General features: G+C 53.1%; 52 protein-coding genes. 23 read left to right on the forward strand and 29 right to left on the reverse strand.

Annotated features, from left to right (window positions below; translation table 11 throughout):
- The first annotated feature begins 779 nt into the window (after positions 1 to 779).
- Together folD and ybcJ are read left to right on the forward strand one after the other, a co-directional pair.
- Positions 780 to 1,646, forward strand: coding sequence for a bifunctional methylenetetrahydrofolate dehydrogenase/methenyltetrahydrofolate cyclohydrolase FolD (gene folD / locus ACLD11_RS17330; RefSeq protein ID WP_000729165.1), 867 nt, complete (start codon positions 780 to 782; stop codon positions 1,644 to 1,646).
- Position 1,647: 1 nt separating this feature from the next.
- Complete coding sequence (gene ybcJ, locus ACLD11_RS17335) at positions 1,648 to 1,860, forward strand: ribosome-associated protein YbcJ (RefSeq protein WP_183059514.1); 213 nt, start codon at positions 1,648 to 1,650, stop codon at positions 1,858 to 1,860.
- Positions 1,861 to 1,969: 109 nt separating this feature from the next.
- Here the strand turns inward: ybcJ and cysS are convergent, their stop codons facing one another.
- Positions 1,970 to 3,355 carry a cysteine--tRNA ligase gene (cysS, locus tag ACLD11_RS17340; protein ID WP_411012159.1) on the reverse strand — a complete coding sequence of 462 codons (1,386 nt, stop codon included), beginning with the start codon at positions 3,353 to 3,355 and terminating at the stop codon, positions 1,970 to 1,972.
- 172 nt (positions 3,356 to 3,527) lie between these two features.
- Here cysS and ppiB point away from each other — a divergent pair, with 172 nt between their 5' ends.
- From ppiB to purK, 4 genes are all read left to right on the forward strand, one after another.
- Complete coding sequence (gene ppiB, locus ACLD11_RS17345; protein ID WP_000255991.1) at positions 3,528 to 4,022, forward strand: peptidylprolyl isomerase B; 495 nt, start codon at positions 3,528 to 3,530, stop codon at positions 4,020 to 4,022.
- Between the two features lie 2 nt (positions 4,023 to 4,024).
- The gene (lpxH, locus tag ACLD11_RS17350) at positions 4,025 to 4,747 is read left to right on the forward strand and encodes a UDP-2,3-diacylglucosamine diphosphatase (protein WP_411012160.1); all 723 of its coding nucleotides are present in this window, start codon (positions 4,025 to 4,027) and stop codon (positions 4,745 to 4,747) included.
- Between the two features lie 117 nt (positions 4,748 to 4,864).
- A complete protein-coding gene (purE, locus tag ACLD11_RS17355; RefSeq protein ID WP_000098736.1) occupies positions 4,865 to 5,374 on the forward strand; it encodes a 5-(carboxyamino)imidazole ribonucleotide mutase in 510 nt (169 codons plus the stop codon).
- Complete coding sequence (purK, locus tag ACLD11_RS17360; protein ID WP_000815601.1) at positions 5,371 to 6,438, forward strand: 5-(carboxyamino)imidazole ribonucleotide synthase; 1,068 nt, start codon at positions 5,371 to 5,373, stop codon at positions 6,436 to 6,438. The genes purE and purK overlap by 4 nt, the downstream gene beginning before the upstream one ends.
- A 40-nt stretch (positions 6,439 to 6,478) precedes the next feature.
- Here purK and ACLD11_RS17365 read toward each other — a convergent pair whose 3' ends face one another.
- The 4 genes from ACLD11_RS17365 to ACLD11_RS17380 are packed head-to-tail and all read right to left on the reverse strand — an operon-like array spanning position 6,479 to position 11,130.
- Entirely contained in the window at positions 6,479 to 7,372 is an 894-nt protein-coding gene (locus ACLD11_RS17365) for a carbamate kinase (RefSeq protein WP_000855337.1), read from the reverse strand.
- A gap of 3 nt (positions 7,373 to 7,375) precedes the next feature.
- Complete coding sequence (locus ACLD11_RS17370) at positions 7,376 to 8,185, reverse strand: DUF2877 domain-containing protein (RefSeq protein ID WP_183059517.1); 810 nt, start codon at positions 8,183 to 8,185, stop codon at positions 7,376 to 7,378.
- 11 nt (positions 8,186 to 8,196) lie between these two features.
- On the reverse strand, positions 8,197 to 9,456 hold the full coding sequence (locus ACLD11_RS17375; RefSeq protein WP_000495330.1) for a DUF1116 domain-containing protein: 1,260 nt from the start codon (positions 9,454 to 9,456) through the stop codon (positions 8,197 to 8,199).
- Positions 9,457 to 9,465: 9 nt separating this feature from the next.
- A complete protein-coding gene (locus ACLD11_RS17380) occupies positions 9,466 to 11,130 on the reverse strand; it encodes an acyl-CoA synthetase FdrA (protein WP_411015159.1) in 1,665 nt (554 codons plus the stop codon).
- A 315-nt stretch (positions 11,131 to 11,445) separates the two neighbouring features.
- On the opposite strand from ACLD11_RS17380, the gene allD reads away from it, so the two are divergent.
- Genes allD through allE form a run of 3 tightly spaced genes read left to right on the forward strand, consistent with a single transcriptional unit; the run spans position 11,446 to position 14,548 of the window.
- Entirely contained in the window at positions 11,446 to 12,495 is a 1,050-nt protein-coding gene (allD, locus tag ACLD11_RS17385; protein WP_411012162.1) for an ureidoglycolate dehydrogenase AllD, read from the forward strand.
- Positions 12,496 to 12,516: 21 nt separating this feature from the next.
- A complete protein-coding gene (allC, locus tag ACLD11_RS17390) occupies positions 12,517 to 13,752 on the forward strand; it encodes an allantoate deiminase (RefSeq protein ID WP_183059519.1) in 1,236 nt (411 codons plus the stop codon).
- Between the two features lie 10 nt (positions 13,753 to 13,762).
- On the forward strand, positions 13,763 to 14,548 hold the full coding sequence (gene allE / locus ACLD11_RS17395; protein WP_411015160.1) for a (S)-ureidoglycine aminohydrolase: 786 nt from the start codon (positions 13,763 to 13,765) through the stop codon (positions 14,546 to 14,548).
- Between the two features lie 79 nt (positions 14,549 to 14,627).
- Here the strand turns inward: allE and glxK are convergent, their stop codons facing one another.
- The 10 genes from glxK to allA form a co-directional block, all read right to left on the reverse strand.
- On the reverse strand, positions 14,628 to 15,776 hold the full coding sequence (glxK, locus tag ACLD11_RS17400) for a glycerate 3-kinase (protein WP_411015181.1): 1,149 nt from the start codon (positions 15,774 to 15,776) through the stop codon (positions 14,628 to 14,630).
- A 22-nt stretch (positions 15,777 to 15,798) separates the two neighbouring features.
- The gene (locus ACLD11_RS17405; RefSeq protein WP_000484505.1) at positions 15,799 to 17,097 is read right to left on the reverse strand and encodes a uracil/xanthine transporter; all 1,299 of its coding nucleotides are present in this window, start codon (positions 17,095 to 17,097) and stop codon (positions 15,799 to 15,801) included.
- 58 nt (positions 17,098 to 17,155) lie between these two features.
- A complete protein-coding gene (gene allB, locus ACLD11_RS17410; RefSeq protein WP_000006865.1) occupies positions 17,156 to 18,517 on the reverse strand; it encodes an allantoinase AllB in 1,362 nt (453 codons plus the stop codon).
- A gap of 78 nt (positions 18,518 to 18,595) precedes the next feature.
- Positions 18,596 to 20,050: an allantoin transporter gene (locus ACLD11_RS17415; RefSeq protein ID WP_411015161.1), complete on the reverse strand. Its 1,455-nt coding sequence runs from the start codon at positions 20,048 to 20,050 to the stop codon at positions 18,596 to 18,598.
- A gap of 95 nt (positions 20,051 to 20,145) precedes the next feature.
- Positions 20,146 to 21,393, reverse strand: coding sequence for an MFS transporter (locus ACLD11_RS17420; RefSeq protein WP_061377223.1), 1,248 nt, complete (start codon positions 21,391 to 21,393; stop codon positions 20,146 to 20,148).
- 65 nt (positions 21,394 to 21,458) lie between these two features.
- A complete protein-coding gene (gene glxR / locus ACLD11_RS17425) occupies positions 21,459 to 22,337 on the reverse strand; it encodes a 2-hydroxy-3-oxopropionate reductase (RefSeq protein WP_411015162.1) in 879 nt (292 codons plus the stop codon).
- A 100-nt stretch (positions 22,338 to 22,437) separates the two neighbouring features.
- Positions 22,438 to 23,214: a hydroxypyruvate isomerase Gip gene (gip, locus tag ACLD11_RS17430; protein WP_411015164.1), complete on the reverse strand. Its 777-nt coding sequence runs from the start codon at positions 23,212 to 23,214 to the stop codon at positions 22,438 to 22,440.
- Positions 23,215 to 23,226: 12 nt separating this feature from the next.
- Positions 23,227 to 25,008, reverse strand: a complete 1,782-nt coding sequence (gene gcl, locus ACLD11_RS17435) for a glyoxylate carboligase (RefSeq protein ID WP_411015165.1) — start codon at positions 25,006 to 25,008, stop codon at positions 23,227 to 23,229.
- An 84-nt stretch (positions 25,009 to 25,092) separates the two neighbouring features.
- The gene (gene allR / locus ACLD11_RS17440) at positions 25,093 to 25,911 is read right to left on the reverse strand and encodes an HTH-type transcriptional repressor AllR (RefSeq protein WP_000141265.1); all 819 of its coding nucleotides are present in this window, start codon (positions 25,909 to 25,911) and stop codon (positions 25,093 to 25,095) included.
- 78 nt (positions 25,912 to 25,989) lie between these two features.
- Positions 25,990 to 26,472, reverse strand: a complete 483-nt coding sequence (gene allA, locus ACLD11_RS17445) for an ureidoglycolate lyase (protein WP_001648158.1) — start codon at positions 26,470 to 26,472, stop codon at positions 25,990 to 25,992.
- A gap of 226 nt (positions 26,473 to 26,698) precedes the next feature.
- On the opposite strand from allA, the gene allS reads away from it, so the two are divergent.
- Both allS and mnmH read left to right on the forward strand, forming a co-directional pair.
- The gene (allS, locus tag ACLD11_RS17450) at positions 26,699 to 27,625 is read left to right on the forward strand and encodes an HTH-type transcriptional activator AllS (protein ID WP_000460169.1); all 927 of its coding nucleotides are present in this window, start codon (positions 26,699 to 26,701) and stop codon (positions 27,623 to 27,625) included.
- Between the two features lie 69 nt (positions 27,626 to 27,694).
- Positions 27,695 to 28,789, forward strand: a complete 1,095-nt coding sequence (gene mnmH, locus ACLD11_RS17455) for a tRNA 2-selenouridine(34) synthase MnmH (RefSeq protein ID WP_411015167.1) — start codon at positions 27,695 to 27,697, stop codon at positions 28,787 to 28,789.
- 38 nt (positions 28,790 to 28,827) lie between these two features.
- Here mnmH and ACLD11_RS17460 read toward each other — a convergent pair whose 3' ends face one another.
- The 6 genes from ACLD11_RS17460 to ybbA all read right to left on the reverse strand — a co-directional run bounded on the left by ACLD11_RS17460 (position 28,828) and on the right by ybbA (position 36,025).
- Positions 28,828 to 29,487: a methionine ABC transporter permease gene (locus ACLD11_RS17460; protein ID WP_000342247.1), complete on the reverse strand. Its 660-nt coding sequence runs from the start codon at positions 29,485 to 29,487 to the stop codon at positions 28,828 to 28,830.
- On the reverse strand, positions 29,480 to 30,496 hold the full coding sequence (sfbB, locus tag ACLD11_RS17465) for a virulence-associated ABC transporter ATP-binding protein SfbB (RefSeq protein ID WP_000569662.1): 1,017 nt from the start codon (positions 30,494 to 30,496) through the stop codon (positions 29,480 to 29,482). Before sfbB ends, ACLD11_RS17460 begins: the two co-directional genes overlap by 8 nt.
- Positions 30,497 to 30,532: 36 nt before the next feature.
- On the reverse strand, positions 30,533 to 31,363 hold the full coding sequence (locus tag ACLD11_RS17470) for a MetQ/NlpA family ABC transporter substrate-binding protein (RefSeq protein ID WP_000524310.1): 831 nt from the start codon (positions 31,361 to 31,363) through the stop codon (positions 30,533 to 30,535).
- 244 nt (positions 31,364 to 31,607) lie between these two features.
- On the reverse strand, positions 31,608 to 32,741 hold the full coding sequence (locus ACLD11_RS17475; RefSeq protein WP_000152862.1) for a porin: 1,134 nt from the start codon (positions 32,739 to 32,741) through the stop codon (positions 31,608 to 31,610).
- 186 nt (positions 32,742 to 32,927) lie between these two features.
- Complete coding sequence (gene ybbP, locus ACLD11_RS17480; RefSeq protein ID WP_411015170.1) at positions 32,928 to 35,342, reverse strand: putative ABC transporter permease subunit YbbP; 2,415 nt, start codon at positions 35,340 to 35,342, stop codon at positions 32,928 to 32,930.
- Positions 35,339 to 36,025: a putative ABC transporter ATP-binding protein YbbA gene (ybbA, locus tag ACLD11_RS17485; RefSeq protein ID WP_001110598.1), complete on the reverse strand. Its 687-nt coding sequence runs from the start codon at positions 36,023 to 36,025 to the stop codon at positions 35,339 to 35,341. Before ybbA ends, ybbP begins: the two co-directional genes overlap by 4 nt.
- Here ybbA and tesA point away from each other — a divergent pair.
- From tesA to cnoX, 3 genes are all read left to right on the forward strand, one after another.
- The gene (gene tesA / locus ACLD11_RS17490; RefSeq protein WP_001010574.1) at positions 35,996 to 36,610 is read left to right on the forward strand and encodes a multifunctional acyl-CoA thioesterase I/protease I/lysophospholipase L1; all 615 of its coding nucleotides are present in this window, start codon (positions 35,996 to 35,998) and stop codon (positions 36,608 to 36,610) included. The genes ybbA and tesA overlap by 30 nt on opposite strands.
- Before the next feature lie 154 nt (positions 36,611 to 36,764).
- Complete coding sequence (locus ACLD11_RS17495) at positions 36,765 to 37,535, forward strand: SDR family oxidoreductase (protein WP_001172804.1); 771 nt, start codon at positions 36,765 to 36,767, stop codon at positions 37,533 to 37,535.
- 59 nt (positions 37,536 to 37,594) lie between these two features.
- Complete coding sequence (gene cnoX, locus ACLD11_RS17500) at positions 37,595 to 38,449, forward strand: chaperedoxin (RefSeq protein ID WP_000116060.1); 855 nt, start codon at positions 37,595 to 37,597, stop codon at positions 38,447 to 38,449.
- An 85-nt stretch (positions 38,450 to 38,534) separates the two neighbouring features.
- Here the strand turns inward: cnoX and fetB are convergent, their stop codons facing one another.
- Both fetB and fetA read right to left on the reverse strand, forming a co-directional pair.
- Positions 38,535 to 39,314, reverse strand: a complete 780-nt coding sequence (fetB, locus tag ACLD11_RS17505) for an iron efflux ABC transporter permease subunit FetB (protein ID WP_001002130.1) — start codon at positions 39,312 to 39,314, stop codon at positions 38,535 to 38,537.
- Positions 39,301 to 39,978, reverse strand: coding sequence for an iron efflux ABC transporter ATP-binding subunit FetA (gene fetA / locus ACLD11_RS17510; protein WP_411015172.1), 678 nt, complete (start codon positions 39,976 to 39,978; stop codon positions 39,301 to 39,303). The genes fetB and fetA overlap by 14 nt, the downstream gene beginning before the upstream one ends.
- Positions 39,979 to 40,124: 146 nt before the next feature.
- On the opposite strand from fetA, the gene ACLD11_RS17515 reads away from it, so the two are divergent.
- Positions 40,125 to 41,042, forward strand: a complete 918-nt coding sequence (locus tag ACLD11_RS17515) for an SPFH domain-containing protein (protein WP_000906146.1) — start codon at positions 40,125 to 40,127, stop codon at positions 41,040 to 41,042.
- Entirely contained in the window at positions 41,039 to 41,491 is a 453-nt protein-coding gene (locus ACLD11_RS17520; RefSeq protein ID WP_000561177.1) for an NfeD family protein, read from the forward strand. The genes ACLD11_RS17515 and ACLD11_RS17520 overlap by 4 nt, the downstream gene beginning before the upstream one ends.
- On the opposite strand, the gene cueR is transcribed toward ACLD11_RS17520, so the two are convergent.
- Entirely contained in the window at positions 41,492 to 41,908 is a 417-nt protein-coding gene (cueR, locus tag ACLD11_RS17525; protein ID WP_001026760.1) for a Cu(I)-responsive transcriptional regulator, read from the reverse strand.
- Between the two features lie 109 nt (positions 41,909 to 42,017).
- Here cueR and copA point away from each other — a divergent pair, with 109 nt between their 5' ends.
- The 4 genes from copA (at position 42,018) to ybaK (ending at position 47,060) form a co-directional block, all read left to right on the forward strand.
- Positions 42,018 to 44,519, forward strand: a complete 2,502-nt coding sequence (copA, locus tag ACLD11_RS17530; RefSeq protein ID WP_411015174.1) for a copper-exporting P-type ATPase CopA — start codon at positions 42,018 to 42,020, stop codon at positions 44,517 to 44,519.
- A 152-nt stretch (positions 44,520 to 44,671) separates the two neighbouring features.
- Positions 44,672 to 45,499: a lysozyme inhibitor LprI family protein gene (locus ACLD11_RS17535; protein ID WP_411015175.1), complete on the forward strand. Its 828-nt coding sequence runs from the start codon at positions 44,672 to 44,674 to the stop codon at positions 45,497 to 45,499.
- 85 nt (positions 45,500 to 45,584) lie between these two features.
- The gene (locus tag ACLD11_RS17540) at positions 45,585 to 46,379 is read left to right on the forward strand and encodes a TraB/GumN family protein (RefSeq protein ID WP_080250582.1); all 795 of its coding nucleotides are present in this window, start codon (positions 45,585 to 45,587) and stop codon (positions 46,377 to 46,379) included.
- Between the two features lie 201 nt (positions 46,380 to 46,580).
- Positions 46,581 to 47,060 (forward strand): Cys-tRNA(Pro)/Cys-tRNA(Cys) deacylase YbaK, encoded by a 480-nt coding sequence (ybaK, locus tag ACLD11_RS17545; protein WP_000186618.1) that lies wholly within the window; start codon positions 46,581 to 46,583, stop codon positions 47,058 to 47,060.
- Between the two features lie 116 nt (positions 47,061 to 47,176).
- On the opposite strand, the gene ushA is transcribed toward ybaK, so the two are convergent.
- Positions 47,177 to 48,829: a bifunctional UDP-sugar hydrolase/5'-nucleotidase UshA gene (gene ushA / locus ACLD11_RS17550; protein ID WP_000670398.1), complete on the reverse strand. Its 1,653-nt coding sequence runs from the start codon at positions 48,827 to 48,829 to the stop codon at positions 47,177 to 47,179.
- A 172-nt stretch (positions 48,830 to 49,001) separates the two neighbouring features.
- On the opposite strand from ushA, the gene ACLD11_RS17555 reads away from it, so the two are divergent.
- Together ACLD11_RS17555 and ybaL are read left to right on the forward strand one after the other, a co-directional pair.
- Positions 49,002 to 50,222, forward strand: coding sequence for an MFS transporter (locus ACLD11_RS17555; protein WP_001251593.1), 1,221 nt, complete (start codon positions 49,002 to 49,004; stop codon positions 50,220 to 50,222).
- Between the two features lie 214 nt (positions 50,223 to 50,436).
- Positions 50,437 to 52,113 (forward strand): YbaL family putative K(+) efflux transporter, encoded by a 1,677-nt coding sequence (gene ybaL, locus ACLD11_RS17560; RefSeq protein WP_000546202.1) that lies wholly within the window; start codon positions 50,437 to 50,439, stop codon positions 52,111 to 52,113.
- A gap of 48 nt (positions 52,114 to 52,161) precedes the next feature.
- On the opposite strand, the gene ACLD11_RS17565 is transcribed toward ybaL, so the two are convergent.
- Complete coding sequence (locus tag ACLD11_RS17565; protein WP_411015177.1) at positions 52,162 to 53,466, reverse strand: inosine/guanosine kinase; 1,305 nt, start codon at positions 53,464 to 53,466, stop codon at positions 52,162 to 52,164.
- Between the two features lie 152 nt (positions 53,467 to 53,618).
- On the opposite strand from ACLD11_RS17565, the gene aes reads away from it, so the two are divergent.
- On the forward strand, positions 53,619 to 54,590 hold the full coding sequence (aes, locus tag ACLD11_RS17570) for an acetyl esterase (RefSeq protein ID WP_411015178.1): 972 nt from the start codon (positions 53,619 to 53,621) through the stop codon (positions 54,588 to 54,590).
- On the opposite strand, the gene hemH is transcribed toward aes, so the two are convergent.
- From hemH to ACLD11_RS17585, 3 genes are all read right to left on the reverse strand, one after another.
- On the reverse strand, positions 54,587 to 55,549 hold the full coding sequence (hemH, locus tag ACLD11_RS17575; RefSeq protein WP_411015179.1) for a ferrochelatase: 963 nt from the start codon (positions 55,547 to 55,549) through the stop codon (positions 54,587 to 54,589). The two genes, aes and hemH, sit on opposite strands and share 4 nt — an antisense overlap.
- Positions 55,550 to 55,777: 228 nt before the next feature.
- Complete coding sequence (adk, locus tag ACLD11_RS17580; protein WP_174896609.1) at positions 55,778 to 56,422, reverse strand: adenylate kinase; 645 nt, start codon at positions 56,420 to 56,422, stop codon at positions 55,778 to 55,780.
- A 227-nt stretch (positions 56,423 to 56,649) separates the two neighbouring features.
- Positions 56,650 to 56,869 (reverse strand): hypothetical protein (locus ACLD11_RS17585; RefSeq protein WP_411015180.1); only part of this gene is annotated, 220 nt, incomplete at its 5' end.

Consider the following 56,869-nt stretch of genomic DNA (forward strand, 5'->3'; position numbering starts at 1 on the left):
CATGGATGGGCCGAGTAATCCGTAGCCAACACATAAGCAACTTGAAGTATGAAGGGTATAAACCACCCAACATTAACTCTAAAGAAAATAACCCAACCATGAACGAATTCTCTATAACGTCACAGAACATCCTATCCGCTACCCATAATTCACATTTCGCTAGACTTTTCCGAGAAATCAGAACAGGTATAATCTATATTGTTAATAGTAGAGGTCATTAATTTATGTTTCATGGATTTCCCTTGAATTACACACACCCGGTTTCGGCATCCTGTCGGCTCCGTTTGAATTATTATCGACATAACATGTCAGAAAAGTTATCTCTTCATCCTGTAAAGATAGATATCGCAGATTAATTAGTTTTCTGTTTCTCCCCTGAGTATCAGACGCAGTAATTAATCCTGGCGAATATGACATTTCGTCACGGTAATAAATTAAACATTTCGCTAAATAAAAAATAGCCGCAAACTCTTTTAATGACCCAAGCTAATTCTTATTGGGATATAATAAGGGTCTAATCTTATTTTGTATAAAATATCGCATTATGCCGCCTGATGCTATTAACGACGAGGGATTACGGTAACCATAACCAGGGTGATGAATTGTTTCTTTTTGGTTCATCATGGCGCGCTTACTGGTCACGTCTCAGTATCGTCAACAGACGGGGGAGACGTCGCGTTTGCATCGGAAACACAAACGTTAACTGACAGCGAGGCCCGCTTCTGACAAAATAGCGTTATCCCCTTTGACTTGAAGTAACAGATGGAATCTTCTCTCTGATGGCAGCAAAGATTATTGACGGTAAAACGATTGCGCAGCAGGTGCGATCTGAGGTTGCTCAAAAAGTTCAGGCACGCGTCGCAGCAGGTCTTCGCGCTCCCGGCCTGGCTGTGGTGCTGGTCGGCAGCAATCCGGCCTCACAGATTTATGTCGCAAGCAAACGTAAAGCGTGCGACGAAGTGGGGTTCGTCTCCCGCTCCTATGACCTGCCAGAAACCACCAGCGAAGCCGAACTGCTGGCGCTTATCGATACTCTGAATGCAGATAACACGATCGACGGTATTCTGGTGCAGTTGCCTTTACCGGCAGGTATCGACAACGTTAAAGTGCTGGAGCGTATCGCGCCAGATAAAGACGTAGACGGTTTTCATCCTTATAATGTCGGTCGTCTGTGCCAGCGTGCGCCGCGCCTGCGTCCCTGTACGCCCCGCGGTATTGTGACCCTGCTTGAGCGTTACAACATTGATACCTACGGCCTGAATGCGGTGGTCATTGGCGCGTCCAATATCGTTGGACGCCCGATGAGCATGGAGCTGCTACTGGCTGGCTGTACGACTACCGTTACGCACCGCTTTACCAAAGATCTGCGTCACCATGTCGAGCATGCTGATTTGCTCATTGTCGCCGTAGGTAAACCGGGCTTTATTCCCGGCGAATGGATTAAAGAAGGCGCAATTGTGATTGATGTCGGTATTAACCGTCTGGAAAATGGCAAAGTCGTTGGCGACGTCGTGTTTGACGAAGCCGCAGCGCGCGCGTCATACATCACGCCAGTACCGGGCGGCGTCGGCCCGATGACGGTCGCCACGCTTATCGAAAACACGCTGCAGGCGTGCATTGAATATCACGATCCACAAGGAAAATAACATGTCGACATTCTCTTTAGGCAAGCACCCGCACGTCGAGCTGTGCGATCTGCTCAAGCTGGAAGGCTGGAGCGAAAGCGGCGCGCAGGCGAAAATCGCCATTGCCGACGGGTTGGTGAAGGTTGATGGCGCGGCTGAAACGCGTAAACGCTGCAAAATCGTGGCCGGGCAAACGGTAAGTTATGCCGGTCAAAGCGTAAATGTCACCGACTGAGTTGCGTCGGTGAATGCGCCGGATGGCGGCTCATGCCTTATCCGGCCTACTATACAATGAACGGCAGGCCGGATGAGTCGCCTTGCGTCACCCTCCGGCAATACGGCTATTACTTACGCCGCCAGGTGGTGCCCTGCGGGCCATCTTCCAGAATAATACCCATTTCAGCGAGACGATCGCGCGCCGCGTCCGCCGCCGCCCAGTCTTTCGCTTTACGGGCATCCAGACGCTGTTGAATCAAGGCTTCAATTTCCGCGACTTCACCGTCATCCGCCTGCGCGCCGCTTTGCAGGAAAACATCCGGCTCCTGCTCCAGCAGTCCCAGCACGCCGGAAATCTTCCGCAGATGAGACGCCATCGCATTCGCGGCGGTCATATCTTCGCCCTTCAGACGGTTGACTTCACGCGCCATATCAAACAGGACGGAATAGGCTTCCGGCGTATTGAAATCGTCATTCATCGCCTCCACGAAACGCGCTTCAAAGGCCTCGCCGCCCGCCGGGGCCGCTGATTTATCCGTTCCACGCAATGCGGTGTATAACCGCTCCAGCGAGGCGCGCGCCTGCTTGAGGTTCTCTTCGCTGTAGTTCAGTTGGCTACGGTAATGCCCGGACATCAGGAAGTAGCGCACGGTTTCCGCATCGTAGTATTTCAGCACGTCGCGCACGGTAAAGAAGTTGCCCAGCGATTTGGACATCTTCTCGCGATCCACCATCACCATACCGGAGTGCATCCAGTAGTTGACGTATTCGCCGTCATGCGCGCAGGTAGACTGGGCAATCTCGTTTTCATGGTGCGGGAACATCAGATCGGAACCGCCGCCGTGAATATCAAAATGGTGGCCCAACTGCTTGCAGTTCATTGCCGAACATTCAATGTGCCAACCCGGACGCCCTTCGCCCCACGGCGACGGCCAGCTCGGCTCGCCCTCTTTCGACATTTTCCACAGCACGAAGTCCATCGGGTTACGCTTCACGTCAACGACATCTACGCGCGCGCCCGCCTGAAGCTGCTCAAGATCCTGACGGGAAAGCTGCCCATAAGTCGGATCGGTCGGTACATCGAACATCACATCGCCGTTATCCGCCACATAGGCGTGCCCTTTCTCGATTAAGGTGCGGGTGAGCTCGATAATTTCCTGAATATGGTGCGTCGCACGCGGCTCGCTGTCCGGACGCAGAATATTCAGCGCGTCGAAGTCCTGATGCATTTCCGCAATCATTCTGTCGACCAGCGCGACAAAACTTTCGCCGTTTTCATTGGCGCGTTTAATAATTTTATCGTCGATATCGGTAATGTTACGCACATACTTCAGCTTATAACCGAGAAAACGCAAATAGCGCGCGACAACGTCAAAAGCGACAAACGTGCGTCCGTGGCCAATGTGGCAGAGATCGTAAACGGTGATACCACACACGTACATGCCGACTTCCCCGGCATGAATGGGTTTGAATTCCTCTTTTTGGCGCGTCAGTGTATTAAAAATTTTTAACATCGAAGATTCCGTATAGACGTGTGTGGGTAATTAGGTGTGTATAATACTCATAATTCAACCTTGAAGCAGCACACTTTGCAAGGTGATCGCAGCTTACGGTTATGCTATAACAAGCCCCTATATGTGCCCTATTGCGGGCTAAAGCACCACTCTCTTGGAACAGGATGCAAAAATGGTTACTTTCCACACTAATCACGGCGATATCGTAATCAAAACCTTTGATGATAAAGCGCCTGAAACAGTTAAAAACTTCCTGGACTACTGCCGCGAAGGTTTTTACAACAACACCATTTTCCACCGTGTAATTAACGGTTTTATGATTCAGGGCGGCGGCTTTGAGCCGGGCATGAAACAGAAAGCCACCAAAGAGGCGATCAAAAACGAAGCCAACAATGGTCTGAAAAATACCCGTGGTACGCTGGCAATGGCGCGTACTCAGGCACCACACTCGGCTACCGCGCAATTCTTCATCAACGTGGCAGACAACGACTTCCTGAACTTCTCCGGCGAAAGTCTACAGGGCTGGGGCTACTGCGTCTTTGCGGAAGTCGTAGAAGGTATGGACGTGGTAGATAAAATCAAAGGCGTCGCCACTGGCCGTAGCGGTATGCACCAGGACGTACCAAAAGAAGACGTCATCATTGAAAACGTGACCGTCAGCGAGTAATCGTGGCGACACTGTTTATTGCAGACTTGCATCTGCAAACGGAAGAACCGGCGATCGTCGCCGGTTTTCTGCGTTTTTTAGATGTAGAAGCCCGTCAGGCCGACGCGCTGTATATTCTTGGCGATCTCTTCGAAGCCTGGATTGGCGACGACGACCCCAACCCGCTACATCGTGAGATAGCCGCCGCCATCAAAGCGGTGGTGAATGTTGGCGTTCCCTGCTTCTTTATTCATGGTAATCGCGACTTCCTGATTGGCAAACGCTTTGCCCGCGAAAGCGGCATGATTCTACTGCCGCAGGAAAAGGTGCTCGACCTGTATGGCCGCAACGTGTTGATTATGCACGGCGATACGCTTTGTACCGATGATGCCGGTTATCAGGCGTTTCGCGCCAAAGTCCATAATCCGTGGGTTCAACGACTGTTCCTTACCCTGCCGCTGTTTATCCGCCGCCGTATCGCCGCCAGAATGCGCGCCGGCAGTAAAGCCGCCAACAGCAGCAAATCGCTGGATATTATGGACGTCAATGCGCAGACCGTCGTCGCCGAAATGGAAAAACACCGCGTACAGTGGCTGGTTCACGGTCACACCCACCGCCCGGCAGTGCATGAACTTTCCGTCAACGACCAGCCCGAGTTCCGCGTGGTGTTAGGCGCATGGCATCATGAAGGTTCAATGGTAAAAGTCACGCCGGACAACGTTGAGTTAATCGCCTTCCCCCTGTAAATGTTCGTCGAATCGTCCGTTACGGCGCACACGCAACCGTTTTCCTTGCCTGATTATCATGCTATTCTTTGACACCTCAAAAGCAGCGTGTCCCGCACCACAGGAGTTTTAAGACGCATGTCTTCCCGCAATAATCCGGCGCGTGTCGCCATCGTGATGGGGTCCAAAAGCGACTGGGCTACCATGCAATTCGCCGCCGAAATTTTTGAAATTCTGGATGTCCCGCACCATGTAGAAGTGGTTTCCGCTCATCGCACCCCCGATAAGCTGTTCAGCTTCGCCGAAACGGCGGAAGAGAACGGATATCAAGTGATTATTGCCGGCGCGGGCGGCGCGGCACACCTGCCGGGAATGATTGCGGCAAAAACGCTGGTCCCGGTGCTCGGCGTGCCGGTACAAAGCGCTGCGCTAAGCGGCGTGGATAGCCTTTACTCCATTGTGCAGATGCCGCGCGGCATTCCGGTGGGTACGCTGGCGATCGGTAAAGCCGGTGCGGCTAACGCCGCCCTGCTGGCAGCGCAGATTCTGGCGCAACACGACGCGGAACTGCATCAGCGCATCGCCGACTGGCGCAAAGCGCAAACCGATGAAGTTCTGGAAAATCCCGATCCGCGGGGGACGCTATGAAGCAAGTTTGCGTTCTCGGCAACGGACAACTGGGCCGAATGCTGCGCCAGGCGGGCGAACCGCTGGGTATCGCCGTCTGGCCGGTTGGTCTGGATGCAGAGCCTACCGCCGTGCCGGTACAGCAGAGCGTCATTACCGCAGAGATTGAGCGCTGGCCGGAAACCGCGCTTACCCGCGAGCTGGCGCGCCACCCAGCCTTCGTCAATCGCGATGTATTTCCGATCATCGCCGACCGTCTGACACAAAAACAGCTTTTCGATAAACTGGGACTCGCGACCGCGCCGTGGCAACTGCTGACCAGCGCCGACGAGTGGTCCGGCATCTTTGACCGTCTGGGCGAACTGGCGATTATTAAGCGTCGCGTTGGCGGCTACGACGGTCGCGGGCAGTGGCGTCTACGCGCGGACGAAACCGGGCAACTGCCGGATGACTGCTATGGCGAATGTATTGTTGAGCGCGGTATCCATTTTTCCGGCGAAGTGTCGTTAGTCGGCGCGCGCGCTCATGACGGCAGTACCGTGTTTTACCCGCTGACGCACAATTTGCATCAGGACGGCATCTTGCGGACCAGCGTCGCGTTCCCACAGGCGAACGCCGAACAGCAGGAGCAGGCGGAATCGATGCTGTCAGCAATTATGCAGGCGCTGAACTACGTCGGCGTAATGGCGATGGAATGTTTTATCACGCCGGAAGGCTTGTTAATCAATGAACTGGCACCGCGCGTGCATAACAGCGGACACTGGACGCAAAATGGCGCCAGCATCAGTCAGTTTGAATTGCATTTGCGCGCGATTACCGGCCTGCCGTTGCCCGCGCCGGTGATTAACGCCCCGTCGGTGATGATCAACCTGATCGGCAGCGAGCTGAATTACGACTGGCTGAAGCTGCCGCTGGTACATCTGCACTGGTATGATAAAGCGGTACGTCCGGGGCGAAAAGTCGGCCATCTGAATCTGACCGACAGCGATACGTCACGTCTTAGCGCCACCCTGGAAGCGCTCTCTCCGCTCCTGCCGGGCGAATACGCCAGCGGCATTATCTGGGCGCAAAGTAAGCTTAAATAAACAGCGTGGGCGGCGCATTCTCTGTCGCCGCCCGTCGCGATCACAGACAGATGCAGGTTCCCGCTCTGCCCGCCAGGGTATCGTCAATACGCGACAGCGCGCCAATCCATGCCGGCTTTCCGCACCGCTTCACATACCCGCTTACCGCGGTCACCTTCGGCCCCATCGCGCCATCGGCTTTGGCAAACGGCGCCAGCTCATCGGGCGAAGCCTGACGAATAGCGCGCTGCTGCGGCGTTCCCCAATGTTCATACACCGCATCCGCATCCGTCAAAATGATCAAACCATCAGCCGCTATCTGCTCCGCCAGCAATGCCGCCGCCAGGTCTTTATCTATCACCGCCTCGACCCCTTCGCCCTCACCGGCAACAGGTACCCCGCCACCGCCGCTGCAAATCACCACATGGCCCTCTTTTAGCAATAACTCAATAGCGGCGCTTTCGATAATCTGACGCGGCGCCGGGGAAGCAACGACACGGCGCAGATATTTTCCATCACGTTTCATATGCCAGCCATAAGTCGCTTCCAGCGCCATTTGCTCTTCTGGCGAATAAACGGGACCGATAAACTTTTCCGGTTCAAGAAAAGCAGGATCGTCCGCCGATACCTTTATCCGCGTTAATACCGCAGTCACCGGCGGCATATCGGGTTCAAGCGCCAGACGCTGCGCCAGCATATAGCCGATCATTCCCTGACTTTCCGCTACCAGCACATCCAGCGGATAAGGCTCAACGGCTTTCCAGGCAAGGTTCTGTAAAGCCAACAGGCCGACCTGGGGGCCGTTGCCATGTACTATCGCCAGCCGATACGAGCGGGCAAGTCTCGCCAGCGCAGGCACCGCGTCGGCAATATTGCGATATTGATTCTCTGCCGTTAGCGCTTCTCCGCGCTGCAATAATGCGTTGCCGCCAAGAGCAACTACCAACGTTTTCATTCCCTATCCTTTTACTATTTGTTGTCCAAGCCAGAACCCCAGCAGCGTATCCGCGCCAGAGGTGTGCCCCAGCGCCAGCAGTCCGTCAATCGCCGTTTCTGTGCGAGCATCTCGTCGCAGCGCATGAATAAAGTGGAGTAAAGGCGACGCGAAATAACCCATAGCCGCATAGCGTAAATAGCTAACGCTCACGAGCGTCGTCGCCTGATCAAGGCTGCCGGATTGGGCAAAAAAATTACGCCCGGCGCGTTCATCTATGGCGCCAAAATACCAGGCCGCCAGCAACATTCCCGTCAGCGTGTCGTCATGACTGGGCGTTAAGCCCGGCCCTTTACCCAGCCATAGCCGCCAGTCAGTCGCAGCACCTGCAAGCGCCGACTGAAAGCAGTGACAAAACTGGCGAAGTTCCGGACATAGAGGCTGGGCTGCGGCGACGGTTAACGGCCCAAACAGCCCCGTCTCCTCACTACGCTGCATGTACGTCGCGTTAAGACGCGGCGACGCAAGATAGCGTGGAACCCGCAGCGAACAGCGCCTCTCCGGCTCGCATAAAAGAAACTCGCCAATCTGAATACCGGCAGCGGTTGACTGCGGTTTTTCGCCATCGGTGAGCACATCGCGCAATGCGTCAAAATCGCCGCCGCGCAGTATCCACCCTCCCGGACTGAAGCCGCTCCCCCGACGGTGAAGCGTTAATAACTCACCGCTTTTCGCCACAAAATTAATAGAGCGACGCCATACCCCTGACATCTGCCAGGGTTGCCGATAATCCGCCGATTGTCGGCTTGCCATAAGAGGATGGATACATTTCATGAGACGCTCTCTTAACTTACGCCCATGCTTTCCGCCAGCGCTTCCAGCGCCTGCTCGAAACAGGCCAGCGGTGCACGGACGGTTCCCGCGCCAATCTGGCCAATCCCCGCCTCTTTATGCGCGATACCCGTGTTAATCAGCGGCGTAATTCCGGTCTCGACCACGCGGCGGATATCCAGTCCCAGACAGGCCCCCTGAAAATCCCAGCCGGGGATTTGTAGCTGCATGTTGCGTTCGAGATAAATTTCAGCCATCTCTTCAGAAACAGATTTCGCCGCTTCCATTCCCCCGGCACCGACAAAACGCGTTACGCCAGGCGCGGCAATCATCGCTGCGCCGCCAATACCAAACGTTTCAGTAATGGCGCTGTCGCCCATGTCTGGGTTGGCCTGATCCTGCGAAAAACCGGTAAAAAATAGCCCCTGTGGCGTATTAACAGGCGCGGTGAACCAACGGTCGCCCAGACCGCTAACCCGAATACCAAACATATCGCCATTACGGGTCATCGCCGTCACAATACTGCCGGCGCGAATCTGCGCGCCCGCGTCCATGGCGGCTTTACAGTAGGCCATCGCCAGATTAAGGAAGAATTGATCGGTGACGCTCAGAAAATCCATCACTTCCGCTATCTGCTGCTTATCGTGTTCCAGACGGGCGATATGCGGCGCCAACGTGCGCATCAGCAATGCGGAAGAGGCGATATTGCGCTGGTGGAATTCATCTCCCATCGTAATGCCCTGCGCCATCATTGCGGTCAGGTCGAGGCCCCGCTCCAGACGTCCCAGCGCTGCGCTTAATACCGGCATCAGCACATCACGCATCCAGCGCAAACGTTGCTGAACATCCTCGCCATAGGCGCCGAAACGCATCACTTTGCCGATCCCTTCGTTGAGATTGCAGTACGCGCGATTGCCATCGGTGATATTTTCCACGACCAGCATCGGCATACTGGCTGAGGTAATACCGCCCATCGGCCCCACAGCGTTAACGTGATGGCAGGGAATAAAGTTGACCTTTCCCTGCTCTAACAGCGCGAGCGCGCTCATTTCATCTTTGGCCCATCCTTCAAACAGGCACGCGCCGATACAGGCACCTTTCATCGGGCCGGTCATCTCTTGCCAGCGCATCGGCGGCCCGGCATGAAGAAGCGTTTTCCCCTGATTGAGCACGCTAATTAATGAAGAAGCTGGCTTCACATCCAGCCAGTGCGGACGTGCGCGACGAATTTGTTCGATGACTGCAGCGTTGGCTTGCGCCACTGATGTAAACATGGGAACCCCTTATTGCAAACGTTCTAACAGACGAGCCAGTTTTTTATTACCGCCAGCGACAGGTGCCCACTGGTAGTGCACCACGGGCATACCGGCAGCCTGTAAATCCAGCGCGAAGCTACGTAACCCGGCATTAATCACCGCCACCGCTTCCAGTAACCGGGGAGCTGATGGATGAGTGGAAGAGAGAGTGGGTCGAATCAGTTCCGCGGCCAACAGAGTGGCTTCGGGAAGAGAATCCACTACCGTGATGCCGGCATCTTCGAGCGCGGCGATTTGTTGCGAGCGGCACTGAGGATCGCGTTCCGTTCCGGTGACGGTTGCGATGGCGAACAGCGGCTGGTCGCCGGCGCGTGCGGCACATGCCTTCTGCCAGGCCTGAATCAGCGATGCGGCGGGATCGGCGGTCGCGCCAAAACCAATAACGACGTCCACTAATAACACGCGTACCTGCGGCTGTGCGCCAAGTCCGGCGATAAGCTGATTACGTAACGCCGGGTCGATCATCGGATGTGGTCGCCCAACGGTATAAAAGTCATCGCCCAGATCGATAATCTGGTGGCCGTCAGCGTCAAGCATCATGCCATGGTGATGTTCCGTATCCGTCGCGACGCCCAGATAGCCGGCCAGCAGCCCCGCTGCTTCCGCCGCCAGCGTTCCGCCAGTATAGAGACCACGAATCACGCCGCCTGTTGAAACCATTTCTTTACGCTGCGACGTCACGCGAGACAATAAACATGCCAGCCGGGCAGCTTCATCCAGCGTCGAGGCAAACCAGACGTTTTCCTCACGCGCAACGGGGGAGGAAAACCCTAAGAACAGCGCTACAACGGGTTTCCCGGTGGCTTTCATCGCCGCGATAATATGCTGACGAACCGCATCGGCAGGCGGTTTGGAGACAAAGGCCAGCACCTGGCTCTTTTCATCCGCGCTGAGTATCTCCAGTGCCGTTAGCGCGCTGATCCCGCCGACCTCGGCGCTCAAATCGCGTCCGCCAAGCCCGATGGCATGGGTAATCCCTTCCCCCGCCAGCGCAATCTGTGAACAGAGCTCCTGAATACCGGTGCCGGAAGCGCCAATCACCCCGATGTTGCCCTCTGGCATGACGTTAGCGAAAGCCAGCGGCGTGTTGGCGATCATAGCGGTGCCGCAATCCGGCCCCATGACCAGCAGTCCTTTATCACGCGCCCGGCGTTTTAGTCTGATTTCATCGTCCAGCGTGACATTATCGGAGAAGATCATCACGTTCAACGAACGATCCAGCGCCTGCTCCGCCAGTTCCGTCGCATATTCGCCGGCCACCGACACCAGCGCCAGATTCGCCTCTGGCAGTTTCTGACAGGCGCTTTCCCAGCGTCTGACCTGAATTAACGACTGGCTGCCGCTGCTTCCCTGCGCCAACTGCTGCAATGCTTCTTCGAGCTGTTGCACAATCACTTGCGTAATGCCGTCATCTACCGCTTCGGTACGAATCGCCACGCAAATGTCATTGGGCGTAGCGCCATGAAAATCGTCATGCCAGAAACCGGTAGTTTCCAGCAGCGACTTATTCGCAGGCGTTCCCATCATTACCGATACATCATCAACATTTTCGGACTCACTCAGCTTTCGAGAAATAATCATTAAGCTAACAGAGTCCTGAAAACACCCTTTTTTAATAAAGGCGTGGATCATAACAACTCCTTAATAATTGCACCCATTGCAATTGCACGAGCAGTGTTAATGTGCGCTTCACGGTATATATCCGGGAGGGTAAATAGAGTGATTAACGTCACATCAAGTTTATTAACAAAAGAATTCAAACAACGGCTAAAGGATTAGTTATGATTTTCTAAAAAAGCTTTTTATTTAAGCAAAAAGATAAAACCCGCCTGATTATCAAATAAATTCTAATTATATTTTTTTGCCTGTCTGGATCACATAATCATTTTATTTTCCCGGTATGTTAATCGCAGTCATGCTTCACACCGTCGTTAAAAAGGAAGACAGATGAAAATCAGTCGGGAAACACTCCATCAGCTTATCGAAAATAAGCTTTATAAAGCTGGACTAAAACGTGAGCACGCCGCCATCGTCGCCGACGTACTGGTTTATGCAGATGCCAGAGGTATTCACTCACATGGCGCCGTACGCGTTGAATATTATGCCGAACGAATTTCAAAAGGCGGCACCAACCGAGAGCCGACGTTCCGCATTGAGAATACCGGTCCCTGTACGGCGATACTGCATGCCGATAATGCTGCCGGGCAGGTCGCAGCCAAAATGGGAATGGAGCATGCTATTGAAATAGCCAAAAAAAATGGCGTCGCGGTTGTCGGCATTAGCAGAATGGGCCATAGCGGCGCCATCTCTTATTTCGTCCGCCAGGCTGCTCGCGAAGGCCTGATTGGTCTGTCTATCTGTCAGTCCGATCCTATGGTCGTGCCGTTTGGCGGGGCGGATATTTACTATGGCACTAATCCGCTGGCCTTTGCCGCGCCGGGCGAAGGCGAGGACATCATTACCTTTGATATGGCCACCACCGTGCAGGCCTGGGGAAAAGTCCTCGATGCACGGTCCCGCAATGAGTCCATTCCGGAGAGTTGGGCCGTCGATAAAAACGGCGCGCCGACACATGATCCTTTTGCCGTCAATGCGTTATTACCCGCCGCAGGCCCGAAAGGTTACGGCCTGATGATGATGATCGATATTCTGTCCGGTATTCTGCTGGGGCTGCCGTTTGGCCGCCAGGTCAGTTCGATGTATGAAGATTTACACGCCGGACGCAATTTAGGACAACTTCATCTGGTCATTAATCCGGCGTTCTTTTCTTCCTGTGAATTATTCCGCAAACATATTAGTCAGACCATGCAGGAACTCAATTCCGTGAAGCCCGCCCCCGGTTTTAAACAGGTTTATTATCCTGGACAGGATCAGGATATTAAACAGAAAAATGCCGATATGAATGGTATCGATATTGTTGATGATATTTATCAATATCTGATTTCCGATGCCCTCTATCTCAAGTCATACGAAACAAAAAATCCCTTTGCCCAATAATTATTGAAACAGGAATTTTCTATGATAAAGCATTTTCGCCACGCGATAGAAGAAACATTGCCCTGGCTCTCCTCCATTGGAGCCGATCCTACGGGTGGAATGACGCGTTTACTTTATTCGCCTGAGTGGCTGGAAACACAGCAGCAGTTTAAAAAGCGAATGGCAGAAAGCGGTCTGGAAACACGCTTTGATGACGTCGGAAATTTATATGGCCGCCTTTGCGGCACACAATTTCCGGAGCAGGTGATTTTAAGCGGTTCGCATATTGATACGGTCGTCAACGGCGGCAATCTGGACGGGCAATTCGGCGCGCTTGCCGCCTGGCTGGCGCTCGACTGGCTAAAAGCGACCTACGGCGCGCCGCTGCGCACCGTCGAGGTAGTATCAATGGCTGAGGAAGAAGGCAGCCGTTTCCCTTACGTTTTTTGGGGCAGCAAGAACATTTTTGGCCTGGCGAATCCTGAAGAGGTACGCCATATCCAGGACGCCAAAGGCACAGGCTTTGTCGACGCTATGCAGGCGTGCGGATTTACCCTTCCCGCCGCGCCGCTCGCTGCGCGAACCGATATCCACGCCTTTGTTGAATTGCATATTGAGCAAGGCTGCGTTCTGGAGAGCAACGGACAGTCGATTGGCGTTGTCAACGCCATCGTCGGGCAACGTCGCTACACGGTGGCGCTCAACGGTGAGTCCAACCATGCAGGCACAACGCCAATGGGCTATCGTCGCGATACGGTGCATGCCTTCAGTCGTATTTGCAGTCAGTCCATTGAAAAAGCCAAACAGCATGGCGATCCCCTGGTATTAACGTTCGGCAAAGTTGAGCCGCAGCCGAATACGGTCAATGTTGTCCCTGGAAAAACCACATTTACAATCGATTGCCGGCATACGGACGCCGCGGTACTTCGCGAATTTACCGAACAGTTGGAAAACGATATGCGCGCCATCTGCGATGAAATGGATGTCAGCATCGATATCGATTTGTGGATGGACGAAGCGCCGGTGCCGATGAACGCCGAACTGGTCGCGGCCCTCACCAGGCTGTGTGAAACCGAACAACTGAACTATCGCATAATGCATAGCGGCGCAGGTCATGACGCGCAAATTTTCGCGCCGCGCGTCCCTACCTGTATGATTTTCGTCCCCAGCATTAATGGTATCAGCCATAACCCGGCGGAACGTACCAACATTAATGACCTTGCTGAAGGGGTCAAAACTCTGGCATTAATGCTTCATCAACTTGCCTGGCAAAAATAAGGAGCCATCAATGGGATATCTGAATAACGTCACGGGTTACCGCGATGATTTACTGGCGAACCGCGCCATTGTGAAACACGGTAACTATGCGCTCTTAACGCCGGACGGTCTGGTGAAAAATATTATTCCCGGCTTTGAAAACTGTGACGTCACCATCCTTTCGACGCCGAAGCTGGGTGCTTCTTTCGTCGATTATCTGGTCACCTTACATCAGAATGGCGGCAACCAGCAGGGCTTTGGCGGCGAGGGGATTGAAACTTTTCTCTATGTCATTGCGGGAAATATTGAAGCTAAAGTAGAAGGAAAAACATTCTCTTTAACCCAGGGCGGATACCTCTATTGTCCACCGGGCGAGATGATGACCTTTAGCAACGCTCAAACGGAAGACAGCCAGCTATTTTTATATAAACGCCGCTATATTCCTGTCGAGGGTCATGCCCCGTGGTTGGTTTCCGGCAATGCCAGCCAGCTGGAGCGTATTCATTATGAAGGCATGGAAGATGTTATTCTGCTGGATTTCCTGCCTAAAGAGCTGGGCTTCGATATGAATATGCATATTCTGTCGTTCGAACCGGGCGCCAGCCACGGCTATATTGAAACCCACGTCCAGGAACATGGCGCTTATATCCTTTCCGGCCAGGGAGTTTATAACCTCGACAACAACTGGGTGCCGGTGAAAAAAGGCGACTACATTTTCATGGGCGCTTATTCCCTGCAGGCCGGATACGGTGTAGGTCGTGGCGAAGCATTCAGCTACATCTACTCCAAAGACTGTAACCGCGACGTTATGATTTAACGGCGGGCAGCCCTCCTGATTATTTTTAATTTAGCTATGTTGGATTTTGCCACGGTGAGAACCGTGGCTTTTTTTATGCTTAACGAGTCCCGATATTCTGGCCAAGTTTGATGACGCGGGCAATATTACAGGCGCTGTGGTAGAGATTTTGTTCACCGTTCGCCAGAACTTCCGGCAAAGGCGCCAGCCGCGGCAAAATACTGAATACCGCATCAATACCGTGGCGATGGACCACTTCCACGCCGTCGCCCAGTACGCCGGCAATGCCGATAACCGGGACGTGATGTCGTTTCGCCACTGACGCGACGCCTATCGGCGCTTTTCCTCCCGCCGTTTGCGAGTCGATTCGTCCTTCTCCGGTAATCACCAGCGAGGCCTCTTTTACCGCCTCCTCCAGCTTCACCGCCTGCATAACAATCTCAATACCGGGCTTCATTTCCGCTTCCAGAAAGACGATAGCGGCAATCCCCATTCCTCCGGCCGCGCCACCGCCCGGTATTTGAGACATGTCGCGTCCGGTCAGGGCATGTAAGACACGGGCATAATTACGCAATCCATTTTCCAGCGTCTCGACCATTTCAGGCGTTGCCCCTTTCTGCGGACCGAATACCGCCGCCGCGCCGCGTGGCCCCACCAACGGGTTATCAACATCACAGGCAACCTCAATACGACACTCTGAAATTCGCGGATCGCACCCCTGCAGGTCAATGCTCGCCAGGCGCGATAAATTGCCCCCTCCGGCGCCAAGCGGCGTTCCCTGCGCGTCCAGAAAACGCACACCGAGCGCCTGCGCTACTCCCATTCCGCCATCCACCGTGGCGCTGCCGCCGATACCCAGAATAATATGGCGAATCCCCGCGTCCAGGGCGTGACGAATCAATTCGCCGGTGCCGAAACTGGATGCCAGCAGCGGATTACGCGCCTCTGGCGCCACCAGCATCAATCCGCTCGCCGCCGCCATTTCAATAATCGCCGTTTTGCCGTCGCTGGTCAGGCCATAAAATCCGTTTACTTTTTCCCCCATCGGCCCGCTAACGTCCACAGAAACCCGTTTCCCGCCGGTCGCAGCCACCATCGCGTCCACGGTTCCTTCTCCACCATCGGCGATCGGTAAACAGACATAGCGCGCATCAGGAAATACGGTTGAAAATCCCGCTTTAATAGCCTGACAGCATTTATCAGCGCTTAAGCTCTCTTTAAATGAATCTGGCGCAATTACAATCTTCATCATGTCTCCTTGTTTTCTCACGTTATTTAATGCGTTCCCACGGAATAAGATTTTCCATAAGCACTGCCAGTAAGATTCCCACCAGTAATCCGTTGCTAAGCAAAGGACGAATCATCAGTGGAAGATCCTGTAAATAGACCGGAGGAAGCCCCATCAAAAAAATGCCGACAAAAAGCGGTAACGCCAGGCGATAAATATTCCGCGCGGTAAATGTAATTTGCTGGCTAAAAACCAAACCGGAATAAAGTAAAGGTAAATAAGAGACCAGCATAACGGCGCTGCTGATCGCCAGTGGAATAGCGCAAAATAAGCGGGTTAACGGCGTTATAATGGCAACCAGCAGACACAGCGCGCTACCGCAGATAAAAGATTTGCGAGAACTGTCGCCGGTTTGCGTTAATAAACCAATGGAAGATACAAAAGGCGAAAAAGGCACGACCGCGAAAGGCACCGTCACTAACGTCATCAGTCCGGAAATCATAAAGCTTCGGCGATAACGAGAACTGCCCGACCCTTGATGCAGATAAAAGATATCGGTACCGCGGATGGCGCCGTAAGTGTTGCTGATGTTGACTAGCCCCGTCATCACCGCCGTCACAATAATACCCGGCATCAGCGTGCCGTGGCTGCCCAGCGGAAACCATCGCCAGCTTAATTCACCTGGCGGTAAGTGTGATGAAGGAAAGCATAACCGCCATAGCCCCCACCCGACCACGGTCCCTACCAGTAACGCGTAACGGGAGATACGCTGCTGCAGGAAAATAATCATCGCGAGGATAAAACACATCACCGCGACCGCCAGCCCAAAGGGGGCCAATTTGATTCTGGCGCTGGTATCGGCAATGCCAAAAGGCAGCCCCAGCATGCCTTTAAAAAATATTGAGGTCAGTTGCGCGCCCAAAAGCAGCATGAAAAAAACCATTACCGCCGGCGTAAACAGGCGAGCCAGACGGTGTCCTAAGCCGCTAATGCCGATAAATATCGTCACCATCGCGGAGATCGCGATCCCGACCGACAGGCTGGAGGCGATATCGTTCAGCGGCGTGCCGCGAGACGCCTCGCCAAGCGTAATCGTAAGAATAGCGCCCCACCACAACCCTGTCGGCCCTTCCATAATGGCGCGGCGATGGCCGCAAAATGCCTGAACCAGGCAGGCCAACGCGGTGGTCAAAAAAGCGTATTGTGTGAGCATTAACAGGTTATCAGCGGGAAGATGAAAAGCGGACAGCAAGGTAGGGGGAACCACAACCGTGTTACAGAAAATAAAGAAAAACCACTGAAAGCCGGACAATACACTTTCGCGGTTAATAACAGGGAACATATCCACACCTTAAAATAGAGAATGCCCGTCGTGACGACGGGCATTAAATCACACCGGATTACTGCTGATGTTTAAGGATAAACTGACCTTTTGGCGGCACAGGGAAGCCATGCTCGATGTCATAAATAACATCGCCGCGCAAAATCGTTTTGGTAATACGCGCGCCAATAGTACGGCCAACATACGGACTGACTTTATGGCGATATTCCAGATCTTCATTTTTCAGAACATAGCTGCTGTCAGGCTGAATAAAGACCAGGTCAGCATCTTTGCCGGGGGCAATACGTCCTTTATGTTTCAGACCAAAAATATCGGCGGCGTTGGTCGCCATTAATTTGCCAAACATCGGCAACGACATACCGCGTTTTTGCACCGCTTCATCAAACATGACGTCCATGCAGTTTTGCAGTCCGGCAATTCCGCCCCATGCTTGCATGATATTGCCTGCTTTCATTTCCGGAGGGCATGGAGAGTGGTCGGATACCAGGCAGTCGATTTCGCCGTTAAACAGTTTTTCCCACATCCCTTTCTGGTTTTCCTGGTCGCGAATTGGCGGAGAACATTTTGCCAGGGTGCCAATCTCTTCGAACTGATCGGTATCGAGGACAAAATAGTGCGGGCACGATTCACAGGTGACATCCTGACCTTCCTGACGCGCGCGCGTTACTTCCTCTACCCCCTCCGGGCTGCTGATATGGCAAACGTGCAGACGGCAACCTGCCGCTTTCGCCAGATACAGCACGCGACGAATGGCTTCCACTTCAGTAAATACCGGACGTGAGGCGACATAATCATGCGCCGTTACGCGTCCTTCGCGTTTAGCTTCTTCACCCAGCTCATCGCAAATCAGAGCATTTTCGCAATGTACCAGTACCGTCTGGTCCATTTCCCCCAGTTTTTGCGCGCCTTTGTAAAACTGCCAGTCATTAACGTCGCGAAAATCATTATCGATGCCACGATCGCCGCAGGTGGCGACAAAGCACTTGAAGCCGACAACGCCCACTTCGTCCAGCTCATGCAACCGATCCAGGTTATAAGAGACCAAACCGCCCAACTGCGCGGCGTCGATGGTCAACTTACCTTTCGCCGCGTCAAACTTGAGTTCAATCGTCTCACGATCGACCGTCGCCGGCAGCTGATTGAGCGGCATCTCAATCATCGTGGTAATACCGCCTTTCGCCGCCGCGCGCGTACCGGTTTCATAGCCTTCCCAGTGGGTACGGCCCGGTTCAGAAATGTGGGTATGCGCGTCAACCATGCCCGGCGAAACGATCAATCCCGTCGCATCCAGCACATTTTTCGCTTCCCCCAGGTTCTCGCCAATCGCGGCGATTTTTCCGCCCTGGACGGCGATATCGATAACTCTCGCTTCGTTTTCTAAGATGACAGTACCGTTTTTAATAATTAAATCAAAAGACATAACAAACTCCTTGTATGGATACAGATAGTTTTTAAATAGCGCACACTTCATTAAATACGCTTAATGCTTTTTCAATATTTAACCTGCGAGTTTTTGCTCTCCTGTATTTTCAAAACGCGTGCGTTTCTTCAATAGCGCATAAGCAACGAACGCAACTATTACGCCTACAAACCAGGACACGCGGGATAAAGGCTCCATAAATGGTATAAACTTGCCGCCTAATGACAGAATGACTGCGACCAGGGTGACTGAAAATGCAGTCAGGTTAAATCCATTATCATAATATTTGTAATCACCGCTGGCGGTGTACAGCTCATCAAGATTAATTTTTCCACGCATTACCACAAAATAATGAGCTAACATTACGCCGATTACCGGGCCAAGCATACCGCCGATAATATCGAGGAACAGATAAATACTGTCCTGATTCTCCATTAATTTCCATGGGCAAATCAGTAGACTGATAATACTGGCAATCATTACGCCATTTTTATAGTTAAGCTTTGTCGGGGCAAGCGCCGCAATTTGATACCCCGCAGGTATAATATTACCGGTGGCGTTGGTTGAAATTGTCGTCATCAGAATCACCAGCACCGCAAAGAATGAAGCAAACAGGCTGTCCCAGCGCTGCACAATATCCAGCACGTTCCAGGTATCCATACCATAATGAATACTGGCTCCGGCAATAATGCACACGCTGGCTACGGCGAATAATATATACGCTACGATAAGCCCCAGCGTTTGTCCCAATGCCTGAGCACGAAATGAATGCGCGTTTTGCGTGAAATCGGACGCGCTCACCGCTGGCGCAGCCCAGACGGCGACTACGGCGTTAATCACCACCAGGAACAGAAAGCCGCTGTGCTCTGCTTTTTGCACGCCTGAAGGCAGATAGTCCAGAATCGGGCCAATGCCGACCAGCGATATTGCCCAAATAGCCATGCCGCCAAAGACAATGTAAATACATGGATTGAGAATAGCGGTAAATTTATTTAATACTTTACCACCGCCAAAACCGATGCCAACGTTAATAATCCAAAAAATTAGAAAAGTAATTAGCCCTGGCAGTGAAAGACCCAACAGCTTGAAATCTCCGCCTAATGTCAGAAATCCTGGCCAGATCTTCCCAATCAAAATAAGAAATGCCAGCGATCCCGCGTAACACTGCAAGCCGAACCACATAATTGCCGCGATTCCCCCTCGTAATAATCCAGGGAATAGCGCGCCGCGGACGCCGTAAGAACCTCGCAATATCATAGCAAAAGGAACGCCATATTTGCTGCCTGCCGCGCCATTCATTACCATCGCTGCCGCAATAAATAATGCGCTGATAATAATGGCCAACATGATATTAAATGTTGATAGCCCCAGTATAAAAAAACCGCCGACCATAACGTAATTTGGCACGTTATGTACAGATCCCATCCATAAGGTGAAATAATTAAATGTTTTCCAGTTTCGTTGGGTTTCTGTTTTAGGTAATAAGTCTTCGCTATAACCGCGCTGCTGATATAGCTCTCTTTGATGTTCCATAAATCCCTCTTTTCACGCATCGGATAACGTTGTTATGGGTTTAGCTATGAGGAACAAATAAATATAAAATAAAGAATTAATAGATATAATTATTTTTAAGCTGAAGCAATACGTTGTGTTGCTTTCTTTTTATATAATGTGACAGCAGCAAAGATCAGCGTTCCGGTAACCACTAAACATGCTGAAATCACAAAACTGATCTCCTTCGACCCCGTTACATCCGAAATAAATCCGGTCAACGTTGGGGCGACAACCGCCGAGCTCATGCCAAAGAAATTAAAAAGGCTGAAAGCTCTTCCCAGACTTTTTGCCGAAGCCTGTTCAGATACAAAGGAGATCAGGATCGGGTCTACTGCCATTTTCCCCAGCAAGCCGTATAGCGTCAGACTGACCATCAGCATCGTGGTATTCGGGGACAAAACCGTAAACGCCAACATTGCTGCCGCCACAATTTCCAGACCGAGAATAACCTTAACTTTACTGTTACGGAATTTATCTGACAGATGGCTAAAAAATAACGCCCCCGGTACGCCAACCACCGCTACCAGCGCTGATGCCAGCCCGATAGCTCCGCCATCAAATCCTCTTTCAGTCTGTAGATAAGAGGGCAGCCAGGTCACTATCAAATAGTAACCGTAGCAGGTACAGAAATAGAGGAAGTAAACGCTACACAATAAACCAGAGAATAAAGGCGCGCGTTTCTCATCTTCCGTAACGGTTTGGGTTTGCTTTTCCGCTTGCGCAGAGTCGCTTTTGGCTTTACCGCGAATGATCAGCGTAAAGACGCACAGCATGATTACTAATATCGCGGCCACGATATACAGTACATTTTGCCAGGCCATGCTCATGTTTTTTACTAATACGCTGGAACCGATTAAGCCAATCCCCATCCCTATAGCCGACCCACTGTTGATAATCGCGTTGGCTAATGCCCGACGGGCCTGCGGCACGTTTGCCGAAGAGAGTGAATAAGCCGAGCTAAAGAAAGAAGCGCATCCGCCACCTGCCATTAGCGACCCTATATAGATCATGGTCAGGCCATTGGCTTTCGCGATACAGAGTGTACCAATAATAAATAGCGTAAATCCGGCCATCAGCATGATTTTTTGACCGAATTTATCGACCAATATTCCGCAAGGAATTTGCATACTGCAGTAAGCAAAAAAGTAAAAACTTGCAATAGCGCCTATTTCTGCATTACTTACATTGTCTAAAGATGCCTGAATTTCTGGATAAATTGGCGTAAGCACGGTGCGATAGATCCAAATCGCTACCCAGCCCAGACTCATTACGACAACAATTTGTTTCCAGTAATCAATCCCGGATTTTTTAGTTTCACTCATGTTCTTCACCTTTACAGAGTGTTCCTTGTGAACAGGTATCGCTGCAGCCGCAGCGATACACATAATTAGGACAATTTATGATTGGCCATTAATTCCAGCGCCTGTACCATTGCCGAATGATCAAGCTGGCTCCCGCCATTTGCCGCACAGGTATTGAATAATTCCTGGCAGGTCGCCGTATTCGGTAAATTCAGCGCCAGCGCTTTTGCGCTTTGCAATGCAAGATTAAGGTCTTTCTGATGAAGCGAGATTTTGAAACCAGGCTCGAACGTCCGGTTGATCATCCGCTCGCCGTGAACTTCCAGAATGCGTGAAGAGGCGAACCCGCCCATTAATGCCTGGCGCACGCGTACCGGATCGGCACCTGCTTTTGCAGCAAACACTAAGGCTTCAGAAACCGCTTCAATATTCAGCGCAACAATAATTTGGTTAGCCACCTTACAGGTTTGCCCATCCCCATTGCCGCCCACCAGGGTGATATTTTTTCCCAGGATGTCAAAGAGCGGTTTAACGCGGTCAAAGACTTTCTGCTCGCCGCCGACCATAATCGACAGAGTGCCTTCACGCGCCCCGATTTCGCCCCCGGAAACCGGGGCATCCAGGTAATCAGCGCCCATTTCATTAACGCGCTGGGCAAAACGTTTGGTTTCGATAGGAGAAATAGAACTCATATCGACGATGGTTTTTCCCTGAAGCGATGTTTTAGCGCAACCGTGTTCGCCAAATAACACGTCTTCAACCTGCGGCGTATCCGGCACCATTATGAAGATGATGTCTGCAAATTCAGTTACCTGACGTGCAGTCTCAACATTTACCGCCCCCAGCGAGAGCAGTTCGTCCGCGACCGGACCAATAGTCGTGACGTGTAATTGATGACCGGCGCGTGCCAAATTGATAGCCATTGGCGAGCCCATAATTCCCAGGCCAATAAATCCCAGTTTCATATACAACCTCTTTTATTGCTTTCGGTGTTTCCAGATTCAGGCAACACAATCCCCTTCCAACACAGTGGAAAAAAAAGCGCTGCCCGAATTATTCTGCGTTTTAACGGTACTGATTAATCCACAATAATCCCGCTTCCGTGGTAGTCAGTGGTTTATATTCACAGCCAACCCAGCCATCATAACCAGACTGTTTAATGACATTAAAAATAAAGTCATAATTGATTTCCCCGGTCCCCGGCTCGCCGCGACGCGGGTTATCAGCAATTTGTAAATGGCCTATTTTATCGGCCCATGCCGTCATGGTTTGCGTTAATTCCCCTTCCATGCGTTGCATGTGATAAATATCATACTGAATTTTGATATTATCGCTGCCGATATCCTTAATTAATGCTAACGCCTGTTGAGTGCCGGTGAGATGGAATCCCGGCATATCAAAGTGATTAATAGGTTCGATAAGTAATAAAATGTCTTCTTTCGCCAGCATATTTGCCGCATAGCGCAGGTTTTCAACCAACGTGTCGTGGATCTCCGTTGCGGAGAATCCTGACGGCGTTTTACCCACCAGACAATTTATTTTCTTATTGCCTAACGCACGTGCATAGCGGATTGCGGCCGCTACGCCATCGCGAAACTCTTCTTCGCGCCCAGGAATACAGGCAATTCCACGTTCGCCAGCCGCCCAGTCGCCAGCCGGTAAATTATGTAACGTATGTTCCAGATTATTATCCCTGAGCTTACGTTTTAACACTTCGATGTCGTTATCGTAGGGAAACATGAATTCCACGCCGCGAAATCCCGACAACGCCGCTTTATCAAAGCGTTCCAGGAAATCATATTCCGTAAACAGCATAGAAAGATTGGCAGAGAAACGTAACATCGATTACCTCCCTTACTCATATTTCATAAAACAGGTTTCTGTTGGCGCATCTTTCGCACTATCCGCAACCTCTTCAAACTCGGTTACGTTATCCAGTTCGCTGCCCATGGAAATATTGGTTACGCGTTCCAGAATGACTTCCACCACCACCGGAACGCGATATTGCGCCATTAGCGCTTTGGCTTGTTCAAATGCAGGCGCAATATCTTCCGGTTTAAAGACACGAATGGCTTTACAGCCTAATCCTTCCGCCACTTTTACATGGTCAACGCCATAACCATTCACTTCGCTGGAGTTGATATTTTCAAAGGCGAGCTGTACGCAGTAGTCCATGTCAAATGCGCGTTGCGACTGGCGAATCAGGCCAAGATAAGCGTTGTTAACCAGCACATGGATATACGGAATGTTAAACTGCGCGCCGACGGCTAACTCTTCAATCAGGAACTGGAAGTCGAAATCGCCGGAAATCGCCACCACATTGCGTTGCGGATCGGCAGCACATACCCCTAATGCCGCCGGGATTGTCCAGCCAAGAGGCCCCGCCTGGCCGCAGTTGATCCAGTGTCTGTCTTTAAACACATGCAGCATCTGCGCTGCCGCGATTTGCGACAACCCAATGGTGGTGACATAGCACACATCGCGACCAAAGGCTTTGTTCATCTCTTCATAGACGCGCTGCGGCTTCACTGGCACGTTGTCAAAGTGGGTTTTACGCAGCAAAGTCCGTTTACGCTGCTGGCATTCATCCACCCAGGTCTTCCGGCATGGCAAACGCCCCGCTTTTTGCATCTCCTGCGCGACATCGATCAGCAACGTTAGCGCCGCTTTGGCGTCAGAAACGATGCCCAGATCCGGGCACAACACGCGGCCAATTTGCGTCGGTTCAATATCGATATGGATGATTTTTCGCCCCTGAGTATATTTCTCAACGGACCCCGTATGACGGTTGGCGAAACGGTTACCGATGCCAAAAACCATATCGGATGCCAGCAGAGTGGCGTTACCGTAGCGGTGCGCCGTTTGCAGGCCAACCATCCCCGCCATTAAGGGGTGATCGTCCGGGATACAGCCCCAGCCCATCAGAGTAGGGATCACCGGTACGCTGGTCAGTTCGGCAAACCGCTGCAGCAGTGGCGCGGCGTCGGCGTTAATAACCCCGCCGCCCGCGACAATTACCGGACGCTCGGACTGAATCAGCATCTCCAGCGCCTTTTCAATCTGTACGCGGCTGGCGGCTGGCTTATATACCGGCAGCGGCTCATACATATCCGGATCGAATTCGATTTCCGCAACCTGGACATCAAACGGTAAATCAACCAGCACAGGACCTGGGCGGCCTGAGCGCATCAGATGAAAAGCCTGTTGTAATACGCGCGGCACCAGCGCCGCCTCACGAACCGTCACTGCCATCTTGCTGACTGGTTTTGCAATCGCTTCAATATCGACTGCCTGGAAATCTTCCTTGTGCAGACGCGCTCGTGGCGCCTGACCGGTAATGCATAAAATCGGGATAGAGTCGGCAGAAGCGGAATAGAGCGCGGTGATCATGTCGGTTCCCGCCGGGCCGGAAGTGCCCAGGCAGACCCCAATATTACCTGCCGCCGCACGTGTGTAGCCCTCAGCCATATGCGAAGCGCCTTCCACATGACGCGCCAGTATATGGCGAATGCCTCCATGCTTACGCATTGCAGAATAGAAGGGGTTGATTGCAGCCCCAGGAACGCCGAATGCTGTGGTGATACCTTCTTTTTCCAGCACATACATTGCCGCATCCACGGCTCTCATTTTTGCCATTTTATTGCTACCTCTTTTTATTGGAAAAAGTTTCCAACTTTTAAAAATTTTAAAAAAGTCCCGCTCCAGCGAGCGGGATGCGGCTCAGGCTACAGGGGGTTTTAGCCCAAGCGCCGTACTGATGTCTTTCGCGGTATCCCGTACCAGTTCACCCTGGCTGATAAAGCGATCTTCCGTCAGCCGGGAAGCCGGTCCCGATATTGAGATAGCGGCGACCACGCTGCCCGCATCGTCATAGATAGCGGAGGCGATACAATTCAGCCCGACAACATGTTCTTCCTGGTCAACGGTGTAGCCCTGTTCACGCGCCTGCTCCAGATTTTTAAGCAGGATAGGTAAATCCACCAGAGTGGTCGGCGTAAACCGCCGCAAACCGGTATTGACGACGATCCCCACCAGCTCTTCTTCGGTGAGCGGGTAAAGCAGCGCTTTTCCGGCGCCGGAAGCATGTAACGGCAGACGACTCCCTAAGGGCGCGCACATTCTGACCATCGATTTGCACTCCTTTTGACCGATTAACACCGCTTCATTACCGTTGCGAATCGCTACGTTGACCGTCTCGCCAGAAAGCAGCATAAGTCGGTGCATAAAGGGTCCGGCCACCGAGAGGACATCGCGATTATGAATATACGCAGAGCCCACATTAAATACGCCTAAACCAATATGCCACCAGCCAAGCTGGCTATCCTGGTACACAAAATCAGCCGCTTGCAGTACCTTTAACAGGCGAAACGTCGTAGAAAGCGGTAAATCCAGGCTGCCGGAAATATCACTAACTGATGAACTGCCGCCGCTTCTTTCGAGATATTGCAATATCGCTATGCCCCTCTCCAGCGCCTGAGCGCCTTTCTGCGCAGTCGGCTCTGCCTGTCCTGGCCTGCCGCGTCGTCTTACTTCCGTCATATTTACGTTAACTCCGGCCCAAAATATGAGCATAAACAATGAACAATATGTTCATCTTATGCAAGAAGGCCAATAGCGTCACGCAAAACAGAGTTCATGTGTCGGGATACTTTCAACATCACAGTTATCGCTGCCACCGCGATCCACCGTCAGAAAATCGGTAACCGTCTGCCACGCAAACAGCGGGTGATGCCATACATTACGGTGATAATTGACGCCCTGCCGTCCATTGCTAATAAACGCCCGCAGCGTGGAGAGATCGGGTTTATCATCGCCGAGCGCGACAATAACGACAAAAGCCTCGCCGTTCATCGGCACAAACGCCTGCGTACCTAAAGGATGACGTTCCAGTTCATGTACCACAATAGGCATCACGGCCGGTTGCGCCCTGTTAATACTGATCAGCGTGCGATCCTGCTCCAGAACTTCAACCTTCGCCAGGTCGTGATATCGCTCAACTAACCCGTTGTTTATATGAAAAAAGTCACGTTCCTGCGTCTCAATAACATCGCCATAAGCGCTGAACGTCTTCTGATCTAACGGTAATACCTCAAGTTTCATTATTTTTCCCTTGTAGCTCGATTCCGTTTAACCGCGGTTTGGACTCTATCCGGTTTCAATACCATGCAATCTAAAACCTTCGGGATTTAACATCAACATAAAAGTTGGAATATTTTTCCAAAAGTAGATTTAGACCACAAATCAAACATGGCTATTATGTAAAACTACTTAAAAATCATAGGAAAACAATTCTGGTTTTATCAGGATCGTAAGGAGGCGTCTGACGATGTTTGACCCGGAAACACTGCGTACCTTTATCAGCGTTGCCGAAACGGGGAGTTTCTCCAAAGCGGCGGAGCGCCTGTGTAAAACCACGGCAACCATTAGCTACCGCATCAAACTGCTGGAGGAAAATACCGGCGTAGGGCTGTTCTTTCGCACAACGCGAAGCGTCTCGTTGACGGCGGCGGGCTCTCACCTTCTCTCTCAGGCAAAAGACTGGCTTGCGTGGCTGGACAGTATGCCTGACGAGCTACGCCAGGTTAACGACGGCGTAGAGCGTCAGGTCAATATTGTGGTGAATAACCTGCTCTATAGCCCGCAAGCGGTCGCCAGTCTCTTATCGTGGCTTAATGCGCGTTACCCTTTCACTCAGTTTCACTTTTCCCGGCAAATTTATATGGGCGTCTGGGATTCGCTCCTGTATGAAGGTTTTTCGCTGGCGATTGGCGTAACTGGCACCGAGCCGTTGGCTAATACCTTTATGCTCGACCCTTTAGGTTCCGTACAATGGCGTTTTGTGATGTCCGCGGATCATCCTTTAGCTCACGTCAGCGGGCCTCTAACAGAAGCGCAGTTGCGCCGTTTCCCGGCAATTAATATCGAAGACAGCGCGCGTACGCTGACCAAGCGGGTAGCCTGGCGCCTTCCGGGGCAGAAGGAAATTATCGTGCCTGATATGGAAACCAAAATCGCCGCTCATCTGGCAGGCGTCGGTATCGGTTTTGTCCCGCAGCCGCTTTGTCAAACGCTGATCGACAAAAACGAACTGGTAAGCTGTACCATTCCGACGATGCGTCCGCCCTCACCGTTAAGCCTCGCCTGGCATAAATTTGGCGGAGGCAAAGCGGTAGAAGACATTGTGAAATTATTTACCCAACGACAGCCCGAAATAGCCGGTTTTTTATCCATTTTCAACACGGTACGCTGTTAAAAATCAAGCCACTTTGCGAATTGGCGCGTAAAATAGCGCAAAGGATGATTTAAGGTTACGTTTTACGTTATGCAAGACAGACAAAAAGCACAGGACTATCGCGCGCTCCTCCTTGCCGATACGCCTTTAATTGATGTACGCGCGCCGATTGAGTTTGAACAGGGCGCCATGCCGGGCGCTATCAACCTGCCATTGATGATGGATGACGAGCGGGCCGCCGTCGGCACCTGCTACAAACGTCAGGGCGCGGATGCGGCGTTAGCGTTGGGGCATCGGCTGGTTTGCGGCGACATTCGCCAGCAGCGGCTTGAGGCCTGGAAAGCCGCGTATCAACGTTTCCCCAACGGATATCTGTGCTGCGCGCGCGGCGGTCAGCGGTCACATATCGTACAACGTTGGCTGCAAGAAACAGGGATTGACTGCCCGCTTATTGAAGGCGGCTATAAAGCGCTGCGCCAGACAGTAATTCAGGCGACCTGGCAACTGGCGCAAAAACCGATACTTTTAATTGGCGGCTGTACGGGCAGCGGCAAAACGCAACTGGTGCGACAACAGCCCAACGGCGTGGATCTGGAAGGTCTCGCGCGTCATCGCGGCTCCTCTTTTGGCCGCACACTGAAACCCCAGCTCAGCCAGGCCAGTTTTGAAAACAAACTTGCCGTTGAATTGCTGAAAATTAACGCGCGTCAGACGCTAAAAAGGTGGGTACTGGAAGATGAAGGGCGAACGATCGGCGCCAACCATCTGCCTGAGTGTTTACGCGAAAGAATGGCGCAGGCCCCCATTGCGGTAGTGGAAGATCCGTTTGCGCTTCGTCTGGAACGACTGCGTGAAGAGTATTTCATCCGTATGCATCACGACTTCACCCACGCCTACGGCGATGAAGCCGGTTGGCAGGCGTATAGTGAATATCTTCATCATGGACTGTTCGCTATTCGCCGCCGTCTGGGGTTGCAACGCTTTGCCGAACTGACGGACACGCTGGATAGGGCGCTGGCGGAGCAATTATCCAGCGGCAGCACCGACGGCCATATGGCATGGCTGGTTCCGCTACTTAACGAATATTACGACCCAATGTATCGCTATCAACTGGAGAAAAAAGCCGCGAATATCGTTTTTCGCGGCCCATGGCAAGAGGTTGCCAACTGGCTAAAAGCGCAATAGCTTATTTTTATTGCCGGCTGACGCTACATTGAGCCGGCTTAGTGTCTGTCGCGCTTGTCGGCACGTTTTGCCAGCCAGTCGCCCAGCATCTGAACGACCTGAACCAGCACAATCAGCGCCACCACGGTAACAACCATCACTTCGGTTTCGTAACGGTAGTAGCCATAGCGAATCGCCAGGTCGCCTACCCCGCCGCCGCCGACAATCCCGGCCATCGCCGAGTAGCCGATTAAGCTTACCAATGTAATCGTCAGGCCGCGCAGCAGCCCTGCGCTGGCTTCCGGCAACAGTACGGTACAGATAATACGCATCGGACTAGCGCCGAATGCCAGCGCCGCCTCAATAATCCCTTTATCGACTTCACGGAGCGCGCTATCTACCAGGCGTGCATAAAACGCAATTGCGGCCACCGACAGCGGGACGGAGGCTGCAATCGGGCCAATGGTATTGCCCAGCAAAAGCTGCGTTAGCGGCAGTAACAGCACCAGTAAAATAACAAATGGCACCGAGCGGATAATATTCACCAGAACCGAGGCGACGAGATAAATAAAACGGTTCTGCCAGAACAGATGACGATCGGTGACAAAAATCAGAAAACCGAGCGGTAGACCGCCAAGAATCGCCAGCACCGTTGAAATACTCAACATCTGGAAAGTTTCATTGAACGCCAGCGTTAAATCCGGCAATAAATCATCCACGGATCACCTCCACCTGTGCGGTACGTTGACGGATATGCTCCACGGCGGCGGCCACCGCCGTTGGATTATGCGGCGCGGTTAATTGCACCACCAGAATGCCCAACGCGCGTTCGCCGATATATTCAATCTTGCCATGCAGGATATTGACCGCGACGCCAAACGTGATCGCCACCTCCGACAGTACCGGCTGCTCCGCCGAATCGCCGATAAACAAAATTTTCAGCAACTGCCCGGGCAGGTGTTCCCGTAAACGTTCCGGCAAGGTCAAATTAAGGGTATGAGACACCAGTTGCTGTGTGAAAGCGTGTTGCGGGTGGGCAAACACATCAAACACCTCGCCCGATTCCACAACCTTACCGCCCGACATCACCGCCACGCGATCGCAAATAGATTTGATCACGTTCATTTCATGGGTGATCAGCACAATAGTAATCCCGAGCTGTGCGTTGATCTGTCTGAGCAGGGCCAGAATCGTGGCGGAAGTTTCCAGATCCAGAGCGGAAGTCGGTTCGTCACACAGCAACACATCCGGATGGTTAGCGATGGCGCGCGCTATCCCCACCCGCTGTTTTTGCCCGCCGCTGAGCTGTACCGGAAAACGGTTCGCTTTATCGGCAAGGCCCACCAGCGTTAAAATTTCCGCCACCCGCGGCGCGATTTTGCTGCGTTCCCAGCCAGCCGCTTTCAGGCTAAACGCAACGTTTTGCGCCACTGTCCGGGTATGCATTAAGTTAAAATGCTGGAAAATCATACCAATACGCTGCCGCGCCTGGCGTAACGCTTTTCCGTCCAGCGCCGAAATTTCCACGCCGTTGACATTGACGCGCCCCTGGCTGGGACGCGTTAAGGCGTTCAGGGTACGCAGCAGAGTGCTTTTTCCTGCGCCGCTGGTACCAACAATGCCAAAAATCTCGCCCGCGGCGATATGCAGGCTCACATCATCCACCGCGCGCGTGGGGGTACCGCGACCGGCGGTAAAATCGACGCAGACTTTTTCTATTTCAATCATATTCACCTCAGAAATTGGGGATGGCCACCGCTGCGATCAGGGTGTCGCGGTCATCCATTCCGGTTTCTGGAAGGCGCTATAAATATTCTTTGGATCGTCGATAACCGCGCGATAAGCCGGCGATTTCACCGCCTCGACAATATCTTTGGCAAACGGCTTATCGGCATCTTCACTGCGTACCGCAATGATATTTTTCAGATTCTCATCCAGGTGTTCCTGCTTAATCGCGCTGGAGAGATCGAGTCCTGCCGCCACCGCAAAGTTCCCGTTAACCAGCGCGCCGGTCACGCCATCCAGCGTGCGCGGTAGCTGTGCGGCTTCCAGCGGTTTGAAAACCAGTCCTTTTGGATTGCTGGCGATATCTCGTTCAGAGGCTTTGGTCGGATCGATATTGTCCTTAATCGTGATCAGCTCCAACGATTGCAGGAAGCGAAGGCCGCGCGCCAGGTTGGTCGGATCGTTGGAGAGGGTAATAATGTCCCCTTTTTTAAGCGCATCCAGACTGTTGATTTTACGTGAATAGAAGCCCATCCCGGCGGTAGGTACCACAATAAGTTTGCTGAGCTTCAGCCCTTTGTCAGCGGTGAATTTGTCAAAATAGAGGGTATGTTGAAAGAGGTTGGCGTCGATGCTGCCGTTAGCTAACGCCATATTGGGCTGGACATAGTCGCTAAACTCGCGCACCACGACCTTATACCCTTTTTCTTTTAATGTCGGCGCAATCGCCTGCTTCACCATGTCGCCGTACGGCCCTGGCGCGACGCCAAATACGATCGTTTGCGGGGAACCATCGGCATGGGCAAACTGTAATCCGCAGGCCAGTAATAGCGTGCTGGCCGCAATGCGTAAACTCTGACGCAATCCCATAATTTCTCCATTTTAAATAGTGTGATGCTGTGCCGGATGCCGTTCATGCGGCATCGTCTGTTTTGGCCCAAACGAAAGGCTATTTCTTAACATGACACAGATCACAGCCTGCTGTCCTTGAAATTATTTCATGATGTTTCCTGGTGTGTCATTAAATGTACGAGGCGTGTATCAGGCGGGAATGGCGTAAAGGGAAATGCCGGATAAGAGGTCTTAACGCCAACATCCGGCAGAGGAAAACGCTTTAGAAATCGTAACGCAGACGCACCAGGTTCATATCGCCCAGATTGTCAGTGCTGGAGGTGAAAACATGTTCATAATCAACGCGGAAACCATAATCCAGTTGGAAGGTGATCCCCACGCCGTTATCGGTGCGCAGATAGTCGCGGCCATTCACATATTCAATGCGGTCGCCCATAAAGTACGGTTGAATAGCTTTCACGGCATACTGACCAATCGGGAAAGCGTAACCGACAAAATATTCCAGACCCCACGCATCGCCGGCAAAGTAATCATTCACAGATACTTTTTTGGTCGTCATAAAGTTCTGATACCAACCGCCGCCTGCGGCGATAGTCCAGTTTTCCGGCGTCCAGCTTAACGCGGTACCGACAATATTTTGATCGTAAGTTTTATTGCCGTTGCCGCGCATCTCCGCACGGGTATAGTTCCATGCCGTCCCCCAGGTCAGATCGTCGGTGAGATGGTAGTCCGCGCCTAAAGAACCGCCGCCTTTACGTTTGTAATTCAGGCCGTTATTGGCATTATAATCGTCGCTGAACAGATAAGACGCGTAGAGATCGACATTGCCAATGCTTTTCTTATACTTCAATGACTTACGCGTGCGATAAGAACCATCGTAGTCGCCGTTAATCCCGTTGCCCGGCGCCTGACCTATCATGTCGTAATCCCAGATATCGGTTTTTACGCCCACCACATCGTAATAAATGCTGTTCTGTTGACCGAAGGTCAGCGTTCCCCACGTCGCGCTCTTGAAGCCGGTATACAGCATACGGCGAGTGGTATCAGTCGCGCCCTTCGCATAATGGTTATCCCAGTCAAATACCGCAGGGATATTGACGCCCAGCTCGTAATAGCTAATCCAACTGATATCATCAAACAGATAATAATCCGCGGCGAAGCGGAAACGCGTCCCGCCATCAAAACCATTACGTTTATAACCGTTCGCGCCGTCATTGCCGGTCATATTCTGGAACTGCGGACGAATACTCCCGCCAACGGTGAAATTGAGTCGGCTGAGTGGATTACCCGCCTGGGGATCTTGTTTTAAAACGGTGATTTCCGCCTGAGTGGCGAAAGGCATGAAAGCCATTGCCGCGCCGATCGATGCCGCCAACGCTGTTATTTTAATTGTCATTATATTTTCCTTGATAGATAGCCAATCCAAATCATTTAGCAGGCAAATAATAACTGTTATAAAACCTTACGTGTTGTGTATTTTTTAATGATTTGTGCTACTAAAAATCAAGGAGTTAGCAATTTGTGCGACTAAATAAAGTACGCGCCGTTTTAAAAACCGGCGCGAAATTATTCACATCATGAATCATCCGCTAAACTGTCGGAATAGCGCTTTGCCTTTCAGCAAACGAACGCCAAGCCAGCCGCCGCATACGGAAAGCAGCAGCGTGCCGCAAAACGGCAGTGCGCCCCATAAACGCCAGTCCGGCTCCCAGGGGAAATCAAAAACGTTGATTTGTAAGATCGCCAGCGCCGTTTCCGCGCCAATCGCGGCGACCAGCCCGGCAACTAATCCCAGCATGGCGAATTCGCACCAAAGTGTGGTACGCAACAGTTTCTTTCCGGCTCCTAACGTGCGCCACACCACCAGCTCCTGATGACGCTGACGCATCCCGACCTGCACCTGAGCCAGTAATAGCAACATGCCGCAGAGGGTGACTAGCACAACCATCACCTCCAGCGCCCGACTGACCTGCTCCAGCACCTGTCCCACCTGTTTCAGGATCGCCCCGATATCTAACAGGCTGACGGTAGGAAACTCGCGGTTAAGCTGCGTTAACATGCCGTTGCCATTCTCCCAGCGAAAACTGGTCAACCAGCTTTGCGGTTGCCCGTCCAGCGCCCCGGAAGGAAAAATGAAGAAAAAGTTGGGCCGCAGGCTTTCCCAGTCCACTTGACGCAGGCTGGTGACTTTAGCGCTAAATGCCTGGGTATCGCCCATAAAGGTTACGCTATCGCCGAGTTTGACGTTCAGCCGCTTCGCCAACCCCTCTTCCATGGAGACTTCGCCCGGTTTTGGCGGCCAGTGACCGGCGACCAGCGGATTATGCGCCGGGCGCGTATCCTGCCAGGTCAAATTCAGTTCACGGTTGAGCGACTCATCCTGCTGACCTTCCGTCGGATTACCGTTTATCCTGGTTAAACGCGCCCGCACAATCGGATAAAACGTCTGCGGAATCACCTGATGTTCCGCCAAAAAGGCTTTCAGCGGCGCGACCTGCTCTGAAGCAATATTGATAAGGAAATAGTTCGGACTTTCCGGCGGGAGCTGCTGTTGCCAGCGATCAAGGAGATCGCCGCGCAGCACCAGCAAGAGCGCCAGCAGCATAAACGAAAGCGAAAACGCCGAAAGCTGACTCAACGTTGACCACGGCTGACGCAGAAGTCGGCTGACGGCCAGACGCAGCGGTAGCGACGTCAACGTCATGCCGCGCAGCACGTTAAGCAGCATCCAGCCCACCAGACCGCACAGCAGCGCCAGTATCACGGCGCCCGCCAGAACCGCCCACAACAGCATACTTCCGCCCATCAATCCGGCGAGCAACGCCACCACGACGGCGCAGGCGACAGGCAAATAAATTTTTAACGGCCAGACGCGAGCGACAACATCGCGGCGCAGCACCCGTAGCGGCTGGGTCGCCAGCAACAATCGATAAGGCCGTAAACCGACCAGCAGAGAGATGACCGTCATCGCGCCCAGCGCCCACAGCCAGGGCCACAGGCTGGCGGGCGGCAAATCGGCGGGCAATACCGGTTTTAGCAGCACCAGCAATATGTTTTCAAACAGTAACCCAATCGCGCCTCCCGTGACGGCGGAAAGCCCCAGCACCATCAACCACTGTCCGATAATAAGTTTACGCAACTGGGCCCGGCCCGCGCCCAACGTTTTTAAAATCGCCACCAGATCGTAGCGGCTACGGCAGTAATGGCTCATCGCCACCGCGACGGCAGCTACCGCCAGCAGTAGCGTTAATAACGCCGAAAGCAGCAAAAACTGCTGCGAACGTTCGAGCGATTTCCCCAATGCCCCGTCATCCTGTTCCAGTCCGTACCAGCGATGTTCCGGTTTAAGCTGCGGTAACAGCCAGCTTTCATAGCCAGCAAGCTGTTGCGGCGTTCCGCCGAATTTATACCGCCACATCACGCGACTCCCCGGCTGTATCGCACCGGTTTTTGCCACATCGGCCATATTCATCATCAGACGCGGCGCCATCTGAAAAGGGTTAAACCCGGAATCCGGCTCCTGCACCACTTCACCGGCAATACGCAAGGTCACGTCGCCGACATCAATGGTATCGCCCGTTTTTAAATTAAGCAGCGCCATCAGACGCGGCGCCAGCAGTACGCTACCCGGCTGCGGTTTCACTCCGCCTGGACGGGTTTGCAATTCGCCGTACATCGGATAAACGCTATCTACCGCCTTCACGCTGGCCAGTTGCGGCGTATCGCCGGCAAACGTCATGGTCGCAAAGGTTAACTGCTCGCCCACGTTAAGGCCGCGTTTACGCGCCTCTTCAAGCCAGGCTTTCGGTACCTCCCGCGAACTTTGCAGCGTCCGATCGCCTGCCATAAACTCACGGCTTTGCTGACTTAATCCTTTTTCCATCCGGTCACTGATACTGCCGAGCGCCAGTACGCAGGCCACCGCCAGACTCAACGCCAGCCAGACAATAATCAGCGACGGCGAGCGCCATTCGCGCCAGAACCAGCGAGCTATCATGCCTCCTCCTGTAACTGACCGTTGACCAACCGCAGCCGCCGGTCGCAGCGCGCCGCCAGCGCCGGGTCGTGCGTCACCAGAATCAGCGTGGTGCCGTGTTCGCGGTTAAGCGAAAATAGCAGGTCGGCGATTTTATCTCCGGTCTGACGGTCAAGGTTGCCCGTCGGCTCATCGGCAAACAGCACATCAGGACGCCCGTTAAACGCGCGCGCCAGCGCTACGCGCTGCTGTTCGCCGCCGGAAAGCTGTGCCGGAAGGTGGTCAAGCCGTTTTCCCAGTCCCAGTTGTTCGAGCAGCGCTTTCGCCCCCGCCTTACTCTGACCGCTGTTTTCACCGCGTAGCAGGGCCGGTAGCTCAACGTTTTCCAGCGCGTTAAGCGTAGGAATAAGCATGAAGGATTGAAAAACAAAACCGACATGCTGAGCGCGAAGCTGCGCCCGCGCCTCTTCGTCCATCTGGTGAAGCGGTTTCCCGACCAGACTGACCTCTCCGCTACTGCCGTCATCCAGTCCGGCGAGAATCGCCAGCAACGTAGATTTTCCCGATCCTGATTCGCCAATCAGCGCAATGGTTTCGCCGCGTTTGACAACCAGTTCAACTCCGGTAAGGATGGAAAGCTCATGCTCACCCTGACCGACGGACTTCCTGAGACGATGAACTTCAACACTGTTTTCCGCTGGCATTTGCCCTTCCTGTTTTTGATCCTGTTAACTTTCCGTGCCGCCGCCGCAGACACCTTATTAATTCTGGGCGATAGCCTCAGCGCCGGTTACCGTATGGCCGCCAGCGCGGCATGGCCGTCGCTCCTTAATGATAAATGGCAAAACAAAACGTCGGTCGTTAATGCCAGTATAAGCGGAGATACCTCGCAGCAGGGACTGGCGCGTTTGCCGGCGCTGTTGCAACAGCATCACCCGCGCTGGGTAGTGGTGGAACTTGGCGGCAACGATGGCCTACGCGGTTTTGCGCCTGCGCAAACCGAACAGACGCTACGTAAAATCATTCAGACGGTGAAAGCCGCCGATGCCCAACCGTTACTGATGCAAATTCATCTGCCCGCTAACTACGGTCGCCGTTATAATGAATCCTTTAGCGCCATTTATCCTAAGCTCGCCAAAGAGTTCGATATTCCTCTGTTACCGTTTTTTATGGAAGAGGTATATCTGAAACCGCAGTGGATGCAGGATGACGGCATTCATCCCAACCGCGACGCCCAGCCGTTTATTGCCGACTGGATGGCGAAGCAGTTGACCCCTTTTCTCTCCTGAATAATTCGAGTTGCATGAAGGCGGCACGTAAGAGAATTTCCAGGAGCATAGATACCTATGTGACTGGAGTAAACGAACGCACAGGCAACTTGAAGTATGACGGATATAGTTAACCACGACTCTTAAATCAACGGAGATCCTGACAGGTAAAGTTATGCAAAAATCGGTCTTAATAACAGGATGTTCCAGCGGAATCGGTCTGGACAGCGCGCTTGAACTTAAACGCCAGGGCTTTCAAATCCTGGCGGGCTGCCGCAAACCTGATGATGTCGCCCGGATGAACAGTATGGGATTTACCGGCGTGTTGATCGATCTCGACTCCCCTGAAAGCGTGGATCGTGCCGCCGATGAAGTGATCGCCCTGACCGATAATCGTCTGTATGGGATCTTTAACAATGCCGGCTACGGCGTATATGGCCCCCTTTCCACCATCAGCCGTGAGCAGATGGAGCAACAGTTTTCCAGTAATTTCTTCGGCGCGCATCAGCTTACTATGCGCTTACTTCCCGCCATGTTGCCGCATGGCGAAGGACGCATTGTGATGACCTCATCGGTGATGGGGCTGATTTCCACCCCAGGGCGCGGCGCTTACGCCGCCAGCAAATATGCGCTCGAAGCCTGGTCTGACGCGCTACGTATGGAGCTACGGCACACAGGCATTAAAGTGAGCCTGATAGAACCGGGGCCGATTCGTACCCGTTTTACGGATAACGTTAACCAGACGCAGCGTGATAAACCGGTAGAAAATCCCGGCATCGCCGCACGTTTCACCCGCGATCCTGACGCGGTAGTAGCGAAAGTACGTCATGCTTTTGCAAGCGATAAACCCAGGCTGCGCTATCCCGTTACGCTGGTCACCTGGGCAGTGATGGCGCTGAAACGCCTATTGCCGGGCCGGATGCTGGATAAAATTTTACAAAGCTGAGTTGAAGCGCGCCCGTCAGCCCCCATGTAAACGTGACACAGAAAAAAGAGAGCGACGCCATGTCCGTACAGAACATTGTCAATATTAATGAATCCAACCTGCAGCAGACCTTAGAGCAGTCCATGACCACGCCGGTACTGTTCTATTTCTGGTCTGAGCGCAGCCAACACTGTCTGCAATTAACGCCAGTGCTGGAAAGTCTGGCTGCCCAGTACCACGGTCAGTTTATTCTGGCAAAGCTGGACTGCGACGCCGAACAGATGATCGCCGCTCAGTTTGGTCTGCGCGCCATCCCGACTGTCTATCTGTTCCAGAATGGCCAACCGGTCGATGGTTTCCAGGGGCCGCAGCCGGAAGAGGCGATCCGCGCTCTTCTGGATAAAGTACTGCCGCGTGAAGAAGAGCTAAAAGCGCAACAAGCGATGCAGTTAATGCAGGAGGGCAACTACATTGACGCGCTGCCGTTGCTCAAAGACGCCTGGCAGCTCTCTTCGCAGAACAGTGAGATTGGCCTGTTACTGGCGGAAGCGCAAATTGCGCTGAACCGCTCTGAAGAGGCCGAAGCGGTGTTAAAAACTATCCCGCTACAGGATCAGGATACCCGTTATCAGGGGCTGGTTGCGCAGATCGAACTGCTTAAACAGGCGGCGGATACGCCGGAAATTCAGCAACTTCAGCAGCAAGTCGCGGAGAATCCGCAGGATGCGGCTTTGGCAACGCAACTGGCGTTGCAGTTGCACCAGGTCGGACGTAATGAAGAAGCGCTGGAATTGCTGTTCAGCCATCTGAGAAAAGATCTTGCCGCCGCCGAGGGACAGACGCGCAAAACCTTCCAGGAGATCCTTGCCGCGCTCGGCACCGGCGACGCGCTGGCGTCGAAATACCGCCGCCAGTTGTACGCGCTACTGTATTAATCCTCTCTTGCCTGATGGCGCGCTTATCTGGCCTACCTGTCGTCCTCAGGCCGGATAAGGCGCTTGCGCCATCATCCGGCAACTATCATGATTTCTTGAGCGGCATCACTACCAACTGATGACGCGAATTATAGAACTTCCGGTAGGTTAAATAGCAGGCAATGATGGTAGACAGGCTGGCTGTCGACAACAGCATAAACGTTACCATAATTTGATATTTAATCGCTTTTACCGGATCGATCCCGGCAAAAATCAGCCCGGACATCATCCCCGGCAGGCTCACCAGCCCAACGGTCTTTGCCGAGTCGATCGTCGGGATAAGCGATGCGCGGATACTATCGCGGATAAGCCCGGCGGAGGCCATTTTCGGCGTTGCGCCCAAACTTAACTTTTCCTGGATTTGCTGCTGCTCGCTATGAAAACGCAGCCCCAGTTGGTTGTAGCACAGCCCTACCGCCACCATCGCATTGCCGGCGACCATGCCAGCGATGGGAATCACCTGCATCGGCGCAAATTCAATCGAACCGGTAAGCACCAGTACCGTCAGCGTTAGTCCAGCGCCGACGGTGATGGCGATAAACGAGGAGAGAAATGCCTTGTCGATATATTTACTGCGCTTTTGCGCGTTCCAGGCGGCGTTAAAACAGATGAACAGCACCATCAGCAGCGTCAGGGCGGCATGATTAACGCCAAAGATGTATTTCAGTACATAGCCGACAATAATGAGCTGTATCACCGCCCGGCATACGCTCCACAGAATATCTTTTTCCAGCGCCAGCTTTTCCTTGTGACTGATGAGCATCGCGACCACCACCAGCAGCATCGATAACGCCAGCGAGGTATTGGTAATATTATGCTCGTTCATAACGCGCCTCCTGCATCTCTCCGGCAGATGGCGTTAACGTTATCACCTTATCCGCGTGTTGAATTTCATCTTTATCATGCGTTACCCACAAGACAGCGACCTGCTTATCGCGAACATAGCGATGAATAATATCATTCACATTCCGTTTGTTATGTTCATCCAGCGCGCTGGTTATTTCGTCGAGTAACAGTATTTTCGGCAGAAACTGTAGATTACGAATTAGAGCAATACGCTGTTTTTCCCCGCCGGAAAGCGCGGCAATCGGTTTTTGCAGAATCGTCTCCGGCAGTTCAAAACGCGCCAGATCGTCTGCGAAGGCTGCCGGCTGCGGGCGCTGATGGCGAATTAGCCAGGGAAAAATCAGGTTATCGTAAACCGTATCGCCAAATAGCGCTGGCGTCTGAGCGCAATAAGAAACCTGCTGGCGATAGGCTTCCGGACTCAGAGTAGTAATATCCTGCCCCTCAAAAAGAATCATGCCGATATCAGGGCTTATTAACGAGGCCACCATTTTCAACAACGTACTTTTTCCGCAGCCAGAAGGACCGGTAATTAACTTAAATTCGCCGCGTTGCAGCGTAAAACTGATGTTATTCACTATTTTTGTCGTCGCAGTCCGGTAACCGACCTGCTTTAACTCAAGCAACATGCTACGTTCTGTCATTTATTTCGCATCCGTTGTTCATATTTTTATAGCGATAGTGTATCCCTGTAATTAATAAGGGGGGAACATGCTTTACTGAATCAGGTATAATTCGCTTAATTCGTCAGCAAAATCGGTTTATGGACAACGCAACAGGAGGTTTAGCTATGCTCATTCTTATCCCTATTCTCATTTTCGTCGCGCTGGTGATCGTCGGCGCGGGCGTCAAAATCGTTCCGCAGGGATACCAGTGGACGGTGGAGCGCTTTGGACGTTACACCAAAACCCTGCAGCCGGGATTAAGCCTTGTTGTACCGTTTATGGACAGAATTGGCCGCAAGATCAATATGATGGAGCAGGTGCTGGATATTCCGTCGCAGGAGGTGATCTCAAAAGATAACGCCAACGTCACTATCGATGCGGTCTGTTTTATTCAGGTTATCGATGCGCCGCGCGCCGCTTATGAAGTCAGTAACCTGGAACTGGCGATCATTAACCTGACCATGACCAATATCCGTACGGTGCTCGGTTCGATGGAGCTGGATGAAATGCTCTCCCAGCGCGACAGCATCAACACGCGGCTGCTGCATATTGTCGATGAAGCCACCAACCCGTGGGGAATTAAAGTTACCCGTATCGAAATTCGCGATGTCCGCCCGCCTGCGGAATTGATCTCCTCTATGAACGCCCAGATGAAAGCGGAACGTACCAAACGCGCCTATATCCTTGAGGCCGAAGGGGTACGTCAGGCGGAAATTCTCAAAGCCGAGGGGGAAAAACAGTCGCAGATTCTGAAAGCTGAAGGCGAACGTCAGTCCGCTTTCCTGCAGGCGGAAGCCCGCGAACGTTCCGCCGAAGCGGAAGCCCGCGCTACGCAGATGGTGTCTGAAGCCATCGCCGCCGGGGATATTCAGGCGATAAACTATTTCGTGGCGCAGAAATACACCGAAGCGTTACAGCAAATCGGCTCGGCGAATAACAGCAAAGTGGTCATGATGCCGCTGGATGCCAGCAGTCTGATGGGCGCTATCGCCGGGATCAGCGAGCTGGTTAAGGACAGCGCCAGCGAACGGAAAAAAGCATGATAGCGATGATTCTGGTACATCCGCATATCTTCTGGCTTAGCCTCGGCGGCCTGTTGTTGGCTGCGGAAATGCTCGGCGGTAACGGCTATTTGCTGTGGAGCGGCGTGGCGGCAGTGATTACTGGCTTAACCGTCTGGCTCTTACCGCTCGGCTGGGAATGGCAGGGCGTGCTGTTTGCGGCCTTAACGTTGCTGGCGGCCTGGCTTTGGTGGCGCTGGCTGGCGCGTCGCGTGCGGGAACAGAAGCCGACCGACAGCCGCCTTAACCAACGCGGACAACAACTGGTAGGCCGCCGGTTTATGCTTGATGCCGCGTTAGTGAACGGACGGGGTCATATGCGTGTCGGCGACAGCTCGTGGCCGGTATGCGCTGACGAAGACCTGCGCGCAGGTACGCATGTCGAAGTGATCGCCGTGGAAGGCATCACCTTACGCATTCGTGCCGTTTAATCAACGTGGCTTTTGCGCCTTGTGATGACAGCAGCCGGAAAGATTATCAATAATCGGGCAGTCGGCGCTGTCATCGCCGGGACAACTCTCCGCCAGCGCCAACAGTTGATCGCGCATTGATTGCAGCTCGCTGATATGGCGCTCGATCTCCGCGACCTTTTCCAGCGTCCGCTTTTTCACATCTGCGCTATGGCGTCGCGGATCGTTAAACAGATTGACCAGTTCGCCACACTCTTCCAGATTAAACCCCACCTGCCTCGCCTGTCGCAGCAACGTCAGCTCGTTTAAATGCTTCTGCGTGTAGGTGCGATAACCATTTTCGCTACGTAATGGCGGCGTCACCAGCCCTTTCTCTTCATAAAACCGAATGGCTTTGCTGGTTAAACCGGTTTTTTTCGCCACATCGCTAATATTCATATTTCCCCCTTGACCTTAACCTTGCTGGAAGGTTTAACCTTTATCACAGTGAGTCACTAAGATTACTAAGGTCAATGAATTGATGACCAATCATAAAGGAGTTTTTACTATGTCTCAAACTATCGACCTGACCCTGGACGGTTTGTCCTGCGGTCATTGCGTTAAACGCGTGAAAGAAAGTCTTGAACAACGTCCGGATGTTGAGCTGGCGGACGTCACCGTAACCGAAGCGCACGTTACCGGTACCGCCAGTGCGGACGCGTTAATTGAAACCATCAAACAAGCCGGGTATGGCGCGACGTTAAGCCACCCAAAGGCTAAACCGCTGACGGAGTCATCAATCCCGTCGGAAGCACTGGCAGCGGTTCCTCATGAGCTTCCGGTAGCGACGGCCGATGAAGAAAGCCAACAGTTGCTGTTAAGCGGCATGAGCTGCGCCAGTTGTGTCACCCGTGTACAACATGCGTTACAAAGCGTACCGGGCGTCACGCAGGCACGGGTAAACCTGGCGGAACGCACTGCGCTGGTGATGGGCAGCGCCTCCGCCGCTGATTTAGTGCAGGCGGTGGAAAAAGCCGGCTACGGCGCAGAGGCGATTGAAGATGACATCAAACGCCGCGAGCGCCAGCAGGAAACCGCCATCGCCACCATGAAACGTTTTCGCTGGCAGGCCATCGTCGCCCTGGCGGTCGGTATACCGGTCATGGTCTGGGGGATGATCGGCGATAACATGATGGTGACCGGCGACAACCGCAGCCTGTGGCTGGCTATTGGCCTGATCACGCTTGCGGTGATGGTCTTTGCGGGCGGTCACTTTTACCGTAACGCGTGGAAAAGCCTGCTGAACGGCACAGCGACGATGGATACGCTGGTGGCGCTCGGCACCGGGGTCGCCTGGCTCTACTCCATGAGCGTCAACCTGTGGCCGCAGTGGTTCCCGATGGAAGCGCGGCACCTTTATTACGAAGCCAGCGCGATGATTATCGGTCTGATTAATCTCGGACACATGCTGGAAGCGCGCGCCCGTCAGCGTTCCTCAAAAGCGCTGGAAAAATTACTCGATCTCACCCCGCCCACCGCACGCGTCGTGTCAGAAGACGGCGAAAAAAGCGTCCCGTTGGCGGACGTTCAGCCAGGGATGCTACTGCGGCTCACTACCGGCGATCGCGTGCCGGTGGATGGCGAAATTACCCAGGGCGAAGCGTGGCTTGATGAAGCCATGCTGACCGGCGAACCTATTCCGCAGCAAAAAGGCGAAGGCGACAGCGTTCATGCCGGCACCGTCGTCCAGGACGGCAGCGTCCTGTTCCGCGCCAGCGCGGTGGGCAGTCATACCACGCTGTCACGCATTATTCGCATGGTACGCCAGGCGCAAAGCAGTAAACCGGAAATTGGCCAACTGGCCGATAAAATCTCTGCGGTATTCGTTCCCGTCGTCGTGGCTATTGCGCTGTTCAGCGCCGCTATCTGGTATTTCTTCGGGCCGGCGCCGCAAATTGTTTATACGCTGGTCATCGCCACCACCGTACTGATTATCGCCTGCCCTTGCGCATTAGGCCTGGCGACGCCAATGTCGATTATTTCCGGCGTAGGCCGCGCTGCCGAATTCGGCGTGCTGGTACGCGACGCCGATGCCCTGCAACGCGCCAGTACGTTGGATACCCTCGTTTTTGATAAAACCGGGACGCTGACGGAAGGCAAGCCGCAAGTGGTGGCGGTAAAAACCTTTAACGGCGTTGAGGAAGCTCAGGCATTACGTCTGGCAGCCGCGCTCGAACAAGGCTCCAGCCACCCGCTGGCCCATGCGATTCTGGAAAAAGCCGGCGACGATAAACTGCCGCAGGTGAACGGTTTCAGAACGCTGCGCGGACTGGGCGTCAGCGGTGAAGCGGAAGGTCATCAACTGCTTCTGGGGAACCAGGCGTTGCTGAACGAACAGCACGTCGCCACGGATGACATGACGGCGGAAATCACCGCGCAGGCCTCGCAAGGCTCTACTCCGGTCCTGCTGGCGATTGACGGTAAAGCGGCGGCGTTACTGGCGGTACGCGATCCATTGCGCAGCGATAGTATTGCCGCGCTTGAACGACTGCACAACGCCGGATACCGTCTGGTGATGCTCACCGGGGATAACCCAACGACGGCTAACGCGATTGCCAAAGAAGCGGGCATTGATGAAGTGATTGCGGGCGTTCTGCCGGATGGCAAAGCCGATGCGATTAAACGTCTGCAAAGCCAGGGTCGTCAGGTTGCGATGGTCGGCGATGGTATCAACGATGCGCCCGCGCTGGCGCAGGCGGACGTCGGTATCGCGATGGGCGGCGGCAGCGATGTGGCGATTGAAACCGCGGCGATTACGCTGATGCGCCATAGTCTGATGGGCGTGGCGGATGCGCTGGCCATTTCGCGCGCGACGTTGCGCAATATGAAGCAAAACCTGCTTGGCGCATTTATCTACAACAGCATAGGTATCCCGGTGGCCGCCGGTATTCTGTGGCCGTTTACCGGTACCTTGTTAAACCCGGTAGTAGCGGGCGCGGCAATGGCGCTGTCTTCCATTACCGTCGTCAGCAATGCCAACCGGCTATTGCGCTTTAAACCGAAAGCGTAAAAAGTCCTATCAGGCAGCATCAGCTGCCTGATATATTATTAAGCCATCAGTAATTTACCGTATCAATATATAAAAATTTAACCGCACATCCTGTAGAAAAATAAAAAACAACATTTTATAATATTTTTTTGAATCATAAGGATGTGTTATTTATGTTTAGAAAAGCAGTTACGCTTCTTTTTCTTTTTTCTCCCGCCGTCAGTTATGCAGGATTATTTGATTCCACTCCAGAGTTAAAATGCGGCAATGATAATGCAGTCACGGCAGCAAAAGAGTGGATTTACAATGAAGCATTAGGTCGTTTACAGCAAGACTATATTAAAGCGCCTTCCACGCTTTTCTTCGATATCCCCCAGACTCAGTACGAGCAGCAACTCCGGGCTATTCCTGTTCAATTCAGTGATGTAATCACGCAGAACCCTCAACCAGAAAATGCCAACCTACGAATTTGCTCGGCTACCGTCGCCATGGGTATTCCTCAGCCATTATTTAAATTAATGAAAGACTTACCAAACACTCTATTCTATATTTCACAAGGGGATGGACAGGTAATAAACAATACGGTGACCTGGAAACAGGTTAACTACAATATTCAGCTAGCAGACAACAACAAAGATATTGTTGTCACCCCTGTGCAAAAAACCGATAAATTGGCGCGGTCTATTTATGTAATGGCAAGAATGACGGTATCTGGTGATAGCATTATAAAGAAAAAAAATAACTCACTGATTGAAATCGCAGCAAAGAAATTTGAGAGTAGAGATCGCGAGCTTAATCAGGTCTGGAAATCGCTACCCGCTTCTGCCCGAACGGCATTAAAACAAGAGCAGCGAGTCTGGGTGACAAAAAAAGAGCAGCAGTGCGGCAAACTTAGCGATGCAAAATCCGAGGCCATACCTGCTGAGAAGCGCATCAGTATTTATAAATGCCAGCTTGAAATGACCATCGCCAGAACGGCCTATCTCGACGGCAGCGAATAACCCGACCGATCGTTGACATCCCGTCAGGGCGCATTGCGCCCTTTTCTCCAACGCGCTAGCATGAGCTTTTTCAAAGGGAGCGCGTATGGAGCTATTAAATCAACTTAAACGTTTATGGCGCGCGCTGCGTGGTACCCCAAATAGTTGGCCTGCTATCGATCTCTCCCTGCCCGGCGGTCGTCATCTGCATCTGGTTGGCAGTATTCATATGGGGACACGCGATATGGCTCCTCTTCCAGCAAAGCTGGTGAAAAAGCTACGCCAGGCCGACGCGCTGGTCGTTGAAGCGGATATTTCTGGTAACGAAACGCCATTCAGCAATCTCCCCAAATGCCCGCCATTGGTCGAACGTCTCAGCGCCGGGCAGCTAAGCGCACTGGAAAAACGGGTCAGCGAGTTGGGTATGCCGCTGATCCATTTTGATAATCAACCTTTATGGCAGATAGCTATGGTGCTACAGGTCACGCAGGCGCAACGGCTGGGATTGCGCCCGGACTATGGCATTGATTATCAGCTATTACAGGCTGCCCGCGAAATGTCGCTGCCGGTGCAAGAGCTGGAAGGGGCGAAACACCAGCTCGAACTACTCTGCGATCTGCCCGATGGCGGGATGGCGCTGCTTGACGACACGCTGACGCACTGGCACACCAACGCACGGCTTTTGCAGGTGATGATCGGCTGGTGGCTTGAACAGCCCCCGACCAGCGTTGGCGCTTCGCTCCCCAGAACGTTTAGCCAGCCGCTGTATGATGTACTGATGGTGAAACGCAATGAAGCCTGGCGCGACGCGCTGCTGGCACTGCCGCCGGGACGCTACGTGGTAGCCGTAGGGGCGCTACATCTGTACGGCGAAGGCAACCTACCGCAAATATTGAAATAAAAAAATGGCCAATATCGCTATTGGCCCGTCAAAGAGGAATTTCATCGTTATTATTATCCCGACGCTTTCGCTTCGGATCTTCAGATTGTCGCTCAAAGTTGCCGCAACTGCCAAGACCTAATGCACAAGATTATACTATTTTTTAGTCCGCTTTCGGGCGTATGCTGATGGCAAATCACGTCTGTAGTAAGAAGGAACGTTATGACACCCGCAGTTAAGTTACTCGAAAAAAACAAGATTCCGTTTAACATTCACACCTACGATCACGATCCGAATGAAACTAACTTTGGCGATGAAGTGGTGCGTAAGCTCGGGCTAAACGCCGATCAGGTGTATAAAACGCTTTTGGTTGCCGTGAATGGCGATATGAAGCAACTGGCCGTCGCCGTGACGCCTGTAGCCGGACAGCTGGATTTGAAAAAAGTCGCCAAAGCTCTGGGCGCGAAAAAGGTCGATATGGCCGACCCGATGGTGGCGCAACGCACCACGGGATATCTGGTCGGCGGGATCAGTCCGCTGGGACAGAAGAAACGGCTGCCTACGCTGATTGACGCGCCAGCCCGCACGTTTGCCACTATTTATGTTTCCGGTGGTAAACGCGGGCTGGATATTGAACTGGCGGCTGACGATTTGGCAGCCATACTGGGTGCTAAATTCGCTGATATCGCGCGTCGGGATTAAGCCTGCGTAAAATACATTGCCGGATAGCGGCGCAAACGCCTTATCCGGCCTACAGCATACATAATCCGTAGGCCTTAAGGCTGCGCGCCATCAGGCAGTGATGGCTATCCGTACCGCTACAGCCAGCTCACCTCGCCTTTTGGCGTAAACGCCGCCGCATCCAGCGGTGAATTTTGCTGAATAAACTCTTTCAGCACTTCCGCGTCAATAAACCCGGTATTCACGTATCCCGGTTTGTTATCGATACGCGGATAACCATCGCCGCCCGTGGCGTTGAAACTCAGCGTCGCCATGCGGTAGGTTTTGGCCGGATCAACAGGCTCGCCTTTGATTTTCAGATCGGTGAGCTTGCCCTCTTTGGCGACAAAGCTCACATTGGCGAACTGTGGATAGGCGCCGGAGTCCGGTTTCATCTGTGCTACGGCGGTGAGATAATCAACTACCTCTTTGCCGCTCATATCGGCATACACCACAATGTTGCCGAACGGCTGTACCTTGAGCACGCTTTTATAGGTAATATCTCCCGCCTCAATCGAGTCGCGAATACCGCCGCCGCTCATCACGCCAAAATCGGCGCCGGTGCGCGCAATCTGCGCAGCCAGAATCACCCGTCCCATATTGGTCTGGACAAATCTGACCTTACTGCGATCGCCTTCAAGAAGGCCATTCACGCTACCAATTTTCACCTCCAGTTGCGCTTTACCTTTATTCTGGAACGGCGTTAATAACGAGAGCATTTGCGGATTTTCTGCGATTTCCGGCGTGTAAAGCACACGCTCGCTTTTCCCGTTATCCCAGGTCACTTTTTTCTTGAGATTCACCGGAATAAGCTGGTAGTTAACCATTTTCATCTCGCCGTTACGGAATTCGAAATCCGCGCGGCCCACATATTTACCCCACTCATGCGCCTGCACGATCCAGATGCCATTTTGCTTATCCGGCGCGCAGGGCGTTCCCGGTACGTAATTCACCTGTTTTTTATTTTCCGACGCCATGCATACCGGGTCTTGTGAGTGACCGCCCACAATCATCGCCAGCGAACCGGCAGGCAGGCTACGCGCCATCTCAACGTCGCCCGGCGCGTTCGAACCGTGATCGCCGTTGTCATAATGTCCCATATGCGTGGTCGCGATAATCACGTCCGGTTTTTCATTCATATTAAGTTCCTGAATCACCACCTTTGCTTCTTCAGCAGGTTTACGAAACTCAATATCGGTGAAATATTCCGGGTTGCCTATTTTCGCCGTGTCATCGGTGGTTAAGCCGATTACCGCGATTTTTATATCCTGGCGTGTAAAAATAGCCCACGGCTTAAACAGACGCTCGCCGGTACTTTTTTGATAAATATTGGCGGAAAGAAAGGGAAACTTCGCCCACTTTTCCTGCTGGCGCAATACGGTGAGCGGGTTATCAAATTCATGATTACCGACGGCCATAGCGTCGTAGCCAATCAGGTTCATCCCGCGGAAATCGGGCTCCGCATCCTGGAGATCGGATTCCGGCACCCCGGTATTAATGTCGCCGCCGGATAACAACAGGACGCTTCCCCCCTCTTGCGCCACCTCTTTACGGATACTGTCCACCAGCGTTTTTTGCGCCGCCAGACCATATTCGCCATATTCGCTGCGCCAGAAATGACCGTGGTGATCGTTGGTATGCAGGATAGTAATTTTATAGGTTTTATCTTTTTCGTAAGCCTGTGCAGGCTGAGTCGTCAGCGCGAACGCCGCCAGTAACGCCAGCGCCACACCCCGTTTCAAAAATTTCATCTTTCTCTCCCTGACTCAATATCAACCGCAGAAATTACCTTTCCTTGCAATAATAGACAAATATGTTTTCAGAATTGAGACTTCCTTCAAACACATTTCACAGGTATGTTAGGCAAGTAATAATTACACATCCTACTATCTCCAACATCGCATAAAATTTAAGTGACTTTCTATGGCCATGAGTGAACCAACCCAGCCGTTAGCCGGCGCGCCCGCCGCGGCCGCTAAAGCACGTACTTCGTTTGGTATTTTGGGCGCGATCAGTCTTTCCCATCTACTGAACGATATGATCCAGTCGCTAATCTTAGCCATTTATCCCCTGCTGCAGGCGGAGTTCTCGCTGACCTTCGTCCAGATAGGTTTGATCACCCTGACGTTCCAGCTCGCCTCATCACTACTGCAACCGGTCGTCGGCTACTGGACGGATAAATATCCCATGCCGTGGTCGCTGCCTGTCGGCATGTGTTTTACCCTGAGCGGGTTGGTACTGCTGGCAATGGCGGGAAGTTTTGGCGGCGTATTGCTCGCTGCGGCGCTGGTGGGTACCGGCTCGTCCGTTTTTCACCCGGAATCGTCCCGCGTGGCGCGCATGGCCTCCGGCGGACGTCATGGTCTGGCGCAGTCTATCTTCCAGGTCGGCGGTAACTTCGGCAGTTCATTGGGCCCGCTGCTGGCTGCCGTGATTATCGCGCCCTATGGCAAAGGGAATGTCGCCTGGTTTGTGCTGGCCGCGCTGCTGGCGATCGTAGTGCTGGCGCAGATCAGCCGCTGGTACGCAGCCCAGCACCGGATAGCGAAAGGCAAGCCAAAAGCGATAATCGCTAACCCGCTGCCGCGCAATAAGGTCGTGCTGGCGGTCAGCGTGTTATTGCTACTCATTTTCTCGAAATATTTCTATATGGCGAGCATCAGTAGCTATTACACCTTTTATCTGATGCAAAAATTCGGATTATCAATACAAAACGCGCAGCTCCATCTGTTTGCCTTCCTGTTTGCGGTGGCTGCCGGGACGGTAATCGGCGGGCCGGTGGGCGATAAAATCGGCAGGAAATATGTGATTTGGGGCTCTATTCTCGGCGTCGCGCCGTTTACCCTTGTTTTACCCTACGCCACACTGTACTGGACGGGGATTTTAACAGTAATTATCGGCTTTATTCTCGCGTCGGCGTTTTCCGCCATTCTGGTGTATGCCCAGGAGCTGCTGCCAGGACGCATCGGTATGGTTTCCGGCCTGTTTTTCGGGTTTGCCTTCGGGATGGGAGGCCTGGGCGCAGCGGTGCTGGGGCTGATTGCCGACCATACCAGTATCTATTTAGTTTATAAAATCTGTGCTTTCCTGCCGCTTCTGGGGATACTGACCATATTCTTACCTGATAATCGACATAAAGCGTGATTTTATGGCGGTTAAAGGTACGCTTTAACCGCCTGTACATCCCGATGCCATCATGCTTTGTCCATCCCATACTTATCACTTTTCCGTTCCGTGCTCTTTTTACCGTCAGGTTGTATCTTTTTATAAAACACAACCATTTTTTATAAACATCCTGATTGAAATTGTCATAAACTATTACCCGGAGTTTTGGAGTCCAGCAACCAAAGGAGACGGAATGCATCACGCTACCCCGCTTATCACCACCATTGTCGGCGGCCTTGTGCTCGCTTTTATTCTCGGCATGATTGCCAACAAATTGCGTATTTCTCCACTGGTGGGATATCTGTTAGCGGGCGTTCTGGCGGGACCTTTTACCCCGGGTTTTGTTGCGGATACCAAACTGGCGCCAGAGCTGGCGGAGCTCGGCGTGATTCTATTGATGTTCGGCGTCGGGCTGCATTTTTCGCTGAAGGATTTGATGGCGGTAAAGTCTATCGCCATTCCCGGCGCTGTCGCTCAGATAGCGGTGGCGACGCTGCTGGGTATGGCGCTTTCCGCCGTGCTGGGATGGTCATTAATGACCGGCATCGTTTTTGGGCTCTGTCTGTCTACCGCCAGTACCGTCGTCCTGCTGCGCGCGCTTGAGGAGCGACAACTCCTTGATAGCCAGCGCGGACAAATCGCCATCGGCTGGCTGATTGTCGAAGATCTGGTGATGGTGCTGACGCTGGTCTTGCTGCCCGCCGTTGCCGGCATGGTGGAAAAAGGCGATGTCGGCATAGCCTCGCTGGCAGTTGATATGGGGATAACCATTGGTAAAGTGGTGGCGTTTATCGCCATCATGATGCTGGTCGGACGCCGCCTGGTGCCGTGGATTATGGCCCGCAGCGCCGCCACCGGCTCGCGCGAATTATTTACCCTTTCCGTACTGGCGCTGGCGTTAGGCATTGCGTTTGGCGCGGTAGAACTGTTTGACGTCTCTTTTGCGCTGGGCGCGTTCTTCGCTGGAATGGTGCTTAATGAGTCGGAACTGAGTCACCGGGCGGCGCACGATACGTTGCCGCTGCGCGACGCCTTTGCCGTCCTGTTTTTTGTTTCCGTCGGCATGTTGTTCGATCCGTTAGTCTTGATTCAACAGCCGCTGGCTGTGCTGGCGACGCTTGCCATTATCGTCTTTGGTAAATCGATCGCTGCGTTTTTCCTGGTGCGTATGTTCGGCCACTCGCCGCGAACCGCGCTGACCATTGCCGCCAGCCTGGCGCAAATCGGCGAGTTCGCCTTTATTCTCGCCGGACTCGGCATGGCGCTCAACCTGCTGCCGCAGGCGGGACAGAACCTGGTGCTGGCTGGCGCTATTTTGTCGATTATGCTTAATCCCGTACTGTTTACCCTGCTGGAGAAGTATCTGGCGAAAACCGAAACGCTGGAAGAGCAAACGCTGGAAGAGGCTATCGAAGAAGAGAAGCAAATTCCGGTGGATATCTGTAATCATGCCCTGCTGGTGGGTTTTGGCCGCGTAGGCAGTCTGCTGGGAGAAAAATTACTGGCGGCGGGGATTCCGCTGGTGGTTATCGAAACGTCCCGTACTCGCGTGGATGAGCTGCGCGAACGCGGGATTCGCGCCGTGCTGGGCAACGCCGCTAACGAAGAAATCATGAATCTGGCGCATCTGGACTGCGCCCGCTGGCTGTTATTGACCATCCCCAACGGTTACGAAGCCGGTGAGATTGTCGCCTCAGCGCGGGAAAAAAGTCCTGATATCGAGATAATCGCCCGCGCGCACTATGATGATGAAGTGAAATATATTACCGAGCGGGGAGCCAATCAGGTAGTGATGGGCGAGCGAGAAATTGCCCGGGCGATGCTGGAACTGCTTGAAACGCCGCCCGCAGGTGAGGTCGTCGCCAGTTAAGGGTTTGCCGGACGGCCCGATGCGCGCAGCGCCATCGGGCAAGCCAGATTAGCGCTCCCAGTACGACTCTTCCAGGCTGTCCTCACGCTCCGGCAGCCCGCGTGTCAGACGCGGAGAATGCTGGTTCAGTACCTGATAACTGACACGGTTAGCATATTTACACACCTGCGCCAGCGACGAATAGGTCAGCCAGGTGAATTTGTGCTTACTGGAGTTCGGTACGTTGCTACGATGGTAACTGTTCGCCGTAATATCGTGCAGCAGCGCCGCCAGCGCGCCATCGCCCGCGCCGTTGGTGTTCATGATTTTTTCCGGCCCGCCCATATACGGCGCAATATGCGAATAAACGCGTAGCGGATTAATACAATCTTTATGGCGCATTGCCCGGCTAAATTCATGCTGGTTAAATTCAGCAATAGCCCCCGGCAGCAGCGGATGCTGGGTTTTACGTTTTGCTTCCTCTTCGGTGAAGCCTGCCATATATAACCCTATCGGCCCGGCGGTGCATAACACCAGGTCGACCCAGTCCAGCGCCTTATCCGCCGCCAGCAGCGGGTCGTTTTCGCCGGTCAGCGCTTCCGCTTCTTCTTCATTCATTGCCAGAATCGAGACATTCTCTTTGAGAAATGCCTGCCACCACTGCGGATTATCGGCGATCACAAATTTGGTGCCCAGCGTCATGACAACCGGCACGTTATGCTTTTTCGCGTATTCGATCGCTTTCATCGTCGCGTCAGGCATCGGTTCGCCAGGCTTACAGCGCACCAGATATGAGGTCAACACCAGCGCAGAGGCGCCAGCGATCACCGCTTCCGGAATACTTTCCACCCGTAGCTGATTCATATGGCCGGGGCTGATAGCGAAGGTACGCTCGCCGGATTCGCCAATCAGCGTGAAACAGCGGCCAATCGGGCCATCTACCGCTTGCAGATAATTCAGGTCGGTACGGCTGGAAGTATTACACAGGTAGCGATAAGCGTAGCTGCCAATCTCAATGTTGCTGCACATCACGCCCAGTAATACCGAACGGTCATCCGCCAGTACCGAGTAATTGTGCATCGTATTGCCTATGGTGCCGCCAGCAAACTGATGGGTGATCAGATTTTCCCGCGTCAGTTCCTGATACAGCTTCTCCGCCACCTCGTCTTCTATCACCAGAGAATGCCCGGCGCTTAATCCATAGCGTGTAATAAAATCGTCATCCACTTTCGCCTCAATATCCACCAACGTCTGGTCGATACCGACGACCCAGGAGGCGTTGGTTTCCTGTTCTGGCTGAATTTGTTGCAACAACGGGTCACGCGCATTGACGGGAAAATAGTGTTTGGATTTACGTTTACCGGGAAATTTCATGATTGTGCTTACGGATGAATAACGGAACGCTGCATGGTAGCACATTCCCCCTGCTGCGCGCGACGGACGATGGCGTTTCAATATCGGACGACGAGATCGCAGTTTCTCCAGCCGCGTTTTTTACAATGGTTCACTTTCACAAGGAGCGTTTTATGAAGCCGGAAAATAAAATTCCCGTACTCACCCGACTGTCAGACGAAATGACAGCCGTCGTAAACTTCCAGCAACCAGGCCTTCCCCCCTGGCCTGCCGATGGCGATATTGAGACCCAGCGTCAGTATTATCTTCTTGAGCGCCGTTTCTGGAATGCCGACGCGCCGTCCATGACCACCCGCACCTGCGTCGTCCCTACGCCTTATGGCGATGTAACAACCCGGCTCTACTCGCCGCAGCCGACCAGCCAGGCCACCTTATACTATCTGCACGGCGGCGGATTTATCCTCGGTAATCTGGATACGCATGACCGGATAATGCGTCTGCTGGCGCGTTATACCGGCTGCACCGTGATCGGTATTGATTATTCGCTGTCGCCGCAAGCGCGTTATCCGCAGGCCATTGAAGAAACCGTCGCGGTATGCAGCTACTTCTCTCAACATGCCGATGAATACTCGCTCAACGTAGAGAAAATCGGTTTCGCCGGGGATTCCGCAGGCGCCATGCTGGCGCTTGCCAGCGCGCTCTGGCTACGTGATAAGCACATTCGCTGCGGTAACGTTATCGCGATTCTATTGTGGTATGGGCTGTATGGGTTGCAGGACTCGGTAAGCCGCCGTCTGTTCGGCGGCGCGTGGGACGGCCTGACGCGTGAAGATCTGGACACGTACGAAAAGGCCTATCTGCGTAACGATGAAGATCGGGAATCGCCCTGGTATTGTCTGTTTAATAACGATCTCACGCACGATGTGCCGCCCTGCTTTATTGCCAGCGCGGAGTTTGATCCGCTCATTGATGACAGCCGCTTGCTGCACCAGACATTACAGGCGCACCAGCAACCCTGCGAATACAAAATGTATCCCGGCACGCTGCACGCCTTTCTGCACTATTCGCGAATGATGACAATCGCCGACGATGCCTTGCAGGACGGCGCGCGATTCTTTATGGCGAGGATGAAGACGCCGCGTTAACGGTACGGCGCCGTGAGTTTCAGCATCATATCAATATGTTCCGGCGTCGCGTTCAGCGCCGGAATGTACGCATATTTTTTACCGCCCGCTTCAAGGAAAATCTCGCGGTTCTGTTCCGCTATCTCTTCCAGCGTCTCCAGACAATCCGCGGCAAATCCCGGACACATAACCTGAATATGACCAGTCCCCTTTCCACCCAACATTTTTAGCGTTTCATCGGTGTACGGCGTCAGCCACGGTTCACGGCCAAAGCGCGACTGGAACGTCATCATTACCTTTTCCGGCGGCAGTCCCAATGCGGAAACCAGTTCGCGCGTGGTATCGCGACAGCGCTGCGGGTAGTCATCGCCTTCATCCGCATAACGTTGTGGAATGCCGTGATAGGAGAGCAGAAGCACATCCGGCTCGCCGTGTCTGGCGAACGACTCACGCGCGCTTTTCGCCAGCGCATCGATATAAGCGCCGTCATCCGCGTAATCGCGAATAAATGAGATACCGGGAATACGACGTTTACGCCCCAGTATCCGCCCCAGTTCGTCCCAGACTGCGCCCACCGTTGAGCAAGAGTATTGCGGGTACAACGGCAGCACGACGATATGGTCGACGTCGCTTGCTAACAGTTCATCGACAGCGCTTTCCAGCGAGGGCGAGCCGTAGCTCATCCCCAGCGCGACGGGCGTGTCTGGCAACCGCGCGGCCAGCGCCTGTTGCTGTTCGCGGCTATATACCATGAGCGGCGAACCGCCATCCATCCAGATAGATTGATAGAGTTTCGCGACGCGCGGCGAACGCAGCGGTAAAATAACGCCACGCAGCAGCGGCCACCACAGTAGACGAGGAGTATCCACCACGCGTCTGTCGCTTAAAAATTGTTTCAGGTAGCGCTTTACCGCTTCGGGAGTTGGGGCATCTGGCGTGCCAAGGTTAGCCAGCAGGATACCGGTTTTCGTCTGACGCATTGCCGCCTCTTATCTATTCAAATTGTTGATAATTGTAGCGGAAAAGCGATAAAGAAGAACTAATTGCTGCGAGAGGTAAGACGAGAATTTGCCGAATGGCGCTCACGATGCCAGTAGGCCGGATAAGGCGTTCAGGCCGCCATCCGGCACCGATTGCCTGATGGCGCTACGCTTATCAGGCCTGCGGGATAATGGCAGGCCTGATAAGCGGTTCACTACGCGAAAAAATTAACCGAGGATTTTTTCCAGCGCTGCGCGCACGTCGGCAACGGCCTGCGTACCGTCAACTTTAGCGTATTTGGTGTTGCCCGCTTCCGCTTCTTTCTGGTAGTAGCCAATCAGCGGCGCGGTCATCTGATGATATTCCACCAGACGTTTGCGAACGGTCTCTTCCTGATCGTCTTTACGGGTGGTCAGATCTTCGCCGGTGACGTCATCTTTGCCTTCCACTTTCGGCGGATTAAACTTAACGTGGTAAACGCGGCCAGAGGCGGCGTGTACGCGACGACCCACAATACGGTCAACGATCAGTTCGTCCGGTACGTCGAATTCCAGCACGTAATCCACGGCAATACCCGCTTCTTTCATCGCGTCAGCCTGCGGGATCGTGCGCGGGAAACCGTCCAGCAGAAAACCGTTACGGCAGTCTTCCTGGGCGATACGCTCTTTAACCAGCGCAATCACCAGTTCATCGGTCACCAGTTTACCGGCGTCCATGATATCTTTCGCCTGTTTGCCCAACTCGGAGCCTGATTTCACTGCGGCGCGCAGCATATCGCCAGTGGAGATTTGCGGAATACCATATTTCTCCATGATGAACTGAGCCTGAGTTCCTTTACCCGCGCCCGGAGCGCCAAGCAGAATAATACGCATTACGAAAATCCCCTCAAAGGTTGTCGATATTTTTTAAAAAGCGCTAAACGATACCACCATCACGCATTTCGCTCAAGGAAGCCGCCTGATGCTGAAACGGTTAACGAAGAGAAATCCAGAAAAGAGAAGGTATTATAAAAAATGCCGGATGGCGCTGGCGCTTATCCGGCCTACAAACAGTACTCGCCCGTAGGCCGGATAAGACGCTTCGCGTCGCCATCCGGCAGTCACAAAACAGTACTCGCCCGTAGGCCGGATAAGACGCTTCGCGTCGCCATCCGGCAGTCACAAAACAGTACCCGTCCGTAGGCCGGATAAGACGTTTCACGTCGCCATCCGGCAGTCACAAAACAGTACCCGCCGTAGGCCGGATAAGACGCTTCGCGTCGCCATCCGGCAGTCACAAAACAGTACCCGCCGTAGGCCGGATAAGACGCTTCGCGTCGC

The organism is Salmonella sp. 741265116_PST (assembly GCF_046567715.1).
Lineage (GTDB): Bacteria > Pseudomonadota > Gammaproteobacteria > Enterobacterales > Enterobacteriaceae > Salmonella > Salmonella enterica.

Bases quoted from the DNA above. Each gene is read 5' to 3' on its own strand.
- ACLD11_RS17515 (WP_000906146.1), top strand. From the start codon at position 40,125: ATGCTCATTCTTATCCCTATTCTCATTTTCGTCGCGCTGGTGATCGTC.
- ACLD11_RS17555 (WP_001251593.1), top strand. From the start codon at position 49,002: ATGGCCATGAGTGAACCAACCCAGCCGTTAGCCGGCGCGCCCGCCGCG.
- hemH (WP_411015179.1), bottom strand. From the start codon at position 55,549: ATGCGTCAGACGAAAACCGGTATCCTGCTGGCTAACCTTGGCACGCCA.
- allD (WP_411012162.1), top strand. From the start codon at position 11,446: ATGAAAATCAGTCGGGAAACACTCCATCAGCTTATCGAAAATAAGCTT.
- ACLD11_RS17370 (WP_183059517.1), bottom strand. From the start codon at position 8,185: ATGAAATGTATCCATCCTCTTATGGCAAGCCGACAATCGGCGGATTAT.
- ACLD11_RS17470 (WP_000524310.1), bottom strand. From the start codon at position 31,363: ATGGGATTGCGTCAGAGTTTACGCATTGCGGCCAGCACGCTATTACTG.
- tesA (WP_001010574.1), top strand. From the start codon at position 35,996: ATGAACTTCAACACTGTTTTCCGCTGGCATTTGCCCTTCCTGTTTTTG.
- glxK (WP_411015181.1), bottom strand. From the start codon at position 15,776: ATGAAGATTGTAATTGCGCCAGATTCATTTAAAGAGAGCTTAAGCGCT.
- sfbB (WP_000569662.1), bottom strand. From the start codon at position 30,496: ATGATTGAAATAGAAAAAGTCTGCGTCGATTTTACCGCCGGTCGCGGT.
- ACLD11_RS17535 (WP_411015175.1), top strand. From the start codon at position 44,672: ATGTTTAGAAAAGCAGTTACGCTTCTTTTTCTTTTTTCTCCCGCCGTC.
- ybbA (WP_001110598.1), bottom strand. From the start codon at position 36,025: ATGCCAGCGGAAAACAGTGTTGAAGTTCATCGTCTCAGGAAGTCCGTC.
- allE (WP_411015160.1), top strand. From the start codon at position 13,763: ATGGGATATCTGAATAACGTCACGGGTTACCGCGATGATTTACTGGCG.
- ACLD11_RS17565 (WP_411015177.1), bottom strand. From the start codon at position 53,466: ATGAAATTTCCCGGTAAACGTAAATCCAAACACTATTTTCCCGTCAAT.
- glxR (WP_411015162.1), bottom strand. From the start codon at position 22,337: ATGAAACTGGGATTTATTGGCCTGGGAATTATGGGCTCGCCAATGGCT.
- gip (WP_411015164.1), bottom strand. From the start codon at position 23,214: ATGTTACGTTTCTCTGCCAATCTTTCTATGCTGTTTACGGAATATGAT.
- allB (WP_000006865.1), bottom strand. From the start codon at position 18,517: ATGTCTTTTGATTTAATTATTAAAAACGGTACTGTCATCTTAGAAAAC.
- cueR (WP_001026760.1), bottom strand. From the start codon at position 41,908: ATGAATATTAGCGATGTGGCGAAAAAAACCGGTTTAACCAGCAAAGCC.
- mnmH (WP_411015167.1), top strand. From the start codon at position 27,695: ATGCAAGACAGACAAAAAGCACAGGACTATCGCGCGCTCCTCCTTGCC.
- ACLD11_RS17405 (WP_000484505.1), bottom strand. From the start codon at position 17,097: ATGTTCCCTGTTATTAACCGCGAAAGTGTATTGTCCGGCTTTCAGTGG.
- cysS (WP_411012159.1), bottom strand. From the start codon at position 3,355: ATGTTAAAAATTTTTAATACACTGACGCGCCAAAAAGAGGAATTCAAA.
- ACLD11_RS17415 (WP_411015161.1), bottom strand. From the start codon at position 20,050: ATGGAACATCAAAGAGAGCTATATCAGCAGCGCGGTTATAGCGAAGAC.
- purE (WP_000098736.1), top strand. From the start codon at position 4,865: ATGTCTTCCCGCAATAATCCGGCGCGTGTCGCCATCGTGATGGGGTCC.
- allC (WP_183059519.1), top strand. From the start codon at position 12,517: ATGATAAAGCATTTTCGCCACGCGATAGAAGAAACATTGCCCTGGCTC.
- ACLD11_RS17375 (WP_000495330.1), bottom strand. From the start codon at position 9,456: ATGTTTACATCAGTGGCGCAAGCCAACGCTGCAGTCATCGAACAAATT.
- fetB (WP_001002130.1), bottom strand. From the start codon at position 39,314: ATGAACGAGCATAATATTACCAATACCTCGCTGGCGTTATCGATGCTG.
- fetA (WP_411015172.1), bottom strand. From the start codon at position 39,978: ATGACAGAACGTAGCATGTTGCTTGAGTTAAAGCAGGTCGGTTACCGG.
- aes (WP_411015178.1), top strand. From the start codon at position 53,619: ATGAAGCCGGAAAATAAAATTCCCGTACTCACCCGACTGTCAGACGAA.
- adk (WP_174896609.1), bottom strand. From the start codon at position 56,422: ATGCGTATTATTCTGCTTGGCGCTCCGGGCGCGGGTAAAGGAACTCAG.
- copA (WP_411015174.1), top strand. From the start codon at position 42,018: ATGTCTCAAACTATCGACCTGACCCTGGACGGTTTGTCCTGCGGTCAT.
- folD (WP_000729165.1), top strand. From the start codon at position 780: ATGGCAGCAAAGATTATTGACGGTAAAACGATTGCGCAGCAGGTGCGA.
- allA (WP_001648158.1), bottom strand. From the start codon at position 26,472: ATGAAACTTGAGGTATTACCGTTAGATCAGAAGACGTTCAGCGCTTAT.
- ACLD11_RS17520 (WP_000561177.1), top strand. From the start codon at position 41,039: ATGATAGCGATGATTCTGGTACATCCGCATATCTTCTGGCTTAGCCTC.
- ushA (WP_000670398.1), bottom strand. From the start codon at position 48,829: ATGAAATTTTTGAAACGGGGTGTGGCGCTGGCGTTACTGGCGGCGTTC.
- ybbP (WP_411015170.1), bottom strand. From the start codon at position 35,342: ATGATAGCTCGCTGGTTCTGGCGCGAATGGCGCTCGCCGTCGCTGATT.
- allR (WP_000141265.1), bottom strand. From the start codon at position 25,911: ATGACGGAAGTAAGACGACGCGGCAGGCCAGGACAGGCAGAGCCGACT.
- ACLD11_RS17420 (WP_061377223.1), bottom strand. From the start codon at position 21,393: ATGAGTGAAACTAAAAAATCCGGGATTGATTACTGGAAACAAATTGTT.
- ACLD11_RS17380 (WP_411015159.1), bottom strand. From the start codon at position 11,130: ATGATCCACGCCTTTATTAAAAAAGGGTGTTTTCAGGACTCTGTTAGC.
- ACLD11_RS17365 (WP_000855337.1), bottom strand. From the start codon at position 7,372: ATGAAAACGTTGGTAGTTGCTCTTGGCGGCAACGCATTATTGCAGCGC.
- allS (WP_000460169.1), top strand. From the start codon at position 26,699: ATGTTTGACCCGGAAACACTGCGTACCTTTATCAGCGTTGCCGAAACG.
- ybcJ (WP_183059514.1), top strand. From the start codon at position 1,648: ATGTCGACATTCTCTTTAGGCAAGCACCCGCACGTCGAGCTGTGCGAT.
- gcl (WP_411015165.1), bottom strand. From the start codon at position 25,008: ATGGCAAAAATGAGAGCCGTGGATGCGGCAATGTATGTGCTGGAAAAA.
- ppiB (WP_000255991.1), top strand. From the start codon at position 3,528: ATGGTTACTTTCCACACTAATCACGGCGATATCGTAATCAAAACCTTT.
- ybaK (WP_000186618.1), top strand. From the start codon at position 46,581: ATGACACCCGCAGTTAAGTTACTCGAAAAAAACAAGATTCCGTTTAAC.
- purK (WP_000815601.1), top strand. From the start codon at position 5,371: ATGAAGCAAGTTTGCGTTCTCGGCAACGGACAACTGGGCCGAATGCTG.
- ybaL (WP_000546202.1), top strand. From the start codon at position 50,437: ATGCATCACGCTACCCCGCTTATCACCACCATTGTCGGCGGCCTTGTG.
- cnoX (WP_000116060.1), top strand. From the start codon at position 37,595: ATGTCCGTACAGAACATTGTCAATATTAATGAATCCAACCTGCAGCAG.
- ACLD11_RS17540 (WP_080250582.1), top strand. From the start codon at position 45,585: ATGGAGCTATTAAATCAACTTAAACGTTTATGGCGCGCGCTGCGTGGT.
- ACLD11_RS17475 (WP_000152862.1), bottom strand. From the start codon at position 32,741: ATGACAATTAAAATAACAGCGTTGGCGGCATCGATCGGCGCGGCAATG.
- ACLD11_RS17495 (WP_001172804.1), top strand. From the start codon at position 36,765: ATGCAAAAATCGGTCTTAATAACAGGATGTTCCAGCGGAATCGGTCTG.